We start from the raw sequence: 49,864 nt of genomic DNA on the forward strand, positions 1-49,864 counted from the left end.
GGGGCTGCGGAACCAGGCTTCGAACAGCTGCTGGAAGACCTCGATGTCCTGCGGCCGGCTGATCAGCACGGCCTGCAGGGCGGCGCGCAGGTCGTCGCGGCGCTCCAGCCCGACCCAGCGCAGCGACGCCTGGGCCAGGGCCAGGCGGCTGCTGTCCACCGGCACGCCGGCGCGGCGCAGCGCCCGGCCGAAGCCGGTGAGGTTGTCGGGCAGCTTGCCGCTGCGGGCGTCGCCGAGCTGCATGGCGCCTCAGATGGCGGGGGACGGGGCGGGTGCCGCCCGGGGGGCTGAGGAAAACGGGGCGCGGTTCATGCGGCGAGCAGTTGGTCGATCAGCGGCAGCAGCGCGGCCACGTCTTCGCGCTGCTTGAACAAGATGCCGGCCGTGCCCTGCACCACTTCCGGGTCGAGCACGAGCGTGTCCAGTGCCACCAGGGCCTTGGCCCATTCCACGCTTTCGGCGATACCTGGCGCGCGCTGGAAGGCATTGGCAAAGGGCTGCGAACGCAGGCGGCCCACAAAGGCGCTGACCTGGGCCGACAGCGCATCGCCCGCGTCGGGCACCTGGCTGCGCACGATGGCGAGTTCGCGCTCGCGGTCGGGGTAGTCCATCCACTGGTACAGGCAGCGGCGCTTGACGGCGTCGTTGAGGTCGCGCGTGCGGTTGCTGGTCAGCAGCGTCACGGGCGTGGCCTGCGCGCGGATGGTGCCCAGTTCCGGGATGCTGACCTGGTATTCGCCCAGGTATTCGAGCAGAAAGGCTTCGAAGGGCTCGTCGGCCCGGTCCACCTCGTCGATCAGCAGCACCGCGCCCGGTGGCGGGGCCTGCAGTGCCTGCAGCAGGGGGCGGCGGATCAGGTAGCGCTCCTGGTAGACCTCGCGCTCGATCTGCTCCGGGCTGGCACCGCCGCCGCCAGACCGCGCCGAGGGGGCGGCAGCCTCTTCGGCGGCCCCGCCCGTGCCGAACGTGGGCACTCTCAGTTCCGCCGCACGCATGTGCAGCAACTGGGCCGTGTGGTTCCATTCATAGAGGGCTTCGCGCTGCTCCATGCCGTCGTAACACTGCAGGCGGATCAGCGGACGCCCCAGCACCCGGGCCAGGGCCTTGGCCAGTTCGGTCTTGCCCACGCCGGGTTCGCCTTCGAGCAGCAGCGGCCGCTCCAGCCGCAGGGCCAGAAAGACCGCAGTCACCAGCGCCCGTGGCGCGTGGTAGCCCTGGGCCACCAGCGCGGCGGTGAGCGCGTCGATCGAACCGGCGGCGGAGGGCGGGGGTGCGGGGCCTTGGCCTGCCGTCATGGGCGCGTTCAGCCGTTGGCCCGGGCCACCGCGAGGCGGGCCTGTACCTTGATCAGTTGCGCCCGGTAGGCGGCGCTGGCGTGCAGGTCGCTGTTGAGCTCGCTGGCATCCACCGCCACCGCGTCCACGGCTTGCGGCGTGAAGCTGGCGTTGAGTGCGGCTTCCAGCCCCGCGTGGCGGAACACGCCGTTGCCGGCGCCGGTGATGGCCACGCGCACGCCGCTGTCGGTCTGGGCGACGAACACGCCCACCAGCGCAAAGCGCGAGGCCGGCTGGCGGAACTTGGCGTAGCCGGCCTTGCGCGGCGCCGGGAAGTGAATGGCCTTGATGAGCTCGCCCGGTTCCAGCGCGGTGGTGTACATGCCCTGGAAGAAGTCGTCGGCCGCGATCTGGCGCCGGTCGGTGTGCACCGAGGCGCCCAGAGCGAGCACGGCGGCGGGGTAGTCGGCGGCCGGGTCGTTGTTGGCGACCGAGCCCCCGAGCGTTCCCATGGCGCGCACCTGCCGGTCGCCGATGCCCCCGGCCAGGGCCGCGAGTGCGGGGATGGCTTGCTGCACATCGGCACTGCCGGCCACGGCTTCATGGCGCGTCATGGCACCGATCATCACCCCGGCACCTTCGCGGCGGATGCCCGCGAGTTCGGGCACTAGGCCCAGGTCGATCAGGGTTTCGGGCTGCGCCAGGCGCTGCTTGAGCGAGGCGATCAGGGTCTGGCCTCCGGCCAGGGCCTGCCCGCCCGCGCCGATCTGCTGCAGGGCCTGGGCCAGGGTGGTGGGCTGTTCAAGGGTGAAGGCATACATGGGGATCTGCTCCTCGAAGGAAATGGGCTGGCCGCGGGGCGCCGCCACCACGGGCGGCGCTCCTCGGGATCACGACCGGGCCGCCTGAATGGCCTCCCACACGCGGTGCGGGCTGGCGGGCATGTCCAGGTCCTTGACGCCCAGTGGCGCCAGGGCATCGAGCACGGCGTTGATGACCGCCGGCGGCGAGCCGATGGCCCCGGCCTCGCCACAGCCCTTGGTGCCCAGCGGGTTGGTGGTGCAGGGCGTGCAGACGTGGCCCAGCTTGAACTCGGGGAAGTCGTCGGCGCGCGGCATGGTGTAGTCCATGAACGAGCCGGTGACCAGTTGCCCGGTCTCGCGGTCGTAGACGCAGTTTTCCAGCAGGGCCTGGCCGATGCCCTGCACCAGACCGCCGTGCACCTGGCCTTCGACGATCATCGGGTTGATGATGGTGCCGAAGTCGTCCACCGCGGTGAAGCGGTCCACGCGCACCACACCGGTCTCGGGGTCGATCTCGACCTCGCAGATGTAGGTGCCGGCCGGGTAGGTGAAGTTGGTCGGGTCGTAGAACGCGGTCTCGTTCAGGCCCGGCTCCAGCTTGTCCAGCGGGTAGTTGTGCGGCACGTAGGCGGTGAGCGCGACCTGGCCGAACGTGACCTTCTTGTCGGTGCCCTTGACGGTGAATTCGCCATTGGTGAAGTCGACGTCGGCGTCGCTGGCTTCCATCAGGTGGGCCGCGATCTTCTTGGCCTTGGCCTCGATCTTGTCCAGCGCGCGCATGATGGCCGCGCCGCCCACCGAGATCGAGCGCGAGCCGTAGGTGCCCATGCCGAAGGGCACGCGGCCGGTGTCGCCGTGCACGATGTCGACCTGGTCGGGCGTGAGGCCCAGGCGCGAGGCCACGACCTGCGCGAACGTGGTCTCGTGCCCCTGGCCGTGGCTGTGCGAGCCGGTGAACACCGTCACGCTGCCGGTGGGGTGCACGCGCACTTCGCCGCATTCGAACAGGCCGGCGCGCGCGCCCAGCGCCCCGGCGATGTTGGAAGGCGCCAGGCCGCAGGCTTCGATGTAGCTGCTGTAGCCGATGCCGCGCAGCAGGCCCCGGGCCTTGGACGCCGCCTGGCGCGCCGGGAAGCCGGCCACGTCGGCCAACTGGTTGGCCTGTTCCAGGCAGGCGGGGTAGTCCCCTGTGTCGTACTGCAGCGCCACCGGTGTCTGGTACGGGAACTGGGTGATGAAGTTGCGGCGCCGGATTTCGTCCTGGCTCAGGCCCATGTCCCAAGCGGCGCGGGTGACGATGCGCTCAAGCAGGTAGGTCGCTTCGGGCCGGCCCGCGCCGCGGTAGGCGTCGACCGGGGCGGTGTTGGTGAACCAGGCGTCCACCTCCACATACACCTGCGGCGTGGTGTACTGGCCGGCCAGCAGGGTGGCGTAGAGGATGGTGGGCACGGCCGAGGCGAAGGTCGACAGGTAGGCTCCCAGGTTGGCGTCGGTGTGCACCTTCAGGGCCAGGAACTTGCCGTCCTTGTCCATCGCCAGTTCGGCGTGGCTGACGTGGTCGCGGCCGTGCGCGTCGCACAGGAAGGCCTCGGCGCGCTCGCAGGTCCATTTGATCGGCCGGTTGAGCTTTTTGGACGCCCAGGTCAGGCACACGTCCTCGGCATAGAGGTAGATCTTGGAGCCGAAACCACCGCCCACGTCGGGTGCGATGACGCGCACCTTGTGCTCGGGCAGGCCCATCACGAAGGCCGTCATCAGCAGCCGCTCGACGTGCGGGTTCTGGTTGGCCACGTAGAGCGTGTATTCGTCGGTGGCCCGGCTGTAGTGGCCGATGGCCGCGCGCGGCTCCATGGCGTTGGGCACCAGGCGGTTGTTGGTCAGGTCCAGCCGGGTGACGTGGGCGGCATTGGCGAACGCCGCATCGACCTGCGACTTGTCGCCGATGGCCCACTTGTAGCAGTGGTTGTCGGGTGCTTCGGTGTGCACCGCGCTGGCACCGGCCTGTTGCGCGTCGCGCACGTCGACCACCGCCGGCAGCGGTTCGTAGTCGACGTTGATCAGCTCGGCCGCGTTGCGCGCCTGTTCCAGCGTTTCGGCGACCACCATGGCCACGTGGTCGCCCACGTAACGCGCCTTGCCCTGGGCCAAGATGGGGTGGGCAGGCTCTTTCATGGGCGTGCCGTCGGTGCTGGTGATCAGCCAGCCGCAGGGCAGACCGGCGATCTTGTCGGCCGCGACGTCGGCGCCGTCGAACACGCCGATCACGCCCGGGGCGGCCAGCGCGGCCGATTTGTCGACGCCATTGATCCTGGCGTGCGCATGCGGCGAACGCACGAACACGGCATACGTGGTCCCGGCGAGCGCGATGTCGTCGGTGTACTGGCCGGCCCCGGTGAGGAAGCGGTAGTCCTCCTTGCGGCGGACGGATTCGCCGATGTGCGGCAGCTTGGCAAAGTCGGTGGCACCCATGTCCGCGCTCCTCAGGCTTTCATGGCCGCGGCGCCTTGCACCACGGCCTTGACGATGTTCTGGTAACCGGTACAGCGGCAGAGGTTGCCTTCCAGCATCTCGCGCACTTCGGTTTCGTTGGCGTCGGGGCGGCGCCGGCAGAGGTCGACCGCGCTCATGACCATGCCGGTGGTGCAGAAGCCGCATTGCAGGCCATGGCACTCCTTGAAGGCCGCCTGCATCGGGTGCAGCGTGCCGTCCGCCTGGGCCAGACCTTCGATGGTCGTGACCTCGCTGCCGCCCGCCTGGGCCAGCAGCAGGTTGCAGGACTTGACGGCCTTGCCGTTCATCAGCACGGTGCACGCGCCGCACTGGGCCGTGTCGCAACCCACATGGGTTCCGGTGAGCTTGAGATGCTCGCGCAGCGCCTGGACCAGCAGCGTGTGGGGCGCCGCGGTCACGGTCACGGCCTTGCCGTTGACCTTGAGTTCAACCTGCATGCTTGTCTCCTGATGTTGTCGAGGGGCAAGATGCAGTGAATCACGCCGTCCCGCGGACGGGCTGCGTGGAAACCCTTGGTTCGGCGGGGATCGCCGCGCCCGGGCGCAAGGATTCTCAAATTGAGACGCGCTTGTTGCAGCGCATCAGGCCGGTGCCCGGCCGAAGCGGGCACCGGGGGCGCTCAGGCCAGCGCGGTTTCGGGCTCGGGCAGCCGGATCTGGTCGTCGGTGCTGAGCAGATAGTCGTTGAACACGTGTTCGGCGCTGAGCAGCTGGTAGCTGCCGTCGGCCGCGCGCACCGTGGTCGCCTTCAGGCGCCCGGCGGTCTGGCCGCAGGTCCAGATGGCGAAGTTGCGCATGTGCGTGCACAGGCAGGTCTTGTCCTTCACCGAGATGCGCTTTTCACCCGGGTGGGCGGCGAGTTCGCGGTAGTAGGCGTCGACGTAGGCGCACTTGCCGTTGGCGTCGAGCAGGTAGCCATAGGCCTCGCAGTTCGGGCGAATGCCGTCACCGATGCCGGGGCTGGCCTTGATCATGCGCATCGGGTAGCCGGTGGGCGAAATTTCGTTGACCTCGATGTCGTCTTCGTCGGCCTTGAAATACTCTTGCTTGACGTCGTCGGGCAGGCCGCATTCGCGCGTGACGGTGAAGCGGGTCGCCACCTGCACCGCCGCGCCGCCGTTTTCCAGGAAGCGCACCGCGTCGCTGCCGGTGAAGATGCCGCCGGCCGGGATCAGGGGGATGTCGAGCTGTTCGGCCACCAGCCAGGCACGGATGTCGGCCACGATGGTGGCCAGGTCGTACTGCGCCCAGTCCATGCCGAAGCCAAGGTGGCCGCCCGCCAGCGGACCTTCGACGACCACGTAGTCGGGCAGGCGGTTGAGGCGCGAATTCTTCTTCAGGAACAGCTGCAGCGCGCGCAGGCTGGAGACGATGATGCCCAGCTTGGCGTCGCGGAAACGCGGGTGGTCCTCGATCAGGGCGAACGAACCCAGGTGCAGGCCGGCCGCCAGCGTGATGCCGTCGATCCCGGCGTCCAGCGCGGAAGCCATGCGGATCTTGAGCGTGTCCTTGGGGGCGTTCATCGTCAGCTTTTCCATGCAGTTGATGAACACCATGCCGTTGCCGCGCTTGCGTTCCATGGTGTGCTGCACGTGCAGCCGCGTGGCTTCGGCCAGGTCGCCCAGATTGAACTTGACCTCGGACTTGTCCGACGAGGTCATGTTGTGCTTGTACTGGGCCTGCTTGGCCTTGACGTATTTGGTCTGGTAGCGGCGGTCGGTGACCGTCTTGATCATCGCGTCGGAAATGTGGCCCACGCCACCGAGGCGGGCGGCTTCGAGCGCCAGGTCGGCCGAGGAGATGTCCACGCCCATGCCGCCAATCATGATGGGCACCAATTCATCGCGGCCCATGCGCAGGCGGAAGTCGTCCAGTCTTTTCATCATTCAGTTCACGAGGGGCGTCGGCAGGACTGCCAACGGCAACCCTGCATTATCCGTGCTTGGGGCGCGAAACCCTGCAGTATCCCCAAGGCACGCGAACCGGCCTGTTGACCTGGCACAAGGAGCGGGCGCGCAGCGTGCGCTCGCCGGGCGCCGCTTTTGCGAGGGTGGCGCCGCTGTTCGGTTGGCACCAGCCGGCGCGAGATGGTGCGCTTCATGCGGTTTCCTTCCTGCTTTGGCGGGCGAAAAATACCGGTTTGGGTGTTTGTTCTGGCCAGGGGCAGACCAAAGTCTCTGGATTAGGGAAGACCGGTCAGCCCTGGCCGAACCAGCGGCTGCCTGCTTGCAGTCCCAGCCAGGTCAGTGTCAGCGAGCCCAGCAGGTGCAAGGCGGCATTGGCCAGGGCCAGCCCGATGCGGCCATGCTGGAGCAGCGACACCACTTCGACCGAAAAGGTCGAGAAGGTGGTCAGCGCACCGAGGAAGCCCGTGACCAGCGCCAGCCGCCAGACGGGGTCGATGTCGGGCAGGGCCTGCAGGGCTGCCACCACCAGGCCGATGAGCCACGCCCCCAGCCAGTTGGCAGCCAGGGTGCCCCAGGGCAGCACGGCGTGGCCCTGGTTGAGCCACTGCGCGAGTTGCCAGCGGGACAGGGCGCCGAGACTGGCGCCGATGCAGATGGCGAGGACGGTGGGCATGGGGGCTCAGGTCTGGCGATCAGAACGGGGGGCTGTCGTCGTCGGCCACCGTGGCCAGCGGGGCGGCCTTGCCCGTGGTCGTGGTGCCCGATGCGGCGCTGGCTGGCGGGCTCACCGGGGCGGCGCTGCCCGGGGGCAGTTCGCCACCGAGTGCCTCGACCAGCGCGGGGATGAGCTGGCGCAGCTCACCGGTGGCCAGCACCACGTCGGTGTCGAAGGCGTCCTCGTCGTCGCCGCTGGGGCGGTCGTCGAACACCCCGTCCAGAAAATTCACTTTCTTGAGCTGCAGCCCTTCGGTCAGCACGAAACCGACGCGGCCTTCCCAGCTCATCGCGAGCTTGGTGGGCAGCTTGCCCTCGGCCACGTGTTTGCGCACCTCGTCGTTGAGCAGGTGGTGGCGCGTGAAGCGCACCACGGACTTTTCCTCGTCGGCCGAACGCAGTTCGCATTCGCGCTCCACCGCGATCCCGGCAGGCCATTCATCGGCATCCTGCGCCGACAGCCAGGCCGTCATGGCCGTTTGCGGTGAGACCGCGGTCTGCAGCAGGCCCAGGGCGAGGCCGTCGAAGGCGCGCACCAGGGCGGTGACCACTTCGTCGTTCTTGCCCTGGCTGCCGGCGTCGGTCACCAGCCAGCCGTTTTCCAGGTCGATCCAGACCCCGATCTGGCCCTGGCGGGCAAAGGCCTGCGGCAGCAGCGCCAGCAGCGCGTCCTCACGCAGGGCCTTGGTTTCCTTTTTTCCCGGCTTGCGGCCGGTGGTGGCTTCGATGTGGTCGGCCGCTTCCTGGGCCTTCTTGCGCACCACGGCGCCGGGCACGGCCTTGGTTTCGATGGCCAGGCGCAGGATGCGCTGGCCGTTGACCGATTCGACCAGGGGGCCGTGTTCTTCGCCACGCGGCGGCACCCAGCCGATCGACTTGTCCTGCGTCGCGCCGCAGGGCACGAAACGAGCCGGATCGAGGGCGGCTTCCATGTCTTCCAGGGAGGGCGCCCAGCCGGGGGCCAGGCGGTAGAGGGTCACGTTCTTGAACAAGGCAACTATCCGAAAAAAAAGCCCCGTCACCGGCCGGTGCGGGGCGATCATCTTAGAGGAAGTGGCGCTCACATCCGGGAAGGCAGCCAGTTCACCAGCCCCGGAAACCACCACAACAGCAGCAGGGCCAGCACCATCAGCAAGAAGTACGGCGCGCAGACTCTGGCGATCCAGGTGATTTCGCGTTTCGTCATGCCTTGCAGCACAAACAGGTTGAAGCCGACCGGCGGCGTGATCTGCGCCATTTCCACCACGATCACCACGAAGATGCCGAACCAGATCAGGTCGATGCCGGCCGCCGACACGGTCGGCAGGATCACGCCCATGGTCAGCACGATCATGGAAATGCCGTCGAGAAAGCAGCCGAGCAGCATGTAGAACAGCGCCAGTGCGAGCAGCAGGGCACCGGGCGATAGGCCCAGACTGCCGACGAACTCCGCCAGGTGGCGGGGCAGGCCGATGTAGCCCATGGCCAGCGTCAGGAACGCGGCGCCGGCCAGGATCAGCGCGATCATGCAGTACAGCCGCGTGGCGCCGAGCAGCGAGGCCTTGAACGTGGCCGCGTTGAGCGAGCCCTGGCTGGCCGACAGGATCAGCGCCCCGACCACGCCCACGGCAGCGGCTTCGGTGGCGGTGGCGATGCCGGTGTAGATGGTGCCGATGACGCCGCCGATAAGCAGCACGACCGGGATCAGGTGGCGCGACTCGGCCAGCTTCTGGGCGAACGACAGGCCGGCATCCGCTTTGGGCACCTTGTCGGGGTTGAGCAGGGCCCAGACCATCAGGTGGCCGGAGAACAGCGCGGCCAGCAGCAGGCCAGGCAGCACCCCTGCCACAAACAGCTTGGCGATCGACACCTCGGCGGCGACGCCGTAGACGATCATGATGATCGAGGGCGGGATCAGCAGCCCCAGCGTGCTGGCGCCGCCCAGCGATCCGACGATCTTTTCCGGGGGGTAGCCGCGTTGCGACAGTTCCGGGATGGTCATCTTGCCGATCGTGGCGCAGGTGGCGGCCGACGAGCCCGACACCGCAGCGAAGATGGTGCTGCCCAGGATGTTGGTGTGCAGCAGCCGGCCCGGCAGCACATTGACCCACGGCGCCAGACCGCGGAACATGCTCTCCGAGAGCTTGGTGCGGAAGAGGATTTCGCCCATCCACACGAACAGCGGCAACGCGGTCAGCGTCCAGCTGCTGGCCGAGCCCCAGATGGTCACCGCCATGGCGTCGCCCGCCGGGCGCGAGGAAAAGAGCTCCATGCCGATCCAGGCCACGCCGGCCAGCGTGAGGCCGATCCACACGCCGCTGCCCAGCAGGAGGAACAGGGTCAGGACCAGCAGGCCGGTGATGGCCATGTCACTCATGATGGGTCTCCTGTGAGTCGTTCAGGCGCCGCTGTCCGCGCCATTCCAGCACCCATTCGTCCACGAAGGCGATAAACAGTACCCAGGTGCCGGCCACCATGGCCAGTTGCGGGACCCACAGCGGGGTGGCGTCGTTGCCCGTGGAGATGTCGTGGAAGGCGTGCGATTGCCAGGCCAGCCGCGCCGCGTAGTACGCGAACAGGCCCGAGAGCAGCACCGCCACGCTCAGGGCCCACATTTCCATGCCCTTGCGGGCCGAACCGGTGAGGCGACCGATGATCAGCGTGACACGGATGTGTTCGTTGCGCTTGAGCGTGTGCGCCAGCGCCAGGAACCCGGCCCCGGCCATGGCGTAGCCGGCGTAGGCGTCGGTGCCGGGCACGTGCCAGCCCACCAGGCGGCTGACGATGGAGAGCAGCACCATCGCCAGCACACCGATCATGCACAGGGCGGCCAGCCAGGCCGCCCCGTCGTAGAGCCCGTCGAGCAGTTTTCTCATGGCGGGCCTGAAGGCTTATTTGCGGTAGGCGTCCAGCAGGGCCTGGCCATCGGGGCCGGCTTTGTCCAGCCATTCCTTGAGCATGGTGTCGCCGACCTTCTTGAGATCGTCCTTGAGCGCAGGGGAGGGCGGGGCCACGTTCATGCCGTTGGTCTTGAGGCCGGCCAGGGTGTCGGTGTTGACCTTCTGCGAGGCGGCCCAGCCGCGGGTTTCGGCCTCGGCCGCGGCCTTGAGCACGGCCTCCTGCACCGGCTTGTCCAGCGCGTCGAAGGCCTTCTTGTTCACCAGCAGCGCGTTCTTGGGCAGCCAGGCCTGCACGTCGTAGTAGTGCTTCAGGTGCTCGTAGAGCTTGCTGTCCATGCCGGTGGCGCCGGAGGTCATGTTCGCTTCGACCACGCCCGTGGCCAGGGCCTGCGACAGCTCGGCCGCCTGCACGGTCACCGGCTGGGCACCCACCAGTTCGGCGATGCGGGCGGTGGCCGGGCTGTAGGCGCGCCACTTGGCGCCCTTGAGGTCGGCCGCGCTGTTGATCGGCTTCTTGCTGTACAGACCCTGCGGGGGCCACGGCACAGCGTACAGCAGCATCATGCCCTGTTCACCCAGCTTCTTGTCCAGCAGTGGCTTCTGGGCCTTGTAGAGCTTGAGCGATTCGTCGTAGCTGTCGGCCAGGAAGGGGATGCCGTCGGCACCGAAGATCTGCCATTCGTTCTGGAAGTTGGGCAGCAGGATTTCGCCGGCCTGGGCCTGGCCGCCTTGCACCGCACGCTTGATTTCCGGGGCCTTGAACAGGGAAGCGTTGGCGTGCACGGTGATCTTGAGCTTGCCGCCCGTGGCCTTGTCCACGTCGCTGGCGAACTGCGTCAGGTTGACCGTGTGGAAGTTCGTGGCCGGGTAGGCGGCGGGCAGGTCCCACTTGGTCTGGGCCAGTGCGGGCAGGCTCAGGGCCAGGGCACTGGCGGCCAGGGTGAAGTGAAAGCAACGGCGTTTCATGTCGGCGACTCCGGTAGGTTGAAGACTCGATGGGCCCGAGCCCGGGGCGTCAGGGATTCTGGCTGCGGGAGGGGCAAGTGTGATTCGTGTTTTCCCTGTATGTCAATAATTTGTTGGCAAATCATTGACGAAAAATCTAAACTGGCATCCTCTCCTGCTGCCCGTTCTGTCATGGCCAAGTCCCAAGCAAGCTCCAAGCCAGTCAGCGCCTCCGCGGCGCATCCCATCGTGTCTTCGGCGCACCTGGTCTCACCCCAGAGCGCCGAGATGAGCGAGTTCGAGTTCGGGCTCATCGTTTCGGGCAACGCGTTTCACCGCTGGATCGTGCACTGCATGAGTGCGGCCGGTCTCAAGGACCTCACCGCGCTCGACGTGCTGGTGCTGCACCACGTCACCCACCGCGCGCGGGACAAGCGCCTGTCCGACATCGCCTTCATCATGAATGTGGAAGACACGCACCTGATCAACTACGCGCTCAAGAAATTGCAGGGCCTGGGCGTCGTCACCTCGACCAAGAATGGCAAAGAGGTCACCTACGGCCCCACCGAAGCGGGCAAGGCGTACGTGGCGCGCTATCGGGAAATCCGGGAAACCTGCCTGATCCATGCGCTCAAGGCGGACGATTCGCTCAACCGCGACATCGGACAGCTCGCGCGCCTGCTGCGCGTGCTCTCCGGCATCTACGACCAGGCCGCCCGCTCGGCCGCTTCCTTGTGAACACCATGGCCACCACACCCGACACCCGCTGGCAGTTCTGGATCGACCGCGGCGGCACCTTCACCGACATCGTGGCCAGGCGCCCCGACGGCACGCTGGTCACGCACAAGCTGCTGTCGGAGAACCCTGAGCAGTACCGCGACGCCGCAGTGGCCGGCATCCGCCACCTGCTGGGCCTGCCGCCCGGGGAAGCCGTGACACCGGCGCAGGTGGCCTGCGTGAAGATGGGTACCACGGTGGCCACCAACGCCTTGCTCGAGCGCAAGGGCGAGCCCACGCTGCTGGTGACCACGCGCGGCTTCCGCGATGCGCTGCGCATTGCGTACCAGAACCGGCCACGCCTGTTCGACCGCCACATCGTGTTGCCCGAGCTGCTCTACAGCCGCGTGATCGAGGCCCAGGAGCGCGTGGGCGCGAACGGTGAACTGATCGAGCCGCTGAACGAAGCCCATCTGCGCGAGCGCCTCTGGGCGGCGTTCGATGCCGGCTTGCGCAGCGTGGCCATCGTGTTTCTGCACGGCTACCGCTACACCGACCACGAGGCAGCGGCCGCGCGGCTGGCCCGGGATGTGGGTTTCACGCAGGTGAGCACCTCGCACGCCACCAGCCCGATGATGAAGTTCGTCAGTCGCGGCGACACGACGGTGGTCGACGCCTATCTGTCGCCCATCCTGCGCCGCTACGTCGACCAGGTGGCCCGCGAGATGCCGGGTGTGCCGCTGTTCTTCATGCAGAGCAGCGGCGGGCTGACCGATGCGCACCGGTTCCAGGGCAAGGACGCGATCCTCTCCGGCCCGGCGGGCGGCATCGTGGGCATGGCACGGACCGCAGAGCTGGCCTTTGGCGGCTCTGCGGCCGCCCCGGGCCACGACATCAAGGTGATCGGTTTCGACATGGGCGGCACCTCGACCGACGTGTCGCACTACGCGGGCGCGTTCGAGCGCGAGTTCGAGACCCAGGTGGCGGGCGTGCGCATGCGCGCGCCCATGATGAGCATCCACACCGTGGCCGCGGGTGGAGGCTCCATCCTGAGCTTCGACGGTGCGCGCTTTCGCGTCGGCCCCGAGAGTGCGGGTGCCAACCCCGGCCCCGCCAGCTACCGGCGCGGCGGTCCGCTCGCGGTGACCGACGCCAACGTGATGCTGGGCAAGATCCAGCCGGCGCACTTCCCCCGGGTGTTCGGCCCGAACGCCGACGAAGCGCTGAGCGCCGAGGCCGTGCGCGAACAGTTCGGCGCCCTCGCGCAGCAGACCGGCCGCACGGCCGAAGACGTCGCCGAAGGCTTCATCCGCATCGCGGTGCAGCAGATGGCCAACGCGATCAAGAAGATCTCGGTGGCGCGCGGCTACGACGTGACGCGCTACATCCTGCAGTGTTTCGGCGGCGCTGGCGGCCAGCACGCCTGCCTGGTGGCCGACGCGCTGGGCATGCAGCGCGTTTTTGTGCACCCGCTCGCGGGCGTGCTCAGTGCCTACGGTATGGGCCTGGCCGACCAGAACGTGATCAGGGAACAGGCGGTGGAGTGTGTGCTGGAGGCTGCCGCGATCGGGCCGATCTCGGCACAGCTCGATGCGCTCGCGCAGGCGGCGGGCGACGAGTTGCGGGCGCAGGCGGTGAGCCGCTCGGCGGTGCAGGTGCACCGCCGGGTACACGTGCGCTACGAGGGCAGCGATGCCGCGCTCATCGTGCCTTTCGGCGACCTGGCCACCATCGAAGCGGCCTTCGAAGCCGCTTACCGCCAGCGTTTCGCGTTCCTCATGCCGGGCAAGCGGCTGATCGCCGAGGCGGTGTCGGTGGAAGCGGTGGTGGCGGGGGATGCGCCCGCCGAGCCGTGGCATCCGCTGCACCCGCCGCGCGAGGTGCCCCGCCGCGACACCGTGCGGATGTACGCCGAGGGCCAGTGGCTCGACGCCGCGCTGGTGGTGCGCGAAGACCTGCGCCCGGGCGATGTGATCCCGGGGCCGGCCATCATCGCCGAAAAGAATGCCACCACCGTGGTGGAGCCGGGTTGGGAGGCGCAGCTCAGTGCGCTCGACCATCTGGTGCTGGAGCGCCGCGTGCCCCGCGCCACGCGCCACGCCGTGGGCACCACGGTCGACCCGGTGCTGCTGGAGGTGTTCAACAACCTGTTCATGAACATCGCCGAGCAGATGGGGTTGCAACTGCAGAACACCGCTTATTCGGTCAACATCAAGGAGCGGCTCGATTTTTCGTGCGCGCTGTTCGATGCCGCGGGCAACCTGATCGCCAACGCGCCGCACATGCCGGTGCACCTGGGCTCCATGGGTGAGAGCATCAAGACCGTGATCCGGCAGAACGCGGGCCGCATGCAGCCGGGCGATGTCTATGTGCTCAACGACCCGTACCACGGTGGCACCCACCTGCCCGACGTGACCGTGATCACGCCGGTCTACATCGGCGCGGCCGGCGAGCCCACCTTCTACGTGGGGTCGCGCGGCCACCACGCCGACATCGGCGGCACGACCCCGGGGTCGATGCCCCCGTTTTCCACGCGCATCGAAGAAGAGGGCGTGCAGATCGACAACTTCAAGCTGGTCGAAGGCGGCCGGCTGCGCGAGGCAGAGATGATCGCGCTGCTGGAAAGCGGTGAATATCCTTCCCGCAACCCGCAGCAGAACATGGCCGACCTGAAGGCACAGATCGCCGCCAACGAAAAAGGCGTGCAGGAACTGCGCAAGATGGTCGATCAGTTCGGGCTCGACGTGGTGCAGGCCTACATGCGCCACGTGCAGGACAACGCCGAGGAGTCCGTGCGCCGCGTGATCACGCGCCTCAAGGATGGCGCCTTCACCCTGCCGCTGGACAACGGTGCGCAGATCACCGTGGCGGTGCGCGTGAACGCGGCGGCGCGCAGCGCGCAGATCGACTTCACCGGCACCAGCCCGCAGCAGACGAACAACTTCAACGCGCCCACGGCCGTGTGCATGGCCGCCGTGCTCTATGTGTTTCGCACCCTGGTGCAGGACGACATTCCGCTCAACGCGGGCTGCCTGAAGCCGCTGGAGGTGATCATTCCACCGGGCAGCATGCTCAACCCGAACCCACCGGCTTCGGTGGTGGCGGGCAATGTGGAAACCTCATCCTGCATCACCAACGCGCTGTTCGGCGCGCTGGGTGTGATGGCCGGCGCGCAGCCGACGATGAACAACTTCACCTTCGGCAACGCGACGCACCAGTACTACGAAACGCTGTCGGGCGGCAGCGGGGCGGGGGGCGAAATCGGCGAGCAGGGGGAACTGGTGGGGGGCTTCGACGGCACCAGTGTGGTCCAGACCCACATGACGAATTCGCGCCTGACCGATCCCGAAGTGCTGGAATTCCGCTTCCCGGTGCGGCTGGAGGGTTATGCGATCCGCCCGGGATCGGGGGGGGCAGGGCGCTGGCGCGGCGGCGACGGTGGCGTGCGCCGGGTACGCTTCCTGTCACCCATGACGGCCAGCATGCTCTCCAATGGCCGTGTGCATCCCGCGTTTGGCATGGCGGGTGGCGCCCCGGGGGCACCGGGCCTCAACCGCGTGGTGCGTGCCGATGGCCGTGTGGAAGCCCTGGGTCATATTGCCCAGGTCGACATGCAGCCGGGTGACGTGTTCGAGATCCACACACCGGGTGGTGGGGGTTACGGGAGCGCCTGAGCCGGGGGAGCCTGGGGACGTGGCACCGGCGCGCTGCCGGGCCACGGATGCCAATCGTTTCGGGGGGCGCACCACAGGCACGGTGCGTGTGGGGTCAGAGTTCTTCGACGCGGCGCGCCGGGTAGCTGTCCCAGCTCTGGCAGCCCGGGCATTGCCAGAAATGCTGGCTTGCCTCGAAGCCGCAGGCGGCGCAGCGGTAGCGCTGCAAGGGGCTGCTGGCCTGGTTGAGCGCGGCCTGCACCGGTGCCTGCGCGGCGGCATCGGACAGCGGCTCGTCGGCCAGCCAGCGGGTGGCCATCACGAGCGAAGGCTCTTGCCGCAGATGCTCCAGGTATCGGTCCCGGGCCTCGGCCGGGCTGGCTGCCAGTTGGGCGAGCGCTTCGGTCACATCCAGCGCCGGCCCCCGCGCGTTCGCGGTCTGCAGAATGGTCTTGACGGCGGCCTCCTGACCGGTGCGCCGGGCCAGTTCGGCCAGTGCCCCGGCGGCCAGCGGCAGGCCCTGGGGCGCCTGGTGGGCCAGTTGCAGCAGGGTGTTCAGGGCGGCGCGGGCATCGCCTTGTTGATTCTGCAGGGCCGACAGGGCCATCCAGCCGCGCGCCAGTTGGGGGGCCTGCCGCGTGGCTTCCTCCAGGCGTTCGCGGGCACGGTCCATCTGCCCGGCGCGCAGTGCCAGCTCGGCTTCTTCGCACAGGTAGTGGGCCAGCCGCGTGGCGAAGCTGCCTTGCTGGGTGTGTTCGAGCTTCTGGGCGATCTGCTGGGCCTGTGGCCAGTCGCGAGAGCGCTCGTAAATGGCCAGCAGCGCCAGCAGGGCCTCGCCTTCGAAGTCGGTGCCTTCCAGACGCTGCAGCGCGGTTTCGGCACGGTCCAGCAGACCGGCCTTGAGGAAATCCAGCGCCAGGGCATGCTGGGCACGGTCGCGGTCCTTGCCTTTGACATCGGCGCGCGCCAGCAGGTGTTCGTGCACGCGCACGGCGCGGTCGTAGTCACCTCGGCGGCGGAACAGGTTGCCGAGCGCAAAGTGCAGCTCGGCCGTGTCCGGGTCGCCCTGCACGGCCTCGATGAAGGCGTCGATGGCCTGGTCCTGCTGTTCGTTGAGCAGGTGGTTCAGGCCGCGGAAGTAGGCTTTGGGCGCCTGCCGGCCTTCGATGCGCCATTGCCGCAGATCGAGCCGCGAGGCGAGCCAGCCAGCGGCGAAGGCGATGGGCAGGCCCCACAGCAGCCAGGTCAGGTCAAGATCCATGGGGCGGGTAGCCGTCGATCGGGCCGGGGGGCGCCGGTGCCACCGTCGCAGCCGTCGGTTTGCGGCGCGCGCGCAGCCACAGGGGCAGCATGACGATCACGCCCAGAAAAACACCTGCCACCAGCGCGGCCAGCAGCACGAGCACCAGCGGTGCCTGCCAACTGACGCCGAAGAACAGGTGCAGCGTGACCGCATCCAGGTTGTTCAGCGCAAAGGCGAAAAGAACAAAAAAAAGGGCTGCATTGAGCAGCCACATCAGGTATCTCAATCCGTTCCCCGAGTGGTGGAACGATTGTACCGGTCAGTCGTTCTGGCGCGGTGCCTGCCCCAGGATCTCGGCGGTCTTGGCGTCCACCGCTTCCCGCAGGGCCTTGCCCGGCTTGAAGTGGGGCACGCGCTTTTCGGGAATCATCACGCTCTCGCCCGAACGCGGGTTGCGCCCGATGCGCGGAGCGCGGCGGTTGACCGAGAAGCTGCCGAAACCGCGGATCTCGATGCGATGGCCTTTGACCAGGGCATCACCCATCGCGTCGAGAATGGCCTTGACGGCGAACTCGGCATCGCGGTGGGTGAGCTGGGCAAAGCGGGTTGCCAGGGCTTCAACGAGGTCGCTGCGCGTCATGTCTTGAAAGCGAAGAGCTTTGCATGCCGCCGGCACCGGATGCCACGGCCCGAAAGGGCATGGCATCCGGCACCGAGCGGTGCCTCAGCTTCAGTTGTTGCTGTCCAGCTTGGCCTTGAGCAGCGCACCCAGGTTGGTGGTGCCGGCGTTGCCCGTGTTCTGGTTCAGGCTGGCCATGGCTTCCTGCTGGTCGGCGGCGTCCTTGGCCTTGATCGACAGCTGGATGTTGCGGGTCTTGCGATCCACGTTGACCACCACGGCGGAGACTTCGTCACCTTCCTTGAGCACGTTGCGGGCATCTTCCACGCGGTCGCGGGAGATTTCGCTGGCGCGCAGGTAGCCCAGAACGTCTTCGCCCAGGTCGATTTCGGCGCCCTTGGCATCCACGGTCTTGACCTTGCCGGTCACGATGGAGCCCTTGTCGTTGACCGACACGAAGGTGGTGAACGGGTCGCCGTCGAGCTGCTTGATGCCCAGGGAGATGCGCTCGCGTTCCACGTCGATGGCCAGCACGATCGCGTCGACTTCCTGGCCCTTCTTGTAGTTGCGGACGGCTTGTTCGCCGGGCTCGTTCCAGGACAGGTCGGACAGGTGCACCAGACCGTCGATGCCGGCGGCCAGACCCACGAACACGCCGAAGTCGGTGATCGACTTGATCGGGCCCTTGACGCGGTCACCGCGCTTGGTGGCCTCGGCAAATTCGTGCCAGGGGTTGGCGCGGCACTGCTTCATGCCCAGGGAGATGCGGCGCTTGTCTTCGTCGATGTCGAGCACCATGACTTCGACTTCGTCGCCCAGCGACACCAGCTTGGACGGGGCCACGTTCTTGTTGGTCCAGTCCATTTCGGAGACGTGCACCAGGCCTTCGATGCCGGGTTCCAGTTCCACGAACGCGCCGTAGTCGGCGATGTTGGTGACCTTGCCGAACATGCGGGTGCCCGACGGGTAGCGGCGGGACACGCCCAGCCACGGGTCGTCGCCCATCTGCTTGAGACCCAGCGAGACGCGTTGCTTCTCGGTGTCGAACTTGAGGATCTTGGCGGTGATTTCCTGGCCGGCCTGAACGACTTCGCTCGGGTGGCGGACACGGCGCCAGGCCATGTCGGTGATGTGCAGCAGGCCGTCGATGCCGCCCAGGTCGACGAACGCACCGTATTCGGTGATGTTCTTGACCACGCCTTGCACGATGGCGCCTTCCTTCAGGGTTTCCATCAGCTTGGCGCGCTCTTCGCCCATGGAGGCTTCCACCACGGCGCGGCGGCTCAGCACCACGTTGTTGCGCTTGCGGTCCAGCTTGATGACCTTGAATTCCAGGGTCTTGTTTTCGTACGGGGTCAGATCCTTGGTCGGACGGCTGTCGACCAGTGAGCCCGGCAGGAAGGCGCTGATGCCGTTGACCATGACCTTGAGGCCGCCCTTGACCTTGGTGCCGGTGGTGCCGGTCACGAATTCGCCGGATTCGAGGGCCTTTTCCAGGGCCATCCACGAAGCCAGACGCTTGGCCTTGTCACGGCTAAGCAGGGTGTCGCCGAAGCCGTTTTCGACGGAGTCGATGGCCACGGAGACGAAGTCGCCCACCTGGACTTCGAGTTCGCCCTGGTCGTTCTTGAACTCGGCGATGGGCACATAGGCCTCCGACTTGAGTCCGGCGTTGACCACCACGTGGTTGTGCTCGACGCGCACGACTTCGGCGGTGATGACTTCGCCCGAGCGCATTTCAGCGCGCTTGAGGGACTCTTCGAACAGGGCGGCAAAAGATTCAGACATGAAGTTTCCTCAGCCACACAGCGTCGGGCGCGCACCAGCCGGCAGGCGGTTTTCGCGGGAGATCGACGGATGGGTGGCGTTGCTGTGCAGTGCGTGGCACTGCGGGGTTGGGGTCCAAGAACCATCGGGCCTGCGGGCGGGGATGCCCGGCGGGGCCGTCTGGGCCGGTTGGCAGCAGCGAACGGCGGACCGTTCAGGGCTGTTGCCTGCCTTGCCACCAGTTCAACACCTGGCGGACCGATTGCTCGATGTCCAGTTCGGAGTTGTCCAGTTGCAAGGCATCTTCGGCCGGCTTCAAAGGGGCGGTGCTGCGGTTCATATCCCGTGCGTCCCGTACCTGCAAATCGGCCAGAAGGTCTTCGATGCTAGCAGAAATCCCTTTGGAAATCAATTGCTTATGCCGCCGCTGGGCGCGCTGGGCGACGCTGGCGGTCAGATAGACCTTGAGCGGGGCGTCCGGGAACACCACCGTGCCCATGTCGCGGCCGTCGGCCACCAGCCCCGGCAGGCGGCGAAAGCTCAGTTGCAGCGCGTGCAGGGCCGAGCGCACGGCGGGGTACTGCGACACGCGCGAAGCCATGCCGCCCGTGGATTCGAGGCGCAGCGGATCGGTGATGTCGCGCCCGGCCAGAAAGATGCGGTGATCGCGGAACGCCAGCGGCAATGCCGCAGCGAGGCGCGCGAGGGCTGGTTCATCGTCGAGCGAGACGCCGGCGTCCTGCGCGGCCAGCGCCGTGGCCCGGTACAGCGCCCCCGAGTCCAGCAGGTGGTAGCCCAACTGGCGTGCCACTTCGGCCGCCAGCGTGCCCTTGCCCGACGCCGTGGGGCCGTCGATGCAGATCACGGGAATGGCGCCAGACTCGGCCTCGCACACGTCGAACAGGGTTTCAAAGTAGTCCGGGAAGGTCTTCGCCACGCACTTGGGGTCTTCGATGCGTACCCGGACCCGGCCCGGGTTGAAGGCCGCCAGTGAAAAACACATGGCCACGCGGTGATCGTCGTAGGTGTGGATGGCGGCCGGCTGCCAGCCGTGGGTGGTGCTGTCCGGGGCGGTTGCGCCGCCCTGGGGGGGCGTGATGCGGAGGAAGTCGTCTCCTTCTTCCATGATCGCTCCCAGCTTGCGGCATTCGGTGGCCATCGCGGCGATGCGGTCGGTTTCCTTCACCCGCCAGCTGGCGATGTTGCGCAGCGTGGTCGTGCCTTCGGCGTACAGCGCCATCACCGCCAGCGTCATGGCAGCGTCGGGGATGTGGTTGCAGTCGAGGTCGACGGCACGCAGCGGCCAGGCCCCTCGGCGGATGTGCAGGCGGTTGGCTTCGCCGGATATCTCTGCGCCCATCTGGCGTGCCGCCTCGACGAACCGGATGTCGCCCTGGATCGACGCCAGGCCGACGCCTTCGATGGTGATGCCGTCATGGCCGGGCTGGGGCGGCGCGATCGCCCCCAGCGCGATGAAGTAGCTGGCCGACGACGCGTCGGCTTCCACGTGGATCTGGCCGGGAGAGCGGTAGCGGCTGCCGGCCGGGATGATGAAGCGCGACCAGCCTTCGCGTTGCACAGGCACGCCGAAGCGCGCCAGCAGGTTGAGCGTGATCTCGATGTAGGGCTTGGAAATGAGTTCGCCCACCACCTCGATGGTGACCGGCCGATCCTGGGCGACCAGGGGCAGCGCCAGCAGCAATGCCGTGAGGAACTGGCTGGACACGTCGCCGCGCACACGGATGGGGGCGTCCAGCGTCAGGGCCTGTGCGGCACCGTTGCCCAGTCGCAGGGGCGGATAGCCTTCCTGGCCCAGGCAGTCGACCGGGCAGCCCAGCTGGCGCAGGGCGTCGACCAGATCGCCGATCGGCCGTTCGTGCATGCGTGGAATGCCGCTGAGTTCGAACTTCCCGCCATGGCGGCTGGCCAGCAGCGCCAGGGCCGCGGTCAGCGGGCGCATGGCCGTGCCGGCGTTGCCCAGAAACAGCGCGCCTTCGCGCACCGGCAGTTCACCCCCGATGCCGTGCACGCGCAGCCAGCCGGGACCAGGGGTCTCCGTTTCGATGCGGCAACCCAGTTGAGCCAGTGCCGCCAGCATGACGCGGGTGTCGTCGGAGTCGAGCAGGTCGGCAATATCGGTCTGGCCCACGCTCAGGGCGGCGAGCAGCAGCACCCGGTTGGAGATGCTCTTGGAGCCTGGCAGGCGAACGGTGCCGCCCGCGCCGGACAAGGGGGGGATGTCGAGATGGTCGATGGCGTACATGCGCGGCGGTCCGGGCGGCGGAAAAAAAGGGAGTGCCGCGGGGCACTCAGGATTGGGGCTTGACGGCGTTCATGCGCCAGGTGGCGCGCGCTTCGCTGGCTTGCTCGATCAGGACTTCCAGTGCGTCCGGGTTGCTGGCGGCGATGGCCGTCTCGAAGGCGTGCAGCGCGCGCTGGAAATGGCGCGACTGTGCCAGCAGCTCTTCCCGGTTGGACGCGAGGATGTCGCGCCAGACCGAGGGGTCGCTGGCCGCGATGCGGGTGAAGTCGCGGAACCCGGGGCCGGCCAGCGACAGAAAGGCCTCGCCCTGGGCCTGGCCGGTGATCGCGTTCATCAGCGCGAACGCGATCATGTGGGGCAGGTGGCTGACGGCTGCGTAGGCGGCATCGTGCGCCTCGGGCGACATCTGCTTGATCTGGCAGCCCAGCGCCGTCCACACCTGCTGGGCCCGGCCCAGTTGGGCCGTGAGCGTGCGCTCGATCGGGGTCAGGATGACCTGGCGCCCCTGGTACAGCTCGGGGTCGGCGTGCTCCACGCCCGAGAGCTCCTTGCCCGCGATCGGGTGGGCGGGCACGAACACGCCCACCTGGTCGCGCAGCACGCGGCGGGCGGCGTCGATCACTTCGCGCTTGGTCGACCCCACATCCATCACCAGCGTGTTCGGGCCGATCAGGTGGCGGATGGCCTTGAAGGTGGCTTCGGTGGCGGCCACCGGCACGGCCAACAGCACCAGATCGGCCCCCGAGACCGCCAGCAGGGCCGACGGGGCCTCGACGTCGATCACGCCCAACTGGCGCGCGCGCTCGGTGGTGGACGGCGACTTGCTGTAGCCCACCACCCGCTTGACCATGCCGGCGCGCTTGAGCGCCAGCGCGAACGATCCGCCCATCAGGCCGCAGCCGATGAGTCCCAACTGTTCAAAAACCGGAGAGCCTGGGGAGGATGCCATGTCACTCACTCACCGGGTAGGCGCCCAGCACCTTGTAGAACGCGCACAGACTCTGCAATTCCTCCAGGGCAGCGGCCACGGGCGGCTGCGAGGGGTGGCCGGCGATGTCGATGTAGAAGTAGTACTCCCACTGGCCCGACTTGGCCGGGCGCGATTCGAACCGGGTCATCGACACGCCGTGCTGCTTGAGCGGCACGAGCAGGTCGTGCACCGCCCCGGGCCGGTTGGGGACCGACACCACGATGCTGGTGCAGTCCCGGCCCGACGCCGGCGGCATGGCCAGGGTCTGCGGCAGCGTGATGACGGCAAAACGCGTGCGGTTGTAGGCCTCGTCCTGGATCGCGTGGGCCACGATGTGCAGCCCGAACTGGGCGGCCGCACGTTCGCTGGCCAGGCCAGCCCACGCCGGGTTGGTGGCGGCCAGGCGGGCCCCTTCGGCGTTGCTGCCGACGGCACGGCGTTCGGCATGGGGCAGGTGCTGGCTCAGCCAGCCCTGGCATTGCGCCAGCGCTTGCGGATGGGCCATCACCACTTCGATGCCGTCCAGCGAATTGGCCTGGCGCAGCAGGTTGTGCCGCACCAGCAGGCTCACTTCACCCACCACGTGCACGGGCGAGCGCAGGAACAGGTCGAGCGAACGCGCCACCACGCCTTCGGTGGAGTTTTCCATGCCGACCACACCGTACTGTGCGGTGCCGGCCGCGGTGGCGTGGAAGACTTCGTCGAAGCTGCTGCAATAGATCAGGTTGGCCGCGCTGCCGAAATACTCGACGGCCGCCTGTTCGCAGAAGGTACCTTCCGGGCCCAGCACCGCCACACGCTGCGGCGTTTCCAGGGCCAGGCAGGCCGACATGATTTCGCGCCAGATGGCGGCCACGTGCTGGTTGAGCAACGGGCCCTGGTTGGCACGCTGGATCTTTTCGATCACCTGCGCCACGCGGTCGGGACGGAAAAACGGCGTGCCTTCCTGGCGCTTGAGCTCGCCCACCTGTTCGGCCACGCGGGCACGCTGGTTGAGCAGGTTCAGCAATTGCTGGTCCAGCGAATCGATCTGCACGCGCAGCGCGCCCAGGGCCTCGGTCTGTATGGGTTGGCTCATGCGCTCAGGCCTGTTCTTTCTCGAAATCTTTCAGGTAGTCCACCAGGGCCTGTACACCCTCGATAGGCATGGCGTTGTAGATGCTCGCGCGCATGCCGCCGACCGACTTGTGGCCTTTGAGTTGCAGCAGGCCGCGCGCCTTGGCGCCGTCGAGGAAAGCCTGGTTGCGGCTTTCGTCGCGCAGGAAGAACGGCACGTTCATGCGCGAGCGGGCGGCCGGATCGACCTTGTTGACATAGAAGGCCGACCGGTCGAGGTAGCCGTAGAGCAGTTCGGCCTTGGCGATGTTGCACCGCTCCATGGCGGCCACACCGCCCTGCTGCTTGAGCCACTGGAAGGTCAGGCCGGCCATATAGATGGCGTAGGTGGGGGGCGTGTTGAACATCGACTGGTTGTCGGCCACGGTCTGGTAGTCGAAGGCCGAAGGGCAGGCGGGCAGGGCGTGACCGAGCAGGTCCTCGCGCACGATCACCAGCGTCACGCCGGCCGGTCCCACGTTTTTCTGGGCCCCCCCGAAAGCCAGGCCGACGCGCGACCAGTCCACCGGGCGCGAGAGCACGTGCGACGAAAAATCGATCACCAGCGGAGCGTCGCAGCCCAGGGCCTTGAGGTCGGGCAGTTCGTGGAACTCGATCCCGTGAATGGTTTCGTTGCTGCACAGGTGCAGGTACTGAGCGCCGGCGCTCAGTTGCCAGGAGGCGGGTGCGGGCAGGGCGGTGAAGCCCGACGCCTGGCCGCTGGCCGCGATGTTCGCTGTGGCGTAGCGCTGGGCTTCCTTGGCCGACTTCTGGCTCCAGCTGCCGGAGACCACGAAGTCCACCGTACCGCCGCGCGAGAGGTTCAGCGGCACGATGGCGTTTTCGGCCAGACCGCCGCCCTGCATGAACAGGATCTTGAATTCGGGCGGCACCGCCAGCAGCTCGCGCAGGTCGGCCTCTGCCTGTTCATAGATCGAGATGAACTCCTTGCCCCGGTGACTCATCTCCATCACGCCCATGCCGCAACCGTGCCAGTCCAGCATTTCGGCGGCGGCCTGCGCCAGCACGGCTTCGGGCATGGCGGCGGGCCCGGCCGAGAAGTTGTAGGGCCGCTGCGTCATTCGGCGTCTCCCGCCGGCGTGTCCGGGCCTTCTGCAGCGTCGGCCGCTTCCGGCACGTTGGCATCGTTCTCGACGATGCGCTGCAGGCCCGACAGCTCGGCGCCTTCGTCCAGCGCGATCAGCGTCACCCCCTGCGTGGCGCGGCCGAGTTCGCGGATCTCGCTCACGCGGGTGCGCACCAGCACGCCCTTGTCGGTGATCAGCATGATCTCGTCGTCGGGGTGCACCAGCGTGGCGGCCACCACCTTGCCGTTGCGCTCGCTCTGCTGGATCGCGATCATGCCCTTGGTGCCGCGGCCGTGCCGGGTGTATTCGCCGATGGGCGTGCGCTTGCCGTAGCCGTTGACGGTGGCGGTCAGCACCGCCTGCGATTCGTCTTCCGCCACCAGCATGGCGATCACGCTCTGGCCGTCTTCCAGCGTCATGCCCTTGACGCCGCGCGCGTTGCGGCCCAGCGGGCGCACGTCGTTCTCGTCGAAGCGCACGGCCTTGCCGCCGTCGCTGAACAGCATCACGTCGTGCTGGCCGTCGGTCAGGGCGGCGCCGATCAGGTAGTCGCCGTCGTCCAGGTTGACCGCGATGATGCCGGCCTTGCGCGGATTGCTGAATTCGTCCAGCGCGGTCTTCTTGACCGTGCCCATGCTGGTCGCCATGAACACGTAGTGGTCAGCCGGGAAGCTGCGGAACTCGCCTGTCAGCGGCAGCACCACGTTGATCTTCTCGCCGTCCTGCAGCGGGAACATGTTGACGATGGGGCGGCCACGCGATCCGCGCGAACCGGCCGGCACCTCCCACACCTTGAGCCAGTACAGCCGGCCGCGGTTGGAGAAGCACAGGATGTAGTCGTGCGTGTTGGCGATGAAGAGCTGGTCGATCCAGTCGTCTTCCTTGGTCGCCGTGGCCTGCTTGCCGCGGCCGCCGCGCTTCTGGGCGCGGTACTCGGACAGCGGCTGACTCTTGATATAGCCGCTGTGGCTGAGCGTGACCACCATGTCGGTGGGCGTGATCAGGTCCTCGGTCGAGAGGTCCTGGGCGCTGTGTTCGATCTCGCTGCGGCGGGCGCCCAGCTTGGTCTGGCCGAACTCGTTCTTCACCGCCACCAGTTCCTCGCTGATGATGGTCGAGACGCGTTCGGGCTTGGCCAGGATGTCCAGCAGATCGTCGATCTCGGCCATCACGTCCTTGTACTCGGCGACGATCTTGTCCTGCTCCAGCCCGGTCAGGCGCTGCAGGCGCATCTGCAGGATTTCCTGCGCTTGCGTCTCGCTCAGGCGGTACAGGCCGTCGCCCTGCATGCCGAACTCGCGTTCCAGGCCTTCCGGGCGGTAGTCGTCGGCGTTCACCGTGCCGCCGTCGGCCTTGGCGCGGGTGAGCATTTCGCGCACCAGTTGGCTGTCCCAGCTGCGCGTCATCAGCTCGGCCTTGGCCACCGGCGGGGTGGGGCTTTCGCGGATGATCTTGATGAACTCGTCGATGTTGGCCAGCGCGACGGCCAGGCCCTCGAGCACGTGGCCCCGGTCGCGCGCTTTGCGCAGGTTGAATACCGTGCGGCGGGTCACCACCTCGCGGCGGTGCTCCAGGAAGACGGTGATCAGGTCCTTGAGGTTGCACAGCTTGGGCTGACCGTCGATCAGCGCCACCATGTTGATGCCGAAGGTGTCCTGCAGTTGCGTCTGCTTGTACAGGTTGTTCAGCACCACCTCGGGCACTTCGCCGCGCTTGAGCTCGATCACCAAGCGCATGCCCGATTTGTCGGACTCATCCTGAATGTGGCTGATGCCTTCGAGCTTCTTCTCGTGCACCAGTTCGGCGATGCGCTCCTGCAGCGTTTTCTTATTGACCTGATAGGGGATCTCGTCAACGATGATCGCCTGGCGCTGGCCCTTGTCGATGTCCTCGAAGTGCACCTTGGCGCGCATCACCACGCGCCCGCGGCCGGTGCGGTAGCCGTCCTTGACACCCTGGATGCCGTAGATGATGCCGCCGGTGGGGAAGTCCGGTGCCGGGATGATTTCCATCAGCTCGTCGATCGAGCAGTCCGGGTTCTTCAGCGAATGCAGGCAGGCGTCCACCACCTCGTTGAGGTTGTGCGGCGGAATGTTGGTGGCCATGCCGACCGCGATGCCGCCCGAGCCGTTGACCAGCAGGTTGGGCAGGCGCGTCGGCAGCACCAGCGGTTCTTTTTCCGAGCCGTCGTAGTTCGGGCCGAAATCCACCGTCTCCTTGTCGATGTCCGCAAGCATCTCGTGCGCGATCTTGGACATGCGGATTTCGGTATACCGCATGGCGGCGGCGTTGTCGCCGTCGACCGAACCGAAGTTGCCCTGGCCGTCCACCAGCATGTGGCGCAGCGAGAAATCTTGCGCCATGCGCACGATGGTGTCGTACACCGCGCTGTCGCCGTGTGGGTGGTACTTACCGATCACGTCGCCAACGATACGGGCCGACTTTTTGTAAGGCCGGTTCCAATCGTTGTTGAGCTCGTGCATCGCGTACAGCACGCGCCGGTGCACCGGCTTGAGACCATCCCGCGCATCAGGCAGGGCGCGGCCCACGATCACGCTCATGGCGTAGTCGAGGTAGCTGCGGCGCATCTCCTCTTCCAGGCTGATAGGCAGGGTCTCTTTGGCGAACTGGGTCATGGACGATACGGTGGCTGAGAAAAGGATGCCGCGCAGGGCAATAGGCGATTTTAGGATGCGCGCCCAGAAGGGCCCGAAAACCCCGGTTGTTGCATGAAGGCAACGGTGCCGAAAACCATGTCGCTGCCGGGTCGTGGCGCCGCATGCACTGACCAACCGTTACACACGCTTGTGGCACAATGAATTCAGCGTCTTGTAAGACGTGAATGTGTTCCAATAACTGGCCCGCCTGTGGCTCATCTTGAGGAAAACCATGAAAAAACTGAACAAAGTGGCAATGCTGTTTGCAACCGCCGCCATGGCAACCGCCGCTGGCGCCCAATCCATCGACAACTGGCGCAATGGCACGTCGGAACTGGTCTGGAAGAACGGCACGAACGAACTGTGCTGGCGCGATGCCTTCTGGACGCCGGCGACCGCCGCCCAAGGTTGCGACGGCGCGATCGTGCCGGCCGCTGCACCCGCTCCGGCTCCGGCACCCGCCCCGGCCCCGGCCGCTGCACCCGCTCCGGCACCCGCCCCGGCCCCGGCTCCGGCTCCGGCTGCCACCAAGGTGACCTACGCTGCTGACGCATTCTTTGACTTCGACAAGGCTGTTCTGAAGCCCGAAGGCAAGGCCAAGCTGGACGATCTGGCCGGCAAGGTCAAGGGCATCAACCTGGAAGTGGTGATCGCCGTGGGCCACACCGACTCCACCGGTGCTGACGGCTACAACCAGAAGCTGTCGGTGCGTCGCGCCGAAGCTGTCAAGGCTTATCTGGTGAGCAAGGGTATCGAAAGCAACCGCATCTACACCGAAGGCAAGGGTGAAACCCAGCCCGTGGCCGACAACAAGACCCGCGAAGGCCGCGCCAAGAACCGTCGCGTGGAAGTGGAAGTGGTCGGCACCCGCGCCAACTGATCCTCTTCAGGTTCACCTGCAAAAAACCGCGCTTCGGCGCGGTTTTTTTATGGCCGGTGGCGATAATCCGGGCATGACAGCTCCGATCAACGCCGATCCGGCCGAACTGGCCAAGTTCTCCGATCTGGCCCACCGCTGGTGGGACCCCGAAAGCGAATTCAAACCCCTGCACCAGATCAACCCGTTGCGGCTCGACTGGATCGACAGCCAGGCTTCCTTGGCCGGCCAGCGTGTCCTGGACGTGGGCTGTGGGGGCGGTATCCTGGCCGATTCGATGGCGCGGCGCGGTGCCGACGTGACTGGAATCGACCTGTCCACCAAAGCGCTCAAGGTGGCCCAACTGCACGCACTGGAGGCCGGAACACCCCGCATTCAGTATCGTGAAGTCAGTGCCGAAGCCCTGGCGGCCGAGGTGCCGGGCAGCTTCGACGTCGTCACCTGCATGGAGATGCTGGAGCACGTGCCCGACCCGGCATCGGTGGTTCGCGCCTGCGCTACGCTGGTCAAGCCCGGTGGATCGGTTTTCTTCTCCACCATCAATCGCAACCCCAAGGCCTTTCTGTTTGCCATTGTGGGCGCCGAATACCTGCTCAAGATGCTGCCCAAAGGCACCCATGAGTACGCTCGCATGATCCGGCCCAGCGAACTCGCCGCCTACTGCCGTGACGCCGGGCTTGACGCCCTCCGTACCCGGGGCATGGAATACAACCCCCTGACCCAGCGCTACTGGCTCAGCAACGACACCAGCGTCAACTACCTGTTGGCGACGCGCAAGGCATGAGGCCCGTTCCCAACCCCATTGCCGCCGTGCTGTTCGACCTAGATGGCACCCTGGTCGACAGCGCGCCCGATCTCGCGCTTGCTGCCGAGCGGATGCGCGCTGCCCGTGGGCTACAACCTTTGCCCCTGGACCGCTACCGGCCGCACGCCAGTGCTGGCGCTCGCGGCATGTTGGACATTGCTTTTGGCATCACCCCCGAAGCGCCTGTCTACGAGGCGATGAAGCAGGAGTTCCTGGCAAGCTATGCCCAAGGGCTGCTGGACACCACACACTGCTTTGATGGGGTGGATTTGTTGCTCGCCGCGCTGCACCGCCACAGCTTGCCCTGGGGCATTGTGACCAACAAGGTCGACCGCTTCACCACACCCTTGGTGGCCGGTTTTCCTCAACTGGCTGCGGCGGGCACCGTGATTTCCGGGGATACCACGCCACACGCCAAGCCCCATCCCGAACCCCTGCTGGAAGCGGCCCGCCGGCTGGCGGTGGCACCGACTGCCTGCCTGTACATCGGGGATGACGAGCGCGACATCGTGGCTGGCCGCGAGGCCGGCATGTACACCGTGGCCGCCAGCTACGGTTACCTGGGCGTGGAAGGCCGTGTCGACCACTGGGGCGCCGATGCCCACATCGATTCTCCGGCCGACCTCTTGAAATTGCTCGGATTGCCTTAAACTCAGGCGTACCGGGGCTGCATTGGTTTCGACGTGGGTTCGGACACGCAGCAGGGCATGTCGAGGTTCTGTCACCTCGTTAAACCGCAGAAAAAAACTAACTGCAAACGACGAACGTTTCGCACTCGCCGCTTAATCCGGCGAGCCTTGCAACAGCAGGCCGATAGGCTGGGCAAGGGTGGCCGCAAGGCTGTCCTCGCTGCAAGGGAATTTTTATCGGCTGGCCCGGCGCCGGGTACCTTGGCGCGGGGTGAGACTCAAGGGTACTGGCGGGTTGCGTAGCGTGTCGCTGCGCGGCGCAACCGGCGAGATTCAAAACAGACGACTACACATGTAGAACTGCGCGAAGAAGGCTTGCGGACGGGGGTTCGAGTCCCCCCAGCTCCACCACCACAACGTCCAAAGGCGTTCACTGAAGTCCAGTGAACGCCTTTTTTCTTTGGAGAATGAATTATCCTTGGTCCGCTTTTGTCCAAAGTCTTCCACGGGACGCGAGGTGGATGTCGGGGCACAGACGGGGGGACGTCCATCCACCGTCCTCGTTGAGCTATTGGGCCCTGATGCAGCGGTGGCGCGACTGAAATCGCTCATCGTGACTCCAGGTCTATGGGGCTTGATTCCCGCCATCGCGATGGCCGGTGGCAGTGGCATGGTTTTGGGAAAGAAGCGGCGTGGACGGTTGGTTGATACCAAGAAGAAGCGCATTGGAGTTGGAACTGACTCACTATCGTGGACGGGCACCGGTTTGATTCTCAAACCATTTCGGGTGTTGTCTCGACATGCGCGACGGCCTCTTCGACAACTTCAAACAGGGTTTCGTTGCTCCTTGCGCAGTTCAGAGGTGAGAAGAAACCCTGGCCACTGTGACGGCGCCGAGGGGGTTACCCGTCTCCCATCCAGGTGAAGACCACCGTGCGGTCCTGTGCCTTGCTTTGGAAAGAGTTGCGCTCGATGAGTTCGCCTTCCAGGCTGGCGAAAATGCTCTCGGCCATCGCGCTGTCGTGGGCATCGCACACCGCAGATGGGCGATCCTGCATTTGCCGGCAACGTTCGCCAAGGGCCAGGCTGGTGTCCTGGCTGCCTTGATCGCTGTAGGGATGTCCAACGCGAATTGGGACAGGGATCGAGTGTAGGACCCTGCGTCTACCCCTGAGCGCGGGGAGCTGCGCCTGGCACCACACTCGCCGTTTGCTCAATTCATCACGAAGCCGCCCGATGCGCCCACGGTTTGACCCGTGATGAACAGGGCTTGGTCGGAAGCGAGAAAGGCCACCACGCCAGAGATGTCACCGGGACGCGAGAGACGGCCCACTCCTTTGGAGATTGGGTAGACGTTGAGCATCTTTTTGAGCAACTCGTTGTTGTCCACGGTGGCATGGATGTTGAGTGGTCCATCTTTGATGCCCTCGTGCGACACCGCGCCCAAGGCAATGGAGTTCACCGTGATGGCGTGGCGGCCATGCTCGCGCGCCAGCGCCTTGGCGAAACCGCCGATGGCGGCCTTGGCGCCCGAATACACCGCCATGTTGGCCTCACCGATGCGCCCCGCCTCGGAAATGATGTTGATGATGCGGCCGGTCTTCTTCTCGACCATGCCCGGCAGCACTGCGCGGCAGCAATACATGGTGCCGTAGACGTTGAGGTCAACGATCTTGGTCCAGTCGGCCACCGGCGTTTCCAGGAAGGGGGGCGTGCGGCCACCCTTTTCGCGGCGCTCGGGGATGATGCCGGCGTTGTTCACCAGGATGGTAATTGGGGCCGAGAAGTGAGCGCGTGCGCGGGCGACCATGGCTTCAACTTCGTCGAGTTGGGTGATGTTGGCGGGTGCCGCCAGCGCCTGGCCGCCCGCAGCGGCGATCTCTTTGGCTACGGCGTTGGCACGCTCTTCAAACAGGTCGTTGACCACGACCTTGGCGCCTTCGGCGGCCAGTTCCAGGCAGATCTGGCGTCCCACGCCTTGACCGCCACCCGTGACGAGGGCTATCTGTCCGTTCAATCCCAGTTGCATACGATTCCTTTGATGAAGTTGATGTTGTTGAAAGGGAGGTCAGCGACCGACGAAACGCGGTGCGCGTTTTTCGACAAAGGCGCGCATGCCTTCGATGCGGTCTTCGCTGTCCACCAGCATCGACGCGGCGTAACGCTCGTACTCCAGGCCGGAATCGAGATCGGTCTGCATGCCGCGGTTGATGGCGCGCTTGGCGAAGCGCACCGCCAGGGGCGGGTGCTGCGCGAGGCGTTTTGCCCACTCCATCGCGGTAGGGAGCAGCTCTTCGCCGGGGAGAACCCGGCTGACCAGGCCCATGCCCAGTGCGGTATGGGCATCGATGAGGTCCGCCATGAAGATCAGTTCCTTGGCCCGGGCTTCGCCGATCACGCGTGGTAGACGCTGTGTACCACCCGCGGCCGGAATCACGCCCAGCTTGATTTCGGGCAGCCCGAAGCGTGCGGTCGAGGCGGCCAGCCGGATGTCGCAGCACAGTGCGATTTCCAGCCCGCCGCCCAGCGCCACGCCGTTGATGGCGGCGACCACAGGCTTTTCGAACTCTTCGATGTTGCGGAACAGGTCGTGGGTGGCCTTCTGGCGAACGAAGTACTCGCTGCCGCAAACCACTTCGCCTGCACGCTCCTTGATGTCGGCGCCGGCGCAGAACGCCCGGTCACCACTGCCGGTGATGAGCACCGCGCGCACCTGGTCATCGCTGCGGGCGAGCTCGAAGAAGGCGCGAGCCAGGTCGGCCTTCATCGTGCCGCCCAGCGTGTTCATGCGTTCGGGGCGGTTGAGCGTGATAACGGCGACCTGGTCGCGCACTTCGTACAGCAGCGTGCCCAGGTCCTGTGGCTGGTTTTGGGTGGTCATGCTCTTCTCTCCTGTTGTGCGGGGCGGTCAGTGGGCAGTCGATAGCACATGGGCAATCGACACCGACCCCAGACCGATCATGTGGGCCATGGCCCAGCGCGCATTGGGGTGCTGGCGACCGGACGCTTCGCCGCGCAACTGGCGGGTGATCTCGGCGATCTGGCCAATGCCGGTCGGCCCGAGCGGGTGGCCCATGCCGATCAGGCCGCCCGAGGCGTTGACGGCGCAACGGCCGCCGATCTGGGAGTCGCCACGGGCCAGGTAGCGCGCGCCTTCGCCGGGTTCACAGATGCCGATGGCCTCGGTGTAGAGCAGTTCTTCGATGGAGAAAGCGTCGTGCAGTTCGAGCAGGTCCAGCTCGGTCGGGGCGATGCCGGCCTGCTCGCAGGCAGCCTGGGCGCTGGACCGCACCAGTTCCGTGGCCGCATCGCCGTAGCCGGTTTCTTCGCGGTCGCTGCCGGCTACCGAGGCGTGTACGCGGACACAGCGCTTCGCGTCCAAGCCCAGGCGCTTGAGCGCGTGGCCAGAGACCAGCAGCACGGCGGCGGCGCCTTCGCCACGCGGGGTGCACTGCTGCACCGTGAGATCCCCGACGACGCGCGGCGAGGCGAGCACCTGGTCCAGCGTGCGGGGCTTGCGAAACTGGGCGAAGGGGTTGAGTGCGGCATTGCCATGGTTCTTGACCGCCACCGCAGCCATCTCTGCCACGCTGGCGCCGCGCTCGCGCAGGTAGGTGCGCGCCATCATGGCGAACTTGACCGGAGGCAGGTTGGCGGTGTCGCTCAGGCTTTCGAGCCCGTTCTTGTTGGCCGCGCGGCGACCGTCGCCGTGTTTGTCCACACCGACGGCGAGCACCACGTCGCTCATGCCGGTGGCGATCTCCATGCAGGCCTGGCGAAAAGCGAAAGACCCTGAAGCAGAAGCGTTTTCGACCTGCGTCACGGCCAGACCGGTCGAGCCCAGGTGGCGGAGCATCACGCGCCCGGTGGCCATGCCGATGGCGGCGGTGCCGACGTAGGCACTTTGAACCTGGTCCCAGCGCAGCCCGGCGTCGACCAGCGCGGCGCGCACGGCGGTCAGGCCCAACTGGGTGTATGGTGTTTCGGTGGGGAACTGGTAGGCGTGCATGCCGATGCCCACCACGTAGATGCCACCGTTTTGGTCGATCCAGTTCGTGGAGGTGGCGGCTCGTTGTTGGGTGCCGGTGCTCATGTCGCGACCTCCTCATTCATCGGAACAAAGACGCAGGCATAGACCCCCTGCGCTTCGCGCACCTCTGCGATGGCCTTGAGGGTCATGCCCGTGCGCAAGCCAGACTCGTCTTTGACCCCGATCACGCCTTCTTCAACGATGCCGTCTGCGATGCGGATATCGCCAGCGATCGTGGGCGCCTGCATGTCCGGTATCAGCGGCACATGGATGGTCACGAACTCCAGCAACTCTCCTTGGCCAGGGCGGGTCAGCCGGGGGGCCTCGGTGAGTGGGTCCCCACAGTGCGAGCAGCCCGGGACGTTGGCCGGAAAGTTGACCGTTCCGCAAACCGGGCATTGTGAGAAGATGAAGTCGAGGGAGGTGCCGTCCGACGCCAGCTGGTAGAGCGTGGGGTGCAGAGGCTTCAAGGAAGTCAGTTGGTCGATCATGAATGAAGGTCGGTCAAGCCAAGGGGAAGGGCCACGCGAGCGTGGCCGCGGGGTCATTCGAGCGAGGCGCCGGATTTCTGCACCAGATCGCGCCAGCGCACCATTTCCGTCTTGACGAAGTCGCCCAGCTTTTGGTCGCGCATGCCGGTCATCGGGATGCTTCCGTATTTCTGGTTGTTCTTCACCATCTGGGGGTCGACCATGGCCTTCTCGATGGCGTCTGCCAGCTTCTTGACGATGGCCGGTGGGGTCTTGGCAGGCACGAAGACGGCGCCCCAGGAGCTGGACTCTGCGCCTGTCAATCCAAACTCGCTGATCACCGGTACATCAGGGGCGCTGGCAAGCCGCTTGTTGGCCGTGACCGCCAGTGCGGTGAGTTTCTTGCCGTTCACCAGCGGCAGCACGATGGCCGGGTAATCGAACATCAGGTCGACGTTGCCGGCCATGAGATCGGTCAGCGCTGGGCTGCTGCCTTTGTAGGCGATGTGCGTCATCTTGGTGCCGGTCACCATCTGGAACATTTCTGCCGTGAGGTGCGTGCCCGTGCCCGCGCCAGCCGAGCCGTAGTTGAGCTTGCCCGGGTTGGCTTTGGCATAGGCGATCAGTTCGGGGACCGTTTTGAATGGCCGGTTGGGGTTGATCACCAGTACCAAGGGGGACTCCGACACGCCATACACCGGCACGAAATCGGCGATCGGGTCATACCCCACTTTTTTGTACAGCGCGAGATTGGCGCCCTGAGTGCCTTGCGTGCCGTAGACCATCGTGTAGCCATCGGGAGTCTGGCGGGCAGCGGCTTCCACGCCAATCGAGCCACCAGCACCAGGGCGGTTTTCCACGATCACGGGTTGCCCCAGATGGGGTTCGAGCAGTGTCGCCAGCAACCGGGCTGTGTTGTCGGTCACGCCACCGGGGGTGAACGGAATGATGAATTTGATCGGACGTTCTGGCCATTGAACATCTGCCGCATGGGCGGTGCACAGGGCGAGTGACCCGAGCGCCAGAACGGACAGCTTCCTCAGAATGTTTCGCATGGTTGTCTCCATTTTTTCTGCCACAATATCGTGACTGGTCGTAGAATACTTCAAAATATCGTAGAAATGCAAGATCGAATTTTGAGTTTTTCATTGAAAAAAATAGGGAAAAAACAGCCTTTTATCGGACGGTTTTCTGAAGTCATTTCGTTATTATTCGAGCTTATCTACGAAATTTCGGAGTAACTATGCCCACCATCGTTCCTGCTGCCACCCGCACCATGCTGCTGCTTGAAGTGTTTGCCCGTGAGCGCCGAGAGCTGTCCAACTCGGATCTGGCGCGTCTTATGGACCTACCGGAAAGCAGTTGTTCAGACCTGCTTTTCACGCTGCACGAGATGGGCTATCTGCTGCGCACGGCGCGCAGCAAGCGCTTCTATCCCACGGCGCGACTGCTGGACATTGCGCAGGAGATTTCGGCCAGCGATCCGCTGTTCGCGGTGGCCACGGAAGCCTGCGAGTTGTTGCGCGACAAGACCGGCGAGACCGGTCTGTGTGGCCATGTGGTGTCGGGGGTGGTGCATGTGCTGGCGTTTGCCGAAGGCACGCATCCGCTGCGCTACGTTTCCAACGTGGGCAACAAGATCGCGCTGCACGTCTCGGCGCTGGGCAAGGCGGAGCTCGCGCTCGGCACCCCCGAAGAGGCGGCGCGCCAGCTGCGTCTGAAGACGATGAAGCAGATCGCGCCCGGCACCATCACCGACCTGGCCGTGCTGGAAGCACAGATCGCCCAGGCCAAGGCGCAGGGCTGGAGCTGGGTCGAGAACGAAGGTTTTGACGGCCTGTCCGCCATGGCGGTGGCCGGCTACGTGGGCGATCAGCCGCTGGCCATCTCCGTGGCCGGTCCCACCCAGCGCATGCTGGCCCACAAGGACGCTTGTCTGCAAGCCCTCAAGGACGTCCAGGCGCTCGTGTTCCACGCGCGCGACGGCGCGGCGCCGCCGCGTGCCACCGGTGCGCGGCGCGCCGCCACCGCAAAAGTGACCGGGCCGGCGTAGTCCGCGCCCGGGTCCAATCCCATTTCAACCCACAGGAGACCCACCCATGTATTTTGTTGCCGATGCCGACCAGGAGATGTTGCGCGACAGTGTCCGCCGCTTCATGAAGAGCGAAGTCGCCCCCCTCGTGTCCGAACACGACAAGGCCAAGACCTTTCCCTTCGAGCTGCTCAAGGCGCTGACCCCGTTCGGCTACATCGGCGGGCGTTTGCCGGAGTCGCTCGGTGGCATGGAGCTGGACGCCATGAACTGGGCCATGCTGATGGAAGAGGCGGGCTACACCTGGCTGTCGCTCCGGACCATGGTCAACATCACCAACGCCGCCATCCACAAGCTGGCGGCCGAGGCGAACGAGGAGCAGAAGGAGCGATTCCTCAAGCCCCTGATGGCTTCCGAGCGCCGCGTGTTCAACGCCATCAGCGAACCGGGCACCGGTTCCAACATCGCCCAGGTGCAGACGCGGGCCGACCTCCAGGGCGACCACTATGTGCTCAACGGCCGCAAGCTCTGGATCACCAACGGCGTCTTTGGCGATTTCGGCATCGTGGTGGCGCGCACCTTCAGCCCCGACTGCGACGGCCAGCTCTCTACCTTCCTGGTCGAACGCGAGGTGTCGCCGTACGAAGTGCGTCCGGTCGACACCATGGTGTTGCGCAGCACCGGCACGGCCGAACTCAACTTCGACAACGTCAAGGTGCCGCGCGAGAACCTGCTGGGTGAAGAGGGCAAGGCGCTCAAGAAGATGTTGAAGGGCTTGGATGGTGCCCGCGTCAACATCGCGATGGGGGCGGTGGGGGCTGCGCAGGCGGCGCTCGACCTGTCCATCGACCATGCCCGCACGCGCACGCAGTTTGGCAAGCCCATCGGCAGCTTCCAACTGATCCAGAAGCTCATCGTGGACATGACGGTTCGCGTGGAAGCTGCACGGGCGTTGGGCCTGCGCGCCGCCGCCGCGCTGGACTCCGGGCAGGACGCCCGCACGGCCGCTTCCATCGCCAAGCTGTACGCCACCGAAGCCGCCCACGAGGTAGCCAGCATGGCCTTGCAGGTGCACGGCGGACTGGGTTATGCAACCGACTACCCCATCGAACGCATTTTTCGGGACACGCGCGGCGGCACGATCCCCGAAGGCACGACCGAGGTGCAGACCTTGATCGTGGGCCGCGAGATTCTGGGCATGTCGGCCATCGCCTGATGGTGAGCACCGCAGCCTCATCCCAAAACACAAGACCTCTGGAGACAACGTTGACCGATTTGACGCGGCTGATTCACCCCCGCTCGATTGCTCTGGTGGGCGCCTCCGATCGCCTTCACAGCATTGGCGAGCGTACCCTGAGCAACTTGCTGGACCACTCCGAGTTCGACGGCGAGATTTTTCTCGTGAACCCGACCAAGACCGAGATCCGGGGGCAAAAATGCTGGCCCAGCGTGGCCGCCTTGCCTGTCACACCCGACATTGCGGTGATCGTGGTGCCGGTGGCGGGCGTGCTGGCCGTGGCGGAGGAGTGCGCCGGCCGGGGCGTGCCCTTCGCCGTGGTGCTGACTTCCGGCTTTGGCGAGGCCGGAGAAGAAGGCGAGCAGGCGCAGGTTCGCCTCAAGGCCATCGCCGACGCGGGCGGCATGCGGATCTACGGTCCGAACTGCCCGGGACTGACCAACGTCAACCACCGCCTGGGTCTGACCTTCTCCCCCTCGTTCCCGCACGACCTGATCAAGGGGCCGATCGGTCTGGCCACCCAGGGCGGCGGTCTGGGTCGCAACGTGATGCAGGCTATGGACCGGGGCATCGGCATCGGACTGTGGGCGTCCACCGGCAACGAGGTGGACCTGCAGGTGGCCGATTTCATTCACTACATGGCCGACGCGCCGGACATCAAGGTCATCGTCACCTTGCTCGAAGGCATCAAGGACGGCGCCAAGTTCGTCGCCGCCATCCAGCGGGCGGCGGCCAATGGCAAGCCGGTGATCGCGTTCAAGGTGGGCAAGTCCGAATACGGTCAGCGCGCGGCGCAGTCGCACACCGCGTCGCTGACCGGTTCGGCGGAGGTGAACAGTGCGGTGTTCCGCCAGTTCGGCGTGATCGAGGTGGACGACATCGACGAACTGGTCGACACGGCCTGGCTGTTCGCGCGCGCCATGCCAGGCCCCGAGGACGGCATCGGCATCTACACCTCGTCGGGCGGCACCGCCGCACTGACGGCCGACGCGGTGGGCACGCGGGGCCTGCGGCTGGCCACCTTCGCACCCGAAACGCGGGCGCTTCTGAAAGAGCTGTTGCCCGACTACGCGGCGATCGACAACCCGGTGGACACCACGGCGGTGGTGCTGAGCGATGCGCAACTGATCGAGAAAACGCTGGGCGCGGTGGCCAGCGACCCGAACCTCGGCTGCGTGATCGTGCCCATCACCCTGGATTACGGCGAGACCACCATCCAGATGGCGCGCACCATCATTGCCGCGCAAAAGAACTGCACCACCCCGATTGTTCCGATCTGGATGAGCGATCGCATGGGCGAGGGCTACCGCATGCTGGTGGAACATGGTTTTGCGCCGCCGCGTTCGGTGGGCAAAGGCCTGAGTGCGGTGCGGCGCTGGGTGGCGTATGGCCGCTGGAAGCGCAGCCAGTCGGGCGTGTCTGCGGTCACGCTCACCTCGGTGCTGCCGCCCGCGTCGGCCACACGCTCGGTGTCGGAGCTTGAAGGCAAGCGCCAGTTGCGCGAGGCCGGCATCGCGGTGCTGCCCAACGCCCTGGCCCGAAGCCAGGAAGAGGCCGTGGCGAAGGCGGCGGCGATGGGTTTCCCGGTGGTGGCCAAGATCGCCAGCGGACAGATCGTGCACAAATCGGACATCGGCGGCGTGCAGGTGGGGCTGAAAACCGCCGAGCAGGTGGCGGCCGCCTGGGTGGACATCATGGCCTCGGCGGCACACCACCGCCCCGATGCCACGATCGATGGCTTGCTCATCGAGAAGATGGCGCCCCAGGGCGGCGTGGAGCTGATGATCGGCGTGACCCGGGACCCGGTGTTCGGTCATGTGATGACCTTCGGCATGGGCGGCATCTACGTGGAAATCCTGCGCGATGTGACGCGCCGCATGCTGCCGATCGGAGCGGAAGATGCGGCGGCCATGGTGCGTGAGATGCGCTGCTTCCCGCTGCTCGACGGCGCGCGCGGGCGGCCGCGGGCCGACCTCCAGGCACTCAAGGCGCTGTTGTTGAAAGTGTCTGCGTTTGTGGTGGCGAACGCCGACCGCATCGAGGAGATGGATCTCAACCCCGTGTGGCTGGGCGCCGAGGGCGAAGGGGCCTTGCCGCTCGACGCCGTCATCATCGAGCGCGCCGAACAGAAGGCATCGGCATGACGGGCCCTTCCACGCGCCCGCCGCTGGCGGGCATCACCGTGGTCGACTTCAGCGAACTGCTGCCCGGCCCGTTCTTCACGCAGGCATTGGCCGAGATGGGCGCACGCGTCATCAAGATCGAGCGCCCGCCCCATGGCGACAATGCGCGCCGACTGGGCGCGGGGGGATTTGCGGCGGTCAACCGGGGCAAGGAAAGCCTGCTGGTCGACATGAAGGACGAGGCCCAGCGTGCCCAGGTGCGTCAACTGGTGGTGTCCGCCGACATCCTGGTCGAGTCATACCGGCCGGGCGTGATGGCGCGTCTGGGGATGGACTTCGCGTCGCTGCAAGCCGACTGTCCGCACCTGATCTATGTCTCGCTCAGCGGCTATGGGCAGTCGGGCCCCTGGGCCCACCTGCCCGGGCACGACATCAACTATTTGGCGGCTGCTGGCGTGCTGGCCGTATCGGGGGAAGCGGGCGGTCCGCCCTCACTGGGGGCGGGTCTGCCGGTGGCGGACCTGTGTGGTGCCATGTATGCGCTGTCGTCCACGCTGGCCGCCTTGTTCCAGCGGGAAAGTACGGGGCTCGGTCAGCACCTCGACGTGGCATTGGCCGACTGCGCCCTGCACTGGATGAACCCGCGTCTGGGCACCTACCGGGAAGGCGGCGCGGAGACGCTGGAAGCGCAGCGCGAAGTGACGTTGGTCAAGCCGGCCTATGGCGCGTTCGCCTGTCTCGACGGCCGCCACCTCTCTATCGCGGCGCTGGAAGACCACTTCTGGCAACGTCTCTGTGAGGCCATTGATCTGGCGCCGTTCGATGGTGAGGCGTACCGGTCGTTCAAGCGGCGCAAGCCCCATGCGCAGGCCATCAACCAGCGTATCGCCGACGCCGTGAAAGACCGGGACGCCGACGCGCTGTTCGAGCTGCTGAGTCGGCACGACGTGCCGGTGGCCCCGGTGGTTGAGCCCTCCGGCTTGGCCGCGCTGCCGCAGTTCGCGACACGCGACAAGTTCGAAGCCGGCGACAACCTGCCCCTAGTGCGCTTTCCCGTGCCCCTGGCCGGCATGAGCGAGGGTGTGCTGGGACCGGTGCCTGCGCTCGGCAGTGCCCGCGTCTGAGCTGATGGCAGCGCCGTTTCGCACCCGGCTGACCGAGCTGCTGGGCATCGAATACCCGATCCTGGGTGGCGGGCTGATGTGGCTGTCGGACGCCCGGTATGTGGCCGCGCTGGCTCGTGCCGGTTGCATGGGCTTCATCACGCCGCGCTCCTTTGCCAGCGACGACGCGTTTGCCGAGGCGCTCGACCTGTGCGCCGACCTGAGCGCGGGCCGGCCTTTCGGGGTCAACCTGACCCTCTCCAGCCGTCCCGAGGCGAACCGCTCGGTCCAGCGCTGGGTCGAGATCGCGCTGGCCCATGGTGTGCGCCATTTCGAGACTGCGGGCTACCGACCCGACGGACTCATCGGCACGCTGCACGCCGCGGGTGCCACCGTGATCCACAAGGCCTCCAGCATCCGGCATGGCCTGGCTGCCGAGCGCGCGGGCGCCGATGCGATCGCCTTGATCGGCATGGAGGAGGGCGGTCACCCCGGCATGAACGAGCTGCCGGCCATGTTGATGGGGGCGCTGGCCGTGGGCCGGTTCCGTGTGCCGCTGGTGCTGGGCGGGGGCATTGGCCACGGTCGCCAGATCGCCGCCGCGCTGGTTCAGGGGCTGGACGGTGTGTTGATGGGCTCGCGCTTTCTGGTCTGTGAAGAAATCAGCGTCCACCCCGACTACAAGGCGCATCTGCTGACCTGCGATGAACACGCCACGGTGCGGGTCCTGCAGTCGCTGGGCAACACCTGGCGGGTGTTGAGCAACGACACCGCGCGACAGATCGAGGCGCTCGAACGCTCGGGTGCACTGGACCATGCTGCCTTCGGTGACCTCATCAAGGGCACCACGGTGCGCGATGGTTGTTATGCCACCGGCGACTGGAACCGGGGCATGTTGTCGCTCGGTCCTGCCATCGCATTTGCTCATCGTATCGAGCCCCTGTCGGTCATCGTGTCGGGTCTTATCCATGAAGCCCAACACGCCTTTCAAACATTTGATTCCCGGATGCCAAAGAGATGAACAAGCTGCCTTTCCTGGACCGCCTGAGCATTCCCGCAATTGCCGCGCCCATGCTGCGGGTGTCGGGTTATGAGCTCGTGTCCGCCGCCTGCGAGGCGGGTGTGGTGGGCGCGTTTCCAACCGCCAACTGCGCTTCGCTGGACGAGTTCGATGACTGGCTGGGGCGGCTTGGTCGAGCCGCTTCAGACAATCCCCGGCGCGCACCGTTTTGCCCCAACCTCATCATGCGCCGCGACCCGGAGCGCGTGATGGCGGAAGCGAAACTGATCGTTCAGCACCGAACGGAAGTGGTCATCACCAGCGTGGGTTCGCCCGCCGCCGTGATTCCGGCTTTGCACGATGGGGGATGCATGGTGTTGGCGGATGTGGCTTCGGTGCACCACGCCGAGCGTGCCATCGAAGCCGGAGCCGATGGCCTGGTCCTGCTGACGGCGGGCGCCGGGGGGCACACCGGATGGGCCAATCCGTTCTCCTTCGTGCGCGCCGTGCGGGCGATTTTCGACGGCCCCATCGTTCTGGCCGGTGGCATGTCGGATGGCGTGGCGTTGAAAGCCGCCACGGTGCTGGGCTGCGACCTGGGCTCCTTGGGTACACGCTTCGTGGCCACGCGCGAGAGTCTGGGGGCACCCGCCTACAAGCAGATGCTCATGGAGACCTCGCTTGATGACGTGTTGGTCACCCGTGCATTCACCGGCCTGCCGGCCAACTTTCTGAAGCCTTCGATTGAGCGTGTTGGCCTGAATCCGGCCGAGTTGGACGAAACGGTGACGGTGGCCGAGGCCAGGAAAAAATTCGGCGGGGGCGCAGACACCGCGGTCATTCAGCGATGGCAAGACCTTTGGAGCGCGGGTCATACCGTGTCTGCTGTGACGTCTGTTCCGTCGGTTGCCGAGCTGGTTGAGGCCTTGCGATCTGAGTTTGTGCGTGCGGGTTGATGTCGGCGCGATGGCGGCGGGAAGTGGCCAATCCGGCCAGCCTCTCCGTTTCCCGTGGGTGTCAAGCGGGGGGCAACAGCATGGCCGAAAGCGGTCCATGTGAACCGCCGCGGGCGGTTCACCCTTTGCCATGCGGCGGAGGGGCCATGTGTCGTGGCATGCCCGTTGGCCATCGCGCTTCAACCGCGACTGGTCGTTGGCCCCGAATGCGAAAAACCTGTTCGACAAGCTTTACTACCAGACGCTGGGCACGCCTCGTGGCGGCAATGGGTATGGTGAGCCGCGCAGTGTGGCGCTGACCCTACGCGGAAGCTTCTGAGATGGGTGAAATTTCAATGAATGAGAATTAATCTCAGTAAAATGAGGCATCAATATCCGCTGCCCTTGGCGCGACTTCCTGCTCCCATCGTCTGACGGTGGGTGCGGCGAGGCGTGATGTGATGCGAGGGGGCGGCCTCTGGATTCCGCGTGTTGCACCACTTTCTTTGGCCCCTCCTCGTTGCTGGCATTGGCATCTGTACTCCCTGCGGGGAGCGCATGGCCTTGGCCCGCGCAGGTCGCGGAGCCGGGCGGTGATCCGGGAACCCGGGGGCGGTGCGGTGGCGAATGCGGTCGTGCCGCGCAACGATCTGTATCTGGCCAGCTTGTACGCCCGCTGGCATGCGCCGGTGATGCGCATGCTGCGCCGCTACTTCGGCAGCCCGGCGGAGGTCGAGGATGCTGCGCAGGAGGTTTTCGTGCGCATGGCGGCCGCCGGCAAGGCGCTGGCACCCGACGAGGAGCAGCCCTACCTGCGGCAGACTTTGCGCAGCGTGGCGGCGCAGGCTTGGCACAAAGGCCCGGTGGCGCAAGGCGTGCAATTGGTGTCGTACGCGGATTGCGAGGACGAGCTGCATGCGGTACCGCAGGACGCGGGCATCGGGCAAGGGCTTGAGCAACGCCAGCGTTTGGCGCGCCTGCACCAGGCTGTGACCGAGCTGCCCCAGCGCCAGCGGGAGGCGTTTCTCCTGCACCGTGTGGAAGGCTACACCGTGCAGGAGACGGCCGATCAAATGGGCATCTCGCTGCGCATGGTGGTCAAGCACCTGGCGCGCGCCGTCGCCTATTGCGAAACCCGGGTTCAGTTTGCCAATGTGGAACAGATGAAGCGTTTGCAGTCTGTGCACGCGATGCTGAGTGCCGATGACGGTGAGCCATCGGGCGCGGCTGGTGCCGGCGGAGGTTCGCTGTGAGTCTGCTGCGTGCAGACGAAGCGTCGCCGGTGCAGAGCCTGGAGGCGCGGCTGCGTCGGAGCCATGAGGCTGGTGAATGGTGGGTGCGACGACAACAGGATGGCTGGACGCCCGAGGATGAGCAGGCACTGGCGATATGGCTGGCCGGCGATCCGCAACGCCGGGCCGCCTTCGAAAGCGTGCAACGCTCCTGGCGTGACGCGGCCGAACTTCGGCACCATTTCCCGCAGGCCTATACACACCGGGAAAAAACCAGGCGTGCCTCTGATCGCTGGATGGCCAGCCCGATATCGCGATGGGTCCATGTTTTGCGGCGCCTGGTCCATGGCGGAGGAAGCTGGGCGCGTGGACCCGCCTTGAGTGCAGGGCTGGCCATGGCCTTTTTGTGTATGGGGCTGTTCGGCGGCTACGGCTGGTACCGCTGGGCCTACCTGCCCCAATACACGTTGAGCATCGCCACCGGGCCGAGCGAGCTGCGGTCGGTGCAGTTGCCCGACGGATCCCGCATTGATCTCAATACCCGCAGCACGTTGCAGGTGCGGTATTACGCCCAGCGTCGGGAGGTTCTTCTGGACCAGGGCGAAGCGTTCTTCCAGGTGGCGCCCGACGCCGACAGGCCCTTCACCGTCGACAGTGGGCGCAGCCGGGTTCGCGTCCTGGGCACGGCATTCAATGTGCGGGTTGGCTCGCCCGCCATGGTGGTTCAGGTGCAACAGGGGCGTGTGGCCGTGCGGGTGGACCGTGTGCGTTCCGATACGGAGGCCTTGGTGATGGGCCCTGGTGCCGGGGTGGCCATTGACAACAGGACGCTTGCTTATCGCATCGTGCCGACATCGGCCAGTGCGGTCGCCGAGTGGCGGTCGGGTCAGCTTTATTTCAAGCAGGTGCCACTGCGTGAGGTCGCACGGGAGCTCTCCCGTTACCTGGGCGCTCCGGTGTCCGTCGATGGCGACGCTCTGGGGGCGACAACCATTTCGGGCTTGTTGGCATTGCGTGAGCCGGAGCGCTTTTTGCTGGCCTTGCCCAGCCTGATCGACGCGCGGGTGGAGCAAATGGCCGACGGGCACTGGCACATCACGCCCCTCTGATGGGCGCCTCGCCACTTTGCCACTGCCCGCCGAAGGGACGGCTGTGCGGGGCAACCCGATGCGGCCGTGTGCTGTTTGGTGCGCCATGACTGGACAGAAAAAGAATTTTTCGCGGCGGGTTCCATAAATGCGAGTGAATCTGCTTCTCCTTACTGGATGCCCCCGCAGCGGGGTGTCCTGAGCTGTCAGCCAAGGGCCTGCAGCGCACCGCGGTGCGCCTTCCCGAGCCAACAGCCGCAAAAAAGCGGTGCGCCCAGTGCGCAGGTTGGCCGGGTGCCTGTCACTCCTGAAAAGGGAGCGGTTGCCGGTGCCTGCGCATTGGCGGTGCATGGGCATACCAACACAGGCAAACATGCAGGAGCAGTCAGAGTGAAGAAGCACACGGACGTATCGAAGGGCGTGGTGAGGGGATTGAAACCAGGTTGCGCGGGGGCTCCCCTGACACAACCCATGGCCTTGCGCCCCACGGCGCTGGCGGCCCTTTTGGTGGCTGGCGTGCTGGGCGCAGGCGTTCTGGCATCCATGCCGGCACATGCGCAGCAAGCCGCGGCTGTGGAAGCCGCACGGCAAGCGTTCCAGTACCCTTCGCAGCCCCTGTTGGACGCGCTGCGAGCCTTCGGGCGGCAGACCCAGTACCAGGTGCTCTTCGACGATGCCCTGGTTCAGGGGCGTCAGGCGCCGGCCATCACCGGCAGCTTCACGCCGCGCGAAGCGCTGGAACGCCTGTTGGCGGGCAGTGGTTTGGTGGGTGTGAGCACCCAGCCAGGCACCATCACCTTGCGCAAAGCGCCGCAGGCAGCCGCTGCCGCCGCTGATACGGTGCTGGCGCCTGTGGTCGTCACGGCACAGGCCGAACGAGGTGTCGCGACCGAAGGCACGGGCAGCTACACCACCCATTCGACGCGCAGTGCGATCGGGCTCGGGCTGTCCCTCCGGGAAACGCCGCAGTCGGTGAGCGTGATCACTCGCCAGCGCATGGAAGACCAGGGCCTGACCCAACTGGCCGATGTCGTTGCCCAGACCGCCGGTCTGGTGGTCTCGCAAAACGGCAACGTCGGCTCGGACAGCTCGCCCATCTATTCGCGTGGCTTTTCGGTGGACAACTACCTGATCGATGGTGTGAAGATGCTGGAGAGCTACACCAGCATCTTTCAGAGCCAGGACATGGCGCTGTACGACCGCGTCGAGATCGTGCGAGGTGCCACGGGTCTCATGAATGGCTCTGGCTCGCCCAGCGCCAGCATCAACATGGTGCGCAAGAAGCCGACGAAGGACTTCCAGGCATCGGCCCGGCTGGAGCTGGGGTCCTGGGATTACCGGCGCGCGGATGTCGACATTTCGACGCCGTTGAACGAGTCGGGCAGTGTCCGTGGCCGTCTGGTCGCCGCCGTGCAGGACGCCGGGTCTTACATCGACCGCCTTGAAGAGGACCGCACGGTGCTCTATGGCGTCGTCGAGGCGGACCTTGACGCGGGAACCCTGGTGCGTGCCGGCCTGAGCCAGCAACGGCACGACTCCACGGGCCATGCCCGCGGCGGGCTGCCAGCTTTTTACAGCGACGGCACGCGCACGAAATGGGCGCGTTCCGATTCCGCGGCACCGACCTGGGCCTATTCCAAACGCCACAGCACCTCGGGCTTCGTTGAACTGGAACACCTGTTCGACAACGGCTGGGAGCTCAAGGCTTCGGCCATGCGGACGCTCACCGATTCCGACGAACTGGTGGGCTATGCCAGCAGTGGCAATCCGGATCGGGTCACCGGCGCTGGCGTTGGCATCTGGGCCACGCACTGGCTGTACCAGCCTCATCAGAACGTGGTGAATGTGAATGCCAACGGCCAGTTTGATCTGTTCGGCCGCGAACACGATCTGGCGCTGGGCGTCACCCATGCCCGAACCCGGCGCAACGGTCCCCACTTCACCAACTGGTACCACGACGGCTGGAGCAACGCCATCTCGAACATCTTCACCTGGGATGGCAACGACCCTGCTGCCCCCGACAACCCGACCGTCGGCTCGGGCACGATGAACGAGCGCAGCAACAGCGTGTTCGCTTCCACCCGTCTGCACGCAACGGATGCGCTTTCCGTCATCCTGGGGGCTCGCTACACCGACTGGCAGCGGGCCGAATCGACCCACTCGCTGAAAACCGGGTCGACCACCTACAGCTTGAGCCAGGCGTCCGGTGAGATCACCCCGTATGCCGGCCTCGTGTTCGACTTTTCCGAACGCTGGTCCGCCTATGCCAGCTACACCACCATCTTTCAGCCACAAAGCTACAAGACCATCACCGGCCGCTACATCGATCCATTGAGCGGCAACAGCACGGAGGTGGGCATCAAGGGCGCTTTCTTCGACAACCGCCTGAACATCGGTGCCGCTGTGTACGAGACGGAGGAAGACAACAAGGCCATCGCGATCCCGGATACCTTTGCGCCCGACGGTGCACAGGCCTATTACGCGACCTCCGGGACCAAGAGCCGTGGTTTCGAGGTCGAGGTGGCCGGGCAGGTGGCTCCTGGCTGGGAACTGTCTGCCAGCTTCGCCCGCAACGTCACGCGCGACCGCCTGGGCACGCTCATCAACACCACCGTGCCGAAGAACACCGCCAAGCTGTACACCTCGTACCAGCTCGACGCCCTGGCCCGTGGTCTGGTGGTGGGTGGGGGCCTGCGCTGGCAGAACGAGATCTACGCCAACAACATGGGGCCCAACCGCGTGCGTCTCGTCCAGCCAGCCTACACGGTGGTGGACCTGATGGCGCGTTATCCCGTGTCGGAGAAAACGACGATCTCGGTCAACCTGAACAACGTGTTTGACAAGGAATACCTGACCAACGCCGGCAACAGCTACTACGGCGCGCCGCGCTCGTTGCGGGTCGCGCTCGACACGAAGTTCTGACCGCCTGCGCAGACGGCCCGATGCCCCTCCGCTGCCCCGCAGCGTGAGGGGCTGGGTACGCCTTAAAATGCGATTCATTCGCATATAAGGGATATGGTCATGCACGCATCTGCCCCGGCGTCCAACTCCGTGCAGCTTCTGTACGCACAGCACCATGGCTGGTTGCAGGCGTGGCTGGGCCGCAGGTTGGGCAACGCATTCGATGCCGCCGACCTGGCCCAGGACACCTTCGTGCGCGTGCTCACCGCGCCCGAAAGCTCGCCCGAGAAGCAGCGCGGCTGGCAGCTTGATGAACCCCGTGCGTACCTCACGCTGATCGCCAAGCGGCTGCTGGCCAATCTGTACCGGCGGCGCTCGCTGGAACAGGCGTATCTGGAAGCGCTGGCGCAGGTGCCCGCGGCCTTTTCGCCGTCGCCCGAGCAGCGCGCGCTGCTGCTGGAGACGCTGCAAGCGGTCGACGCCATGCTCGACGGCCTGGCTGCCCCGGTGCGGCAGGCCTTTTTGCTGGCGCAGCTCGACGGTCTGGGTTATGCCGAGATCGCCGCCCAACTCGCGGTGAGCGAGCGCACCGTCAAGCGCTACATGGCACAGGCCATGGCGCGCTGCATCCTGTTGAGCGCCGAGCGGTGAGCGTGGCAGCGCAACGCACGGCAGCCGAAACCGTGGCCATCAGCGAAGCCGTGGCCCTGCAGGCGGCCGAGTGGTTTTTTTCTGCTGCATTCCGGCGAGACCGTCGAGCGCCGGCCGCTCTGCTCGCGGTCACCCCGGCGGGTTGGCTGGCCTGGCGGTCCTCGCCCGTGCGCGACTGGCTGGCCGAGCACCAACATCCCGGCGCAGCCGCTGCACGCGGCGCTCAGGCTGTTTTCCGATCAGTCGAAGCACCAGGTGCTGTTCGAGGAAGAGTCCGTCGCCGGAAAACGTGTCCGCGCGCTGCAGGGGCGCTACGCGCCGCGTGAGGCACTGGAGCGTTTGCTCCTGGGGGCTGGCATCCAGATCAACAGCACGTGGGCAGGTGTATTCACCTTGAAGCTCGCGCCTGTGCAGCCGGTGTTGGGAGCGGTGACGCTGGCGCCGGTCATCGTGACGGTCCAAGCCGAGCGCGAAGGGTCCACCGAAGGATCGGGCAGCTACACCTCCGTGGGCATGAACACGGTCACCAAACTGCCCTTGTCTGTGCGCGAGATGCCGCAGTCCAGAAGGCCACCGGTCGCACGACGATGGCGATGATGAACATTCCGGTTGACATCTTCAACTTCAACCACGCCCTCATTCCCGAGCCGGAAACGCCGGCTTACGCCAGCCAGCTCCAGGACAAGGCCAGCCTGCTGGGGCTGTATGGCAACACGCGTCTGGCCGTCACGCCGGGTCTGTACCTGCATCTGGGCGGCCGGCTCAATTGGTACAGGGACCACACGGACAACCTGATCACGGGTCAGGTCACCAGCGACTACCAGCAGGATGCCCAGTTCACGCCCTATGCCGGGCTGGTGTACGACCTGGGGCCGCAATGGTCGGTGTATGCCAGCTATGCCAGCACCTTTGTGCCGCAATCGCAATATGCGGTCTTCAATGGCGGGGCACTCAAGCCCGCCGAAGGCGACAACCACGAGGCGGGCGTCAAGGGGGCGTTGCTGGAAGGCCAACTGAATGTGGCTTTCGCGCTCTTCCACACCAAGAAGCGCCATGTGGCGGTGCTGGACACCGAGAACCTGGGCGGGTGCCCCGGCATTTCCACCAGCGACTGCTATCGCAACGCCAGTTTGCTGCGCAGCAAAGGGTTTGATGCCGAAGTCGCCGGCCGCATCGCGCCGGGCTGGGAGGTCGCTGCCGGCTACACCTATTTGACAACCCGCGATGACGCCGGTGCACCGCTGACGTCGGATGCACCGCACAACTTGCTGCGCGTTTCCTCCAGCTACACGCTGCCGGGCGCGTGGTCTGCCTGGACCATCGGTGCGTCGCTGAACGCCCAAAGCAGCAGCTACGTCACGGTGGTGCGCAATCCGGGGCGGGCGATTCTGGATCTCAGGGCGTCTTACCGCATCGATCGCCATTGGAGCGCTTCGCTCAATGTGGGCAATGTGTTTGACAAGACGTACTGGGAATACGTGGGCGGTACCCGCAATGGCAGTGGGTACGGGACGCCGCGCAGCGCGATGCTCACACTGCGTGGATCGTTCGACTGAGTAACCGTCTTGGAAGTCAAGCGCTGTGAAGCGATTTGTCCCAAGGTTTGCCAGTTCGGACCATGGCATTGAGCGTGGTCAGCAGCTTGCG

General features: G+C 66.2%; 41 protein-coding genes, 1 other RNA gene and 1 pseudogene. 18 read left to right on the forward strand and 25 right to left on the reverse strand.

Annotated features, from left to right (window positions below):
* The 11 genes and pseudogenes from QQK43_RS08755 to QQK43_RS08805 form a co-directional block, all read right to left on the reverse strand.
* Positions 1 to 243, reverse strand: a pseudogene (locus tag QQK43_RS08755) (vWA domain-containing protein); the annotation flags it as partial.
* 65 nt (positions 244 to 308) lie between these two features.
* Positions 309 to 1,295, reverse strand: coding sequence for an AAA family ATPase (locus QQK43_RS08760; RefSeq protein WP_284307449.1), 987 nt, complete (start codon positions 1,293 to 1,295; stop codon positions 309 to 311).
* 8 nt (positions 1,296 to 1,303) lie between these two features.
* Complete coding sequence (locus QQK43_RS08765) at positions 1,304 to 2,095, reverse strand: FAD binding domain-containing protein (RefSeq protein WP_284307450.1); 792 nt, start codon at positions 2,093 to 2,095, stop codon at positions 1,304 to 1,306.
* 69 nt (positions 2,096 to 2,164) lie between these two features.
* Entirely contained in the window at positions 2,165 to 4,546 is a 2,382-nt protein-coding gene (locus QQK43_RS08770) for a xanthine dehydrogenase family protein molybdopterin-binding subunit (protein WP_284307451.1), read from the reverse strand.
* Between the two features lie 11 nt (positions 4,547 to 4,557).
* Positions 4,558 to 5,025, reverse strand: coding sequence for a (2Fe-2S)-binding protein (locus QQK43_RS08775; RefSeq protein WP_234265949.1), 468 nt, complete (start codon positions 5,023 to 5,025; stop codon positions 4,558 to 4,560).
* A gap of 182 nt (positions 5,026 to 5,207) precedes the next feature.
* Positions 5,208 to 6,470, reverse strand: coding sequence for a nitronate monooxygenase (locus tag QQK43_RS08780; protein WP_284307452.1), 1,263 nt, complete (start codon positions 6,468 to 6,470; stop codon positions 5,208 to 5,210).
* Positions 6,471 to 6,783: 313 nt separating this feature from the next.
* Positions 6,784 to 7,167: a fluoride efflux transporter CrcB gene (gene crcB / locus QQK43_RS08785; protein ID WP_234265948.1), complete on the reverse strand. Its 384-nt coding sequence runs from the start codon at positions 7,165 to 7,167 to the stop codon at positions 6,784 to 6,786.
* A 19-nt stretch (positions 7,168 to 7,186) separates the two neighbouring features.
* On the reverse strand, positions 7,187 to 8,200 hold the full coding sequence (locus QQK43_RS08790) for a recombination-associated protein RdgC (protein ID WP_284307453.1): 1,014 nt from the start codon (positions 8,198 to 8,200) through the stop codon (positions 7,187 to 7,189).
* A gap of 68 nt (positions 8,201 to 8,268) precedes the next feature.
* A complete protein-coding gene (locus tag QQK43_RS08795; protein ID WP_284307454.1) occupies positions 8,269 to 9,564 on the reverse strand; it encodes a TRAP transporter large permease in 1,296 nt (431 codons plus the stop codon).
* Positions 9,557 to 10,063, reverse strand: coding sequence for a TRAP transporter small permease (locus QQK43_RS08800; RefSeq protein ID WP_284307455.1), 507 nt, complete (start codon positions 10,061 to 10,063; stop codon positions 9,557 to 9,559). Before QQK43_RS08800 ends, QQK43_RS08795 begins: the two co-directional genes overlap by 8 nt.
* Positions 10,064 to 10,078: 15 nt before the next feature.
* Positions 10,079 to 11,053 (reverse strand): TRAP transporter substrate-binding protein, encoded by a 975-nt coding sequence (locus tag QQK43_RS08805; protein WP_234265944.1) that lies wholly within the window; start codon positions 11,051 to 11,053, stop codon positions 10,079 to 10,081.
* A gap of 171 nt (positions 11,054 to 11,224) precedes the next feature.
* On the opposite strand from QQK43_RS08805, the gene QQK43_RS08810 reads away from it, so the two are divergent.
* Positions 11,225 to 11,770: a winged helix DNA-binding protein gene (locus tag QQK43_RS08810; protein ID WP_234265943.1), complete on the forward strand. Its 546-nt coding sequence runs from the start codon at positions 11,225 to 11,227 to the stop codon at positions 11,768 to 11,770.
* Positions 11,771 to 11,775: 5 nt separating this feature from the next.
* Positions 11,776 to 15,423 carry a hydantoinase B/oxoprolinase family protein gene (locus tag QQK43_RS08815; RefSeq protein WP_284307456.1) on the forward strand — a complete coding sequence of 1,216 codons (3,648 nt, stop codon included), beginning with the start codon at positions 11,776 to 11,778 and terminating at the stop codon, positions 15,421 to 15,423.
* 94 nt (positions 15,424 to 15,517) lie between these two features.
* Here the strand turns inward: QQK43_RS08815 and lapB are convergent, their stop codons facing one another.
* The 9 genes from lapB to gyrA all read right to left on the reverse strand — a co-directional run bounded on the left by lapB (position 15,518) and on the right by gyrA (position 27,083).
* Positions 15,518 to 16,663 (reverse strand): lipopolysaccharide assembly protein LapB, encoded by a 1,146-nt coding sequence (gene lapB / locus QQK43_RS08820; RefSeq protein WP_234265941.1) that lies wholly within the window; start codon positions 16,661 to 16,663, stop codon positions 15,518 to 15,520.
* The gene (locus QQK43_RS08825) at positions 16,653 to 16,919 is read right to left on the reverse strand and encodes a lipopolysaccharide assembly protein LapA domain-containing protein (protein WP_370465242.1); all 267 of its coding nucleotides are present in this window, start codon (positions 16,917 to 16,919) and stop codon (positions 16,653 to 16,655) included. The genes lapB and QQK43_RS08825 overlap by 11 nt, the downstream gene beginning before the upstream one ends.
* Positions 16,920 to 16,964: 45 nt before the next feature.
* The gene (locus tag QQK43_RS08830; protein WP_502260851.1) at positions 16,965 to 17,351 is read right to left on the reverse strand and encodes an integration host factor subunit beta; all 387 of its coding nucleotides are present in this window, start codon (positions 17,349 to 17,351) and stop codon (positions 16,965 to 16,967) included.
* 24 nt (positions 17,352 to 17,375) lie between these two features.
* Entirely contained in the window at positions 17,376 to 19,052 is a 1,677-nt protein-coding gene (gene rpsA / locus QQK43_RS08835) for a 30S ribosomal protein S1 (RefSeq protein ID WP_234265938.1), read from the reverse strand.
* A 193-nt stretch (positions 19,053 to 19,245) separates the two neighbouring features.
* The gene (locus tag QQK43_RS08840; RefSeq protein WP_284307458.1) at positions 19,246 to 21,294 is read right to left on the reverse strand and encodes a bifunctional 3-phosphoshikimate 1-carboxyvinyltransferase/cytidylate kinase; all 2,049 of its coding nucleotides are present in this window, start codon (positions 21,292 to 21,294) and stop codon (positions 19,246 to 19,248) included.
* Between the two features lie 46 nt (positions 21,295 to 21,340).
* Positions 21,341 to 22,243, reverse strand: coding sequence for a prephenate dehydrogenase (locus QQK43_RS08845; protein WP_284307459.1), 903 nt, complete (start codon positions 22,241 to 22,243; stop codon positions 21,341 to 21,343).
* A gap of 1 nt (position 22,244) precedes the next feature.
* Positions 22,245 to 23,342 carry a prephenate dehydratase gene (gene pheA / locus QQK43_RS08850; protein ID WP_234265935.1) on the reverse strand — a complete coding sequence of 366 codons (1,098 nt, stop codon included), beginning with the start codon at positions 23,340 to 23,342 and terminating at the stop codon, positions 22,245 to 22,247.
* 4 nt (positions 23,343 to 23,346) lie between these two features.
* Positions 23,347 to 24,441 (reverse strand): 3-phosphoserine/phosphohydroxythreonine transaminase, encoded by a 1,095-nt coding sequence (gene serC / locus QQK43_RS08855; RefSeq protein WP_284307460.1) that lies wholly within the window; start codon positions 24,439 to 24,441, stop codon positions 23,347 to 23,349.
* Positions 24,438 to 27,083 (reverse strand): DNA gyrase subunit A, encoded by a 2,646-nt coding sequence (gene gyrA / locus QQK43_RS08860; protein WP_284307461.1) that lies wholly within the window; start codon positions 27,081 to 27,083, stop codon positions 24,438 to 24,440. The genes serC and gyrA overlap by 4 nt, the downstream gene beginning before the upstream one ends.
* A 253-nt stretch (positions 27,084 to 27,336) precedes the next feature.
* Here gyrA and ompA point away from each other — a divergent pair, with 253 nt between their 5' ends.
* The 4 genes from ompA (at position 27,337) to ssrA (ending at position 29,826) form a co-directional block, all read left to right on the forward strand.
* Positions 27,337 to 27,984 (forward strand): outer membrane protein OmpA, encoded by a 648-nt coding sequence (gene ompA / locus QQK43_RS08865; protein ID WP_234265932.1) that lies wholly within the window; start codon positions 27,337 to 27,339, stop codon positions 27,982 to 27,984.
* Positions 27,985 to 28,057: 73 nt separating this feature from the next.
* Complete coding sequence (ubiG, locus tag QQK43_RS08870; RefSeq protein ID WP_234265931.1) at positions 28,058 to 28,765, forward strand: bifunctional 2-polyprenyl-6-hydroxyphenol methylase/3-demethylubiquinol 3-O-methyltransferase UbiG; 708 nt, start codon at positions 28,058 to 28,060, stop codon at positions 28,763 to 28,765.
* Positions 28,762 to 29,436, forward strand: a complete 675-nt coding sequence (locus tag QQK43_RS08875; protein ID WP_284307462.1) for an HAD-IA family hydrolase — start codon at positions 28,762 to 28,764, stop codon at positions 29,434 to 29,436. Before ubiG ends, QQK43_RS08875 begins: the two co-directional genes overlap by 4 nt.
* Before the next feature lie 13 nt (positions 29,437 to 29,449).
* Positions 29,450 to 29,826, forward strand: a transfer-messenger RNA (tmRNA) gene (gene ssrA / locus QQK43_RS08880).
* Positions 29,827 to 30,628: 802 nt separating this feature from the next.
* Here the strand turns inward: ssrA and QQK43_RS08885 are convergent.
* Genes QQK43_RS08885 through QQK43_RS08905 form a run of 5 tightly spaced genes read right to left on the reverse strand, consistent with a single transcriptional unit; the run spans position 30,629 to position 35,042 of the window.
* Positions 30,629 to 31,444, reverse strand: coding sequence for an SDR family NAD(P)-dependent oxidoreductase (locus QQK43_RS08885; RefSeq protein ID WP_284307463.1), 816 nt, complete (start codon positions 31,442 to 31,444; stop codon positions 30,629 to 30,631).
* Between the two features lie 39 nt (positions 31,445 to 31,483).
* On the reverse strand, positions 31,484 to 32,296 hold the full coding sequence (locus QQK43_RS08890; RefSeq protein WP_234265928.1) for an enoyl-CoA hydratase/isomerase family protein: 813 nt from the start codon (positions 32,294 to 32,296) through the stop codon (positions 31,484 to 31,486).
* A gap of 27 nt (positions 32,297 to 32,323) precedes the next feature.
* Positions 32,324 to 33,508 (reverse strand): thiolase family protein, encoded by a 1,185-nt coding sequence (locus QQK43_RS08895; protein WP_284307464.1) that lies wholly within the window; start codon positions 33,506 to 33,508, stop codon positions 32,324 to 32,326.
* Positions 33,505 to 33,936: a Zn-ribbon domain-containing OB-fold protein gene (locus QQK43_RS08900; RefSeq protein ID WP_284307465.1), complete on the reverse strand. Its 432-nt coding sequence runs from the start codon at positions 33,934 to 33,936 to the stop codon at positions 33,505 to 33,507. The genes QQK43_RS08895 and QQK43_RS08900 overlap by 4 nt, the downstream gene beginning before the upstream one ends.
* A 53-nt stretch (positions 33,937 to 33,989) precedes the next feature.
* Positions 33,990 to 35,042, reverse strand: coding sequence for a Bug family tripartite tricarboxylate transporter substrate binding protein (locus QQK43_RS08905; protein WP_284307466.1), 1,053 nt, complete (start codon positions 35,040 to 35,042; stop codon positions 33,990 to 33,992).
* 116 nt (positions 35,043 to 35,158) lie between these two features.
* Here QQK43_RS08905 and QQK43_RS08910 point away from each other — a divergent pair, with 116 nt between their 5' ends.
* The 12 genes from QQK43_RS08910 to QQK43_RS08965 all read left to right on the forward strand — a co-directional run bounded on the left by QQK43_RS08910 (position 35,159) and on the right by QQK43_RS08965 (position 49,773).
* Complete coding sequence (locus tag QQK43_RS08910) at positions 35,159 to 35,968, forward strand: IclR family transcriptional regulator (RefSeq protein WP_234265924.1); 810 nt, start codon at positions 35,159 to 35,161, stop codon at positions 35,966 to 35,968.
* A gap of 46 nt (positions 35,969 to 36,014) precedes the next feature.
* On the forward strand, positions 36,015 to 37,163 hold the full coding sequence (locus QQK43_RS08915) for an acyl-CoA dehydrogenase family protein (RefSeq protein WP_284307467.1): 1,149 nt from the start codon (positions 36,015 to 36,017) through the stop codon (positions 37,161 to 37,163).
* Positions 37,163 to 39,328 (forward strand): acetate--CoA ligase family protein, encoded by a 2,166-nt coding sequence (locus tag QQK43_RS08920; protein ID WP_284307468.1) that lies wholly within the window; start codon positions 37,163 to 37,165, stop codon positions 39,326 to 39,328. The genes QQK43_RS08915 and QQK43_RS08920 overlap by 1 nt, the downstream gene beginning before the upstream one ends.
* Positions 39,325 to 40,431, forward strand: a complete 1,107-nt coding sequence (locus QQK43_RS08925; protein ID WP_284307469.1) for a CaiB/BaiF CoA transferase family protein — start codon at positions 39,325 to 39,327, stop codon at positions 40,429 to 40,431. The genes QQK43_RS08920 and QQK43_RS08925 overlap by 4 nt, the downstream gene beginning before the upstream one ends.
* A gap of 4 nt (positions 40,432 to 40,435) precedes the next feature.
* Positions 40,436 to 41,431, forward strand: a complete 996-nt coding sequence (locus tag QQK43_RS08930; protein WP_234267647.1) for an NAD(P)H-dependent flavin oxidoreductase — start codon at positions 40,436 to 40,438, stop codon at positions 41,429 to 41,431.
* Positions 41,428 to 42,366 carry an NAD(P)H-dependent flavin oxidoreductase gene (locus QQK43_RS08935; protein ID WP_234267646.1) on the forward strand — a complete coding sequence of 313 codons (939 nt, stop codon included), beginning with the start codon at positions 41,428 to 41,430 and terminating at the stop codon, positions 42,364 to 42,366. The genes QQK43_RS08930 and QQK43_RS08935 overlap by 4 nt, the downstream gene beginning before the upstream one ends.
* Before the next feature lie 572 nt (positions 42,367 to 42,938).
* Positions 42,939 to 43,598, forward strand: a complete 660-nt coding sequence (locus QQK43_RS08940; protein ID WP_234267645.1) for an RNA polymerase sigma factor — start codon at positions 42,939 to 42,941, stop codon at positions 43,596 to 43,598.
* Entirely contained in the window at positions 43,595 to 44,686 is a 1,092-nt protein-coding gene (locus tag QQK43_RS08945) for a FecR family protein (protein WP_234267644.1), read from the forward strand. The genes QQK43_RS08940 and QQK43_RS08945 overlap by 4 nt, the downstream gene beginning before the upstream one ends.
* Positions 44,687 to 45,136: 450 nt before the next feature.
* Positions 45,137 to 47,587 (forward strand): TonB-dependent siderophore receptor, encoded by a 2,451-nt coding sequence (locus QQK43_RS08950; RefSeq protein WP_284307470.1) that lies wholly within the window; start codon positions 45,137 to 45,139, stop codon positions 47,585 to 47,587.
* 99 nt (positions 47,588 to 47,686) lie between these two features.
* Positions 47,687 to 48,217 (forward strand): sigma-70 family RNA polymerase sigma factor, encoded by a 531-nt coding sequence (locus QQK43_RS08955; protein ID WP_284307471.1) that lies wholly within the window; start codon positions 47,687 to 47,689, stop codon positions 48,215 to 48,217.
* Between the two features lie 255 nt (positions 48,218 to 48,472).
* Positions 48,473 to 48,814, forward strand: coding sequence for an STN domain-containing protein (locus QQK43_RS08960; RefSeq protein WP_234267640.1), 342 nt, complete (start codon positions 48,473 to 48,475; stop codon positions 48,812 to 48,814).
* Complete coding sequence (locus QQK43_RS08965; protein WP_234267639.1) at positions 48,814 to 49,773, forward strand: TonB-dependent siderophore receptor; 960 nt, start codon at positions 48,814 to 48,816, stop codon at positions 49,771 to 49,773. Before QQK43_RS08960 ends, QQK43_RS08965 begins: the two co-directional genes overlap by 1 nt.
* Positions 49,774 to 49,864: the final 91 nt, after the last annotated feature.

This window comes from Hydrogenophaga electricum (assembly GCF_030160815.1).
In the GTDB taxonomy this organism is placed as follows: domain Bacteria; phylum Pseudomonadota; class Gammaproteobacteria; order Burkholderiales; family Burkholderiaceae_C; genus Hydrogenophaga; species Hydrogenophaga electricum.

Bases quoted from the DNA above. Each gene is read 5' to 3' on its own strand.
- QQK43_RS08760 (WP_284307449.1), bottom strand. From the start codon at position 1,295: ATGACGGCAGGCCAAGGCCCCGCACCCCCGCCCTCCGCCGCCGGTTCG.
- QQK43_RS08765 (WP_284307450.1), bottom strand. From the start codon at position 2,095: ATGTATGCCTTCACCCTTGAACAGCCCACCACCCTGGCCCAGGCCCTG.
- QQK43_RS08770 (WP_284307451.1), bottom strand. From the start codon at position 4,546: ATGGGTGCCACCGACTTTGCCAAGCTGCCGCACATCGGCGAATCCGTC.
- QQK43_RS08775 (WP_234265949.1), bottom strand. From the start codon at position 5,025: ATGCAGGTTGAACTCAAGGTCAACGGCAAGGCCGTGACCGTGACCGCG.
- QQK43_RS08780 (WP_284307452.1), bottom strand. From the start codon at position 6,470: ATGAAAAGACTGGACGACTTCCGCCTGCGCATGGGCCGCGATGAATTG.
- crcB (WP_234265948.1), bottom strand. From the start codon at position 7,167: ATGCCCACCGTCCTCGCCATCTGCATCGGCGCCAGTCTCGGCGCCCTG.
- QQK43_RS08795 (WP_284307454.1), bottom strand. From the start codon at position 9,564: ATGAGTGACATGGCCATCACCGGCCTGCTGGTCCTGACCCTGTTCCTC.
- QQK43_RS08800 (WP_284307455.1), bottom strand. From the start codon at position 10,063: ATGAGAAAACTGCTCGACGGGCTCTACGACGGGGCGGCCTGGCTGGCC.
- QQK43_RS08805 (WP_234265944.1), bottom strand. From the start codon at position 11,053: ATGAAACGCCGTTGCTTTCACTTCACCCTGGCCGCCAGTGCCCTGGCC.
- QQK43_RS08810 (WP_234265943.1), top strand. From the start codon at position 11,225: ATGGCCAAGTCCCAAGCAAGCTCCAAGCCAGTCAGCGCCTCCGCGGCG.
- QQK43_RS08815 (WP_284307456.1), top strand. From the start codon at position 11,776: ATGGCCACCACACCCGACACCCGCTGGCAGTTCTGGATCGACCGCGGC.
- lapB (WP_234265941.1), bottom strand. From the start codon at position 16,663: ATGGATCTTGACCTGACCTGGCTGCTGTGGGGCCTGCCCATCGCCTTC.
- QQK43_RS08825 (WP_370465242.1), bottom strand. From the start codon at position 16,919: ATGTGGCTGCTCAATGCAGCCCTTTTTTTTGTTCTTTTCGCCTTTGCG.
- QQK43_RS08830 (WP_502260851.1), bottom strand. From the start codon at position 17,351: ATGCCATGCCCTTTCGGGCCGTGGCATCCGGTGCCGGCGGCATGCAAA.
- rpsA (WP_234265938.1), bottom strand. From the start codon at position 19,052: ATGTCTGAATCTTTTGCCGCCCTGTTCGAAGAGTCCCTCAAGCGCGCT.
- QQK43_RS08840 (WP_284307458.1), bottom strand. From the start codon at position 21,294: ATGTACGCCATCGACCATCTCGACATCCCCCCCTTGTCCGGCGCGGGC.
- QQK43_RS08845 (WP_284307459.1), bottom strand. From the start codon at position 22,243: ATGGCATCCTCCCCAGGCTCTCCGGTTTTTGAACAGTTGGGACTCATC.
- pheA (WP_234265935.1), bottom strand. From the start codon at position 23,342: ATGAGCCAACCCATACAGACCGAGGCCCTGGGCGCGCTGCGCGTGCAG.
- serC (WP_284307460.1), bottom strand. From the start codon at position 24,441: ATGACGCAGCGGCCCTACAACTTCTCGGCCGGGCCCGCCGCCATGCCC.
- gyrA (WP_284307461.1), bottom strand. From the start codon at position 27,083: ATGACCCAGTTCGCCAAAGAGACCCTGCCTATCAGCCTGGAAGAGGAG.
- ompA (WP_234265932.1), top strand. From the start codon at position 27,337: ATGAAAAAACTGAACAAAGTGGCAATGCTGTTTGCAACCGCCGCCATG.
- ubiG (WP_234265931.1), top strand. From the start codon at position 28,058: ATGACAGCTCCGATCAACGCCGATCCGGCCGAACTGGCCAAGTTCTCC.
- QQK43_RS08875 (WP_284307462.1), top strand. From the start codon at position 28,762: ATGAGGCCCGTTCCCAACCCCATTGCCGCCGTGCTGTTCGACCTAGAT.
- QQK43_RS08885 (WP_284307463.1), bottom strand. From the start codon at position 31,444: ATGCAACTGGGATTGAACGGACAGATAGCCCTCGTCACGGGTGGCGGT.
- QQK43_RS08890 (WP_234265928.1), bottom strand. From the start codon at position 32,296: ATGACCACCCAAAACCAGCCACAGGACCTGGGCACGCTGCTGTACGAA.
- QQK43_RS08895 (WP_284307464.1), bottom strand. From the start codon at position 33,508: ATGAGCACCGGCACCCAACAACGAGCCGCCACCTCCACGAACTGGATC.
- QQK43_RS08900 (WP_284307465.1), bottom strand. From the start codon at position 33,936: ATGATCGACCAACTGACTTCCTTGAAGCCTCTGCACCCCACGCTCTAC.
- QQK43_RS08910 (WP_234265924.1), top strand. From the start codon at position 35,159: ATGCCCACCATCGTTCCTGCTGCCACCCGCACCATGCTGCTGCTTGAA.
- QQK43_RS08915 (WP_284307467.1), top strand. From the start codon at position 36,015: ATGTATTTTGTTGCCGATGCCGACCAGGAGATGTTGCGCGACAGTGTC.
- QQK43_RS08920 (WP_284307468.1), top strand. From the start codon at position 37,163: ATGGTGAGCACCGCAGCCTCATCCCAAAACACAAGACCTCTGGAGACA.
- QQK43_RS08925 (WP_284307469.1), top strand. From the start codon at position 39,325: ATGACGGGCCCTTCCACGCGCCCGCCGCTGGCGGGCATCACCGTGGTC.
- QQK43_RS08930 (WP_234267647.1), top strand. From the start codon at position 40,436: ATGGCAGCGCCGTTTCGCACCCGGCTGACCGAGCTGCTGGGCATCGAA.
- QQK43_RS08935 (WP_234267646.1), top strand. From the start codon at position 41,428: ATGAACAAGCTGCCTTTCCTGGACCGCCTGAGCATTCCCGCAATTGCC.
- QQK43_RS08950 (WP_284307470.1), top strand. From the start codon at position 45,137: ATGGCCTTGCGCCCCACGGCGCTGGCGGCCCTTTTGGTGGCTGGCGTG.
- QQK43_RS08955 (WP_284307471.1), top strand. From the start codon at position 47,687: ATGCACGCATCTGCCCCGGCGTCCAACTCCGTGCAGCTTCTGTACGCA.
- QQK43_RS08965 (WP_234267639.1), top strand. From the start codon at position 48,814: ATGAACATTCCGGTTGACATCTTCAACTTCAACCACGCCCTCATTCCC.